Raw genomic sequence first — 56,984 nt, 5'->3', positions numbered from 1 at the left:
TCCGGTTTCGTCACCGGCCAAGAGCTGGTGATAGATGGAGGCATGACCCGCAAGATGATCTATCTCGACTGAGCAACGCGCGAGGTAGAGAGGAGGGCGGCCAGTGGCCGCCCTTTTCGTTCCGGCAGCGTCGCTCCGGGGTGGGAGGCGCTGCCAATGGTGCTGCCGGGCGCCAGCTTTTTTCCTGCGGATTGAAAAAAAATTTCAACCAGGGCATTGACTTAGGAAATGCCGCCGGTAGAATGCGCCCCACTTCGAGACGAAGGGTGATTAGCTCAGCCGGGAGAGCATCTGCCTTACAAGCAGAGGGTCGGCGGTTCGATCCCGTCATCACCCACCAATCTCGCAAGTTACGCGCAGCGGTAGTTCAGTCGGTTAGAATACCGGCCTGTCACGCCGGGGGTCGCGGGTTCGAGTCCCGTCCGCTGCGCCACTTTCCCCCTCCTTGGTTCCTACCCCGAACCGGCTTGTCGAGCGAAATGCTCCAGGCGCCAGGAGGTTGCTTTACCGGACGAAAGTCCAACCGACGCGCAGCGGTAGTTCAGTCGGTTAGAATACCGGCCTGTCACGCCGGGGGTCGCGGGTTCGAGTCCCGTCCGCTGCGCCATTATTCAAAAGCCCTCAGGTAGCGATGCCTGGGGGCTTTTTCTTTGTTCGGGAAACGCCACGCACTGCCTCCGGCAGTCGTTCTGAGAGCCTGCTGTCACAGGCTGGTCACGCCAGGTATCTAGGTTTTCTTTTTGGTCTTTGCTAAAAACCGATCGAACGGTCAGGAGAAAGCCAATGGACGACTATCAGGAAGAACTGCTCGAACTGCATGCCGCGGAACTTGACCTGCCGGAGCCGGCCGACGACGCCACGGAGATGTGATCAGGCATGCTGCCGCTGGGCGCGCCTGAACTCTCCCGGCGTTTGCCCGCTCCAGCGCTTGAAGGCGCGCTGGAAAGCCTCCGCCGAGGCGAAACCGAGCAAATAGGCTATTTCGCCGAACGCCAGGTCGGTGTCGCGGATGTAGATCATCGCCAGATCGCGGCGCGTGTCGTTGAGGATGCTGCGGAACTGCGTGCCTTCCTCGGCCAGCTTGCGGCGCAGTGTCCAGGTTGGCAGTTTCAGGCGGATGGCGACTTCTTCCAGGTCGGGCTCGCGACCGTTCAGCATCGGCCCCAGCAACTGGCTGACGCGCTCGCGCAATGTGCGGGTGCGGGTCAATTGCTCGAGCTCCTTCTCGCAGATATCCAGCAACTGCCGCCAGGTGCTTGGGCAATGGTCCGGATTGGCGCGCGCCAGGGATGTCTGGTCGAGGCGTATCTGGTTGTGTTCGGCGCCGAACTCCACCGGGCAGCCGAAGAACTCCTCGAAGCGCCCGGACCAGGCCGGCGCCGGGTATTCGATCTCGACTTTCTCCGCGCGCAACGGTTGCGCACCGATGCAGCCCAGCATGCTGACCCAGCCGGCAAGCACTGAATCCACCACGAAGCGGTTATAGGCGTTGTAGGGGCTGATCGAATAGAAGCGCAACCAGGCGCCGCTGGCATCTTCGATGAAGTTGCTCTGTCCACGGTAGTTCTGCGCGTACAGCGGTTCGAAGCGACTGAGCGCGCGGGCGGCGGCGCGCAGGTTGGGTGCCTGCGCCGCGGTGACGCCAGCCAGCCCGCTCTGGCTCGGGCGGCTCAAACGGCCCATGCGCAGCCCTAGAGCGGGGTCGCCGCTCTGCTGGATCGCCGCGTGCCCCAGGCGCATGTAGCGCGGAATTGACAGTCGCGCGCCTGGTTCGCCCAGGCGGGCGCTGTCCAGTCCGTACTGTTCCAGCAAGGGTTGCGGAGCCACGCCGGTTTCTGCCAGGGCATCCGCCAGGCTATGGACGAAGCCGACGGAAAGGTCGCCTAGGCGCATGGTCGGGCGTGTCATGGCTGCGTCCTAGAGCCAGAGGTTGATCAGCCGCGCGCCAGGGCCATCGGCCGCCAGCGTGTGCCCGTTGCCATCGACCACCAGACTGCGGCCATCGCTGCCCAGGTCCCACAGGTGGCCGCGCAGGAACACGGTGATGCCGGCACGGGCGCCGCTTTCGGTTATGCGTCCGGCCAGTGCCAGGCGTTCCCAGGCTTCGCCTTCGGTGAGTTCACCTGGCCTTGGTTGCACGTCGGTGGGCGTGGCGGCGCCGTTGTAGCCTTTCCAGGGCTTGTTCCAGTTGCCATTGCCGGTGAGGAAGGCGGGCACCGCGATGATGTCCGGCCTGCCGGTCGCCAGGGCCGCGTAGCTGGCCGGGTACCAGCTATCGGCGCAGACCAGCACCCCCAGGCGCCCGGCCGGGGTCTGCAGCACTTGCAGGTCATCGGCGTCGCCGCCCCGGGTGAAGCCCTTCTCGTCGTCGATGGGGTACAGCTTGCGTTGCGGCTTGCCCAACGGCAGGCCATCGCTGCCGAACACCTGGCTGACGTTGTAGAGGCGGCCGTTGCCGGTATGGATCTGGCCGTCGACGATCTTCGGGTTGGGTAGCACGATGGAGCCGGCCACGATGGTGACGCCGAATTCCTTGGCCAACCCGCCGAACAGGGTCTGGTAGTCGTGAGCCATGTCCACTGCCTTCATGCGGAACAGCGCATCGGCCATGCGATCCTCGCCTTTCGCGCCCAGCCAGCCCCGTGCCAGTTTCAGCGGATTGCTCGCGGCCATCCATTCCATTGCTTCCTGCAGATGCTCGGTCTGGTAGACCTCGGGCTTCTCTCCTGCGGCGACCAGCCAGGTACCGATGTGCTCGGGGAATACCACGATGGTGCGCGGGTTGATCAGCCCCTCGTCGCGGGCCTTGGCCAGGTAGGCGTGGAACTTAAGTTGCAGGCGTTCCACGCTCTGGTAGTCCTGGGTGAAGAGTTCCGGCTGGATGCCCAGAAGGTTACCGCGTTCGGACGGCTCGCCCTGGTTGAGTGCGACCTGGCTGCGCAAGTCCGAAAGGTAGTGGCCCACCGGGCGGCGTTCCGCCCAGCCGGCATAGCTGGCGAAGAGGATCACCAGAATGAGGAAGATCAGCTTGCGCATGTAGGGTGAATACTCGGGAGATGCTCCACAGGGTAGGGGCAAGGCCGGTCGTTGCCAAGTCGGGGTGTCATCTTTGATCAGTAAGTTGTTACTTTTGATCATTGAGCGGGGGGAGGACGCTCCTTAGAGTCTGCCCATACCGACCGCGCCCCGGGTCTCGTGTTCCATGACCGAGCGAGCCGAGGGGGCGGCTTCACCGTGACTGCTGGAGGATGTATGACCGCCCCTTATCCGCACCTGCTCGCGCCCCTGGACCTGGGCTTCACCACGCTGCGCAACCGCACCCTGATGGGCTCCATGCACACCGGCCTGGAAGAGAAACCGCAGGGCTTCGAACGCATGGCGGCATACTTTGCCGAGCGTGCCCGCGGCGGCGTTGGCCTGATGGTCACCGGCGGCATCGGCCCGAACGAAGAGGGTGGCGTGTATTCCGGCGCGGCCAAGCTGAGCACTCCGGAAGAAGCCGAGAAGCACAGGATCGTTACCCAGGCGGTGCATGAGGCGGGGGGCAAGATCTGCATGCAGATCCTCCATGCCGGCCGTTACGCCTACAGCCCGAAATCCGTGGCGCCCAGCGCCATCCAGGCACCGATCAACCCGTTCAAGCCGCGCGAGCTGGATGAAGAGGGCATCGAGAAGCAGATCGCCGACTTCGTCAACTGCTCCAGCCTGGCCCAGGTCGCCGGTTACGACGGCGTCGAGATCATGGGTTCGGAAGGCTACTTCATCAACCAGTTCCTGGTGGCTCACACCAACCACCGTACCGACCGCTGGGGCGGCAGCTACGAAAACCGCATGCGCCTGCCAGTGGAAATCGTCCGCCGCGTGCGCGAAGCGGTCGGCCCGAACTTCATCATCATCTATCGCCTGTCGATGCTCGACCTGGTGGAAGGCGGCAGCACCTGGGACGAGATCGTCCTGCTGGCAAAGGCCATCGAGAAGGCCGGTGCGACCATCATCAACACCGGCATCGGCTGGCATGAGGCGCGGATCCCGACGATCGCCACCAAGGTGCCGCGTGCTGCCTTCACCAAGGTCACCGCGAAGCTGCGTGGCGAGATTGGCATTCCGCTGATCACCACCAACCGCATCAATACCCCGGAAGTCGCCGAGCAGGTGCTGGCCGAAGGTGATGCCGACATGGTTTCGATGGCTCGTCCGTTCCTTGCCGACCCGGACTTCGTCAACAAGGCCGCCGAGGGCCGCAGCGATGAGATCAATACCTGCATCGGCTGCAACCAGGCCTGCCTGGACCACACCTTCGGCGGCAAGCTGACCAGTTGCCTGGTCAACCCGCGCGCCTGCCACGAGACCGAGCTGAACTACATCCCCACCACCCATGTGAAGAAAATCGCCGTGGTAGGCGCCGGTCCGGCTGGTCTGGCTGCCGCCACTGTCGCCGCCGAGCGTGGCCATGACGTGACCCTGTTCGATGCCGCTGGCGAGATCGGCGGGCAGTTCAATGTCGCCAAGCGCGTGCCGGGCAAGGAAGAGTTCTACGAGACTCTGCGCTACTTCAAGCGCAAGTTGGAGACCACCGGGGTCGAGCTGCATCTGAACACCCGGGTCAGCGTCGACGACCTGGTCAAGGGCGGCTTCGACGAAATCATCCTGGCCACCGGCATCGTGCCGCGTACCCCGGCCATTCCGGGGGTGGAAAACGCCAAGGTGATCAGCTACCTGGACGCGATTCTCGAGCGCAAGCCGGTTGGCCAGAAGGTCGCGGTCATTGGTGCCGGTGGCATTGGCTTCGATGTCTCCGAGTTCATCACCCATGCCGGCGAATCCACCAGTCTGGACCGCCACGCGTTCTGGCAGGAGTGGGGCATCGACGAGAAGCTGGAAGCCCGTGGCGGCATTGCCGGCATCCAGCCGCATCCGCATGCCGCGGCGCGCCAGGTATTCCTGTTGCAGCGCAAGAAGTCCAAGGTCGGCGACGGCTTGGGCAAGACCACCGGCTGGATCCACCGTACCGGTCTGAAGAACAAGCAGGTGCAGATGCTCAACAGCGTCGAATATCTGAAGATCGACGATGCTGGCCTGCATATCAGCATCGCCGGCGGCGAAGCCCAGGTGCTCCCGGTGGACACCGTGATCATCTGTGCTGGCCAGGAGCCGATGCGTGAGCTGCAGGACGGGCTGCTGGCCGCCGGTCAGAGTGTGCACCTGATCGGCGGCGCCGATGTCGCGGCCGAACTGGATGCCAAGCGTGCGATCAACCAGGGTTCGCGGCTCGCGGCTGAAATCTGACCCGCAAATCGCAGACTTCGGAAAGTTCCTTCCGGAGTCTGCGAAAATTACCGAATGACAAACCGCGTCACAGATTTGCCCTGCCACTCATTACATTGATCTGACCAGCAGGTCGGGTGCCAACCGAGTCACATTGCCTGCGACATTATTTCCCCTAGACTTGCCCGGATGACGGGTATTCCCGCCATTGCGGACGCCCGTTTTCACGCAGCGCGACGCTCCCGAACTTCCCCTTAGCACCGGCCAAGAGGTCAATCGATGAGCATGCAGAAGAAGCCTCAGATGGTGGAAGCCGTGGTCTTCTTCAATGATCGTGGCGTCTGCAAGGAAATGCTCTATCCCGAGTTCGAGGCGCTGCTCGACAACGTCGTGCAGATGCCTGAATACGCTGACCAGCAGATGCGGCTCGCCTATGTGCTTATCAATTCGCGTCTGATGGTCAGGGCCGTGGTGTTCTTCTATCTCGACTTCGACGAGAAGGGCGAGGCCGATCGAGGCTGGAACCTGCCCCTGCGCAACCTGGCCGACCGCGCTGGCCGTGGCCCGGACATGGGCGCTGGCCCCATCCGGCTGGCCTGCCGCAGCCAATGCCCGGTGTCCTGGCACCAGATGCACCTGTGGGATCCGAGCCTGGATAGTGGCAACAACCATCTGGTCCAACTGCGCGATGCGGTGAAGCGCAACCACCTTGGCGTGCTGGTGGAGGAGGAAACCGCCGCGGTCGAACCGCAGCGCCTGCAGATGGCCGCCGAGCACCAATGGTACGCGCCGGCCGAAGAGTCCCGCGAAGAGGCCGAGAAGCTGGCCCGCGCGATGCTCGAAGAGCACCAGCAAAAGACTGCCGCGATGCTGGGGCAGCATGAGACCCGCCTTTCGCAGATCAGCCAGCAGCATGAGCAGGAGCTGAGTCGCCTCAAGATGGGCGCTCAGGAACAGATCAAGGTATTGCAGGCCGAAGTGGCGGCGCTGCGCGATGGGCTTGCTCGCGAGGAAGAAATCAATGCCAGTCTGCGCCGCGAACTGGACGGACAGGTCAGTGGATTCCAGCGCGGTCGCGAGGAACTGACCGCGCAACTGCGCCACATCGAACAGAGCGGGCGCGACGAGCTGGAGCAACTGCGCCAGCAGATCGAGGACGAGGCCAAGGCGCGGATCGTTTCGCTCGAGGCACGTTACAAGGAACAGATTTCCATCCGCGATGTGGAGCTCAGCTACCGCAACGAACTGGACCAGCAATTGCAGCATGAGAACCAGCAGTTCAGGCAGGAAGCCGAGCGGTTGCGCGAGGAGGTTGCGCAGTTGCGCCAGCAGGCCGAGCATGCCCGCCAGGCTGCCGAGAGCCTGCGCCAGGAGCTGGCAACGGTTTCATCCAGGGCGGCCGATGGATCGATGCTGGAGCGTCTGTCTGCTCTGGGCGTGATTTTCGTGGTCTACCATCCCGGCGCCGGGCACCTGACCCTGGCCTTGCAGGATGTCGCCCGCTACCAGGAAAACCCGATGGCCTTCGCCGCGTCGAAATGTTTCGTCTCGGAAGACCAGTACCGTCAATGGCTGGCGCACTACCAGCAGCCATCGTGCGAAGGGCGGCTGTCCAACGGCGAGCGCTGCGCCATGCCCATCGACCGGGTGGAAACCCCCGGACGGTTCGTCGATGGCGACAGCAACTGCTGCGCGCGGCACAAGACCAGCGGCCGCTTGCGTAGCGTGACTTCGGGCTGAGGGGCGTTTTGCGGTATCCCGGCTGGCGCCCCGTTGCCCCCCTGCAGAAAGTTCACCTGGACTGGCTCGATCGTGCCGGCATCGAGCTGGCATTGTTGCGTCTGGATCTGGTGGACGAGCAAGTCTCAGGCAACAAGTGGTTCAAGCTGGCGCCCTATCTGCAGCGGGCCGCCGAGCAGGGGCTGGAGGGCGTAATCAGCCTCGGCGGCGCTCACTCCAATCATCTGCACGCAGTGGCTGCGGCCGGCGCGCGCTTCGGTTTTCGCACCGTTGGCCTGCTGCGCGGCGAAGAGCAGGATAATCCTACGGTCGCTGATCTGCATCGATTCGGTATGCGACTCCATTGGCTCGGCTATGCCGGATATCGTCAGCGGCACCAGGCGGATTTCTGGGATGCCTGGCTGGAGCGTTACCCCACGCTGTTCCCGATCGAAGAAGGCGGCGGCGGTGTACCCGGAGCGCAGGGCTGCGCGCCGTTGGTGGAGCAGCTTTGCGAGCAATTGCCCAGCATCGGCTGGAAGGACTACCAACAACTGTGGGTGGCTTGCGGAACCGGCACGACGCTGGCTGGCCTCGTTCTGGGCGAGCAGGGCGCGCACCCGGTCGTGGGGGCGTTGGCAGTGCCGCCCGGGCATGGGGTCGAGGCGCAGGTGCCGGCGCTGCTTAAGGCTGCAGGTGCTGTCGACGAAGGCTATCGATTGCTGGATGCCAGCCGTGGCGGATTTGCGCGCATCGACGCCGAACTGGCGCGATTCATCCTGGATACCGAGAGGCAATGCGGCGTGCCGCTTGAGCCGCTGTATACCGGCAAGCTGCTGCTGATGCTGCGCGATGAGGTCGTCGGCGGGCGGATCGCGCGCGGAAGCCGTATCGTTGCGGTGCACAGCGGTGGCTTGCAGGGGCGGCGCGCGCTACAGGAACGTCTGCAGGCACTGGCGGCTCAGCGCGTATAGCCACTGTGCACCTGCGGCCAGCGGTCGCCGACCAGGAACAGGCGTTCCTCTTCCAGCCAGCGGTCGCCCTGCCGCGCCAGGCGTACCAGCATCTGCGGAAAGCCGTCCTCCGGCAGTTGCTTCAGCCAGGTGTCGAAGTCCTGCTCGCTCCATTGCTCCTGCTCGTCGAACGCCGCGGGCGCCAGCCATTGGCTGCGTGGCAGCATCCGCCAGCCGGGCGCGGCACAGCGTCGATAGTCCGGCCAGTCGCGTCTGTGCAGCCAGCGGCCACGCAGATGGTCGCAGTTGATTCTGGCCGGGGCGGAGCAGCCTTCCGGCCAGGGGTAGAACAGGTAGCCGCCCAGCCAGAATTCCGCCGAGGGGAGTGAGTCGCTGACGGTGCGCACCACCGACAGGCCTTCGGGGGTGGTCGAGAGTGGCAACTGGTGCTGGTAGAAGTGCTCGATCTTGCGCAGCAGATGGTCTTCGGCACCGGGGCCGAGCCAGGTGTCGGGGCCTGCCGGGCTGGGGCCGAGATAGAGTTTGATTGCCAGTTCGACGTGGTGCAGCCCCTCGTCGTCCTCCAGCAGAAGGTCCAGTTCACCGAGGGTATGGCCGTTCTCGCGTACCGGGAGGTTGGCGGCGAGCAGCCGGAGATCGGGCGCCTGTGCCAGGGCATACTGCCAGAGGCGCTCGTAGTAGCGGCCCAGGCGCTGGCGTGGCGCGGCGCCCAGTTCCGTCAGCAGGCGTTCGGGCGCGCGTTCCTGTTGCCGCAGCCAGGTGGCGAGCGACGTGGGTTCGCGGTACCAGCCGGTGGCCGACAACGGATGCCGCAGCGACGGGCTGCCGGGTTGTAGCAGAGACGGCGACAGCAGCGTCCAGGCCAGGTCGCGGACCTGCGGGTGGCGCAGGTCGCGCATCAGTTCTTCGAGCAGTGGCTTGAGATCGGTCATCCCACCAGACTAGCCGGTTTGCCGCTGCTTCCGCCTTTCGCCCATAATTCCGACATTCCTGCACCGCAACGCCGTCCGGAGTCTCATGGAACCCTTTCGCAATATCGGCATCATTGGCCGCCTGGGCAGCACCCAGGTTCTGGAAACCATCCGTCGGCTGAAGCGCTTCCTCACCGAGCGTCATCTGCACGTAATCCTCGAAGACACCATTTCCGAGGTCCTGCCCGGCCACGGCCTGCAAACCTGTTCGCGCAAGATCATGGGTGAGATCTGCGACCTGGTGATCGTGGTCGGCGGCGATGGCAGCATGCTCGGCGCCGCCCGCGCCCTGGCGCGGCACAAGGTGCCGGTGCTGGGGATCAACCGTGGCAGCCTGGGCTTCCTCACCGATATCCGCCCGGACGAGCTGGAAACCAAGGTCGCCGAAGTGCTGGGCGGCCAGTACATCGTCGAGAGCCGCTTCCTGCTCGACGCCCTGGTGCGCCGCCACGGAGAGTCCATCGGCCAGGGCGACGCCCTGAACGACGTAGTGCTGCACCCCGGCAAGTCCACCCGGATGATCGAGTTCGAGTTGCACATCGACGGTCAGTTCGTCTGCAGCCAGAAGGCCGACGGCCTGATCGTCGCCACGCCGACCGGCTCCACCGCCTATGCGCTCTCCGCCGGCGGTCCGATCATGCATCCCAAGCTCGACGCCATCGTCATCGTGCCGATGTACCCGCACACTCTGTCAGGCCGGCCGATCGTGGTCGACGGCAACAGCGAGCTGAAAATCGTGGTGTCGCCGAACATGCAGATCTACCCGCAGGTTTCCTGCGATGGGCAGAACCACTTCACCTGTGCGCCGGGCGACACCATCACGGTGAGCAAGAAGCCGCAGAAGCTGCGACTGATTCACCCGATCGACCATAACTACTACGAGGTCTGCCGGACGAAGCTGGGCTGGGGCAGCCGGCTCGGGAGCACCGAGTAATGGAACTCGACCCCGCACGCGGCTACGACCTGATCGGCGACGTCCACGGCTGCGCGCATACCCTCGATCACCTGCTGGAGCGGCTCGGCTACCGCCTGCAGGGCGGCGTCTGGCGGCATGCCAGGCGGCAGGCGCTATTCCTGGGAGATATCATCGACCGCGGCCCGCGTATCCGCGAAGCACTGCATCGCGTGCACGACATGGTCGCCGCTGGCGAAGCCCTGTGCATCATGGGCAACCACGAATTCAACGCGCTTGGCTGGTCCACCCCGGCGGCGCCCGGCAGCGGTCGGCAATATGTGCGCGAGCACACGCCGCGCCACGCCCGCCTGATCAAGGAAACCCTGGAACAGTTCGAAGGCCATCCGGCCGACTGGCGTGATTTCCTTGGCTGGTTCCAGAGCCTGCCGCTGTTCCTCGATGCCGGGCGCTTCCGCATGGTGCACGCCTGCTGGGACCACGGCGTGATCGATACGCTGCGCCAGCAATTCCACGATGGCCGCATCGACGAATCCTTTCTCAAGGCCAGCGCCGAACCGGGCAGCTTCGCCCAGCAGGCATGCGACCGGCTCCTGCGCGGTACCGATATGCGCCTGCCAAACGGCATGACCCTGACCGGCAGCGATGGCTTCACGCGGTCGTTCTTCCGCACCAAGTTCTGGGAAGAGGACCGCGAGCCTGAAACTTACGGTGACATCGTATTCCAGCCTGACGGCTTGCCCGACGAAGTTGCCAGCGAGCGCCTGAGCGCCGAGCAGAAATCCAGCCTCCTGAGCTATGGCGCCGACGAGCCGCTGCTATTCGTCGGCCACTACTGGCGGCGCGGCACGCCTTCGCCGATCCGGCCGAACCTGGCCTGCCTGGACTATAGCGCGGTGATGTACGGCAAGCTGGTGGCTTATCGCCTGGACGGTGAGAGCCGGCTGGAGCGCAGCAAGTTCGCGTGGGTCGATGTGATACGGCCGGAGGAAGATGCGTGAGTGTGGTTGAGGCGATTCGACTGCCGGCTACGGTTGACATGGGGGAGTTCGTCAGCCTGCTGCGGCGCCTGAACGTACCGTTCCGGGTCAGTGAGGAATCCGGCGAACAGGTACTCTGGGTGCCCAGCGCGCAACTGGCGGAGCAGGTACGCATGCTCTATGAGCGTTATCCGCAGGGCGACCCGGAATTCACCGTGCAGGCCGAGCCGCTGCGCCGCGGGCCCGGTTTCGTGCAGCAGTTGAAGCTGAGCCGGATGACGGCAGCGGTGCTGCTGGTGACCTTCGTAGTGGCGGCCGTGACCCTGCTGGGCACCTCGGCGGACACCTTGCGCTGGTTCACCTTCCAGGACTTTCGCCTGGTCGGCGAGGATCGCGTGATGTTCCTGGCGCTGTCCGAGACGCTGGCTGCGGGCGAGTGGTGGCGGATGTTTACGCCGATGCTGATCCACTTCGGCTGGCTGCACCTGGCGATGAACGCCATGTGGTACTGGGAACTGGGGCGACGCATCGAGTATCGCCAGGGGCCGTGGATGCTGCTTGGCCTGAGCCTTGGCTTCGGTCTGATATCCAACGTCGTGCAGTATGGCGTCAGCGGCGCGAGCCTGTTCGGCGGGCTGTCCGGCGTGCTCTATGGGCTGCTTGGCCACTGCTGGATTTTCCAGCGCATGGCGCCAACTCCGGCCTACAGCCTGCCCAGGGGCGTGGTGGCGATGATGCTGATCTGGCTGCTGGTGTGTCTGTCGGGGGTGATCGACCTGCTCGGCTTCGGATCCATCGCCAATGGCGCGCATGTGGGCGGGTTGGTAGCAGGGTGCCTGAGTGGCTTCATCGGCGGGTTGCTGGCGCGGCGCTCGGCCCGAGCCGCATGACGGCGAGCCTGTGGCCGATGCCTGCCGGCCCCGGGCATCCTGCGAAAGCAGCTCCTGCGGCAGCCAGGAGCTGCGCTACCGGTTGACCGGCGTTCGTGCGCGCAAGCCTTTCGCCCGGTAGAATGCCGGTTTCGTTTTCCCCAGCAGGAGCCGGCCACATGTCGTCCTTCGCCGAAATGATCGAGAACATCACCCCCGAAATCTACGAGCGCCTCAAGCTCGCCGTGGAAATCGGCAAATGGCCCGACGGCCGCAAGCTCTCCCAGGAGCAGAAGGAGCTGTCGCTGCAGGCCATGATTGCCTGGGAAATGGAAAACCTCCCGGAGGACCAGCGCACCGGCTACATGGGTGAGCAGGCCTGCGCGTCCCACGCCGAGCCGATCCCGAACATCCTCTTCTCCTCCAATTCCCTGCACTGATGCGGGAAATCGGACGTGGCGCCCTGAGCAAGATGTCGGCGCGCCTTGAAAGCCCCGTGCAGTATGCGTTTCGCCTCGGCGAGGACGAAGTCGCAGTCAATCCGCTGATCGGCAAGAGCGTTCGCCTGGAGTACCTGGGCGAGATCTTCTGCTGCCATTGCGGCCGCAAGACCAAGAAGAGCTTCAGCCAGGGCTACTGTTATCCGTGCTTCACCAAGCTGGCGCAGTGCGACAGTTGCATCATGAGCCCGGAGAAGTGCCATTACGAAGACGGATCGTGCCGTGAGCCGGAGTGGGGCGAGCGTTTCTGCATGACTGACCACGTGGTCTACCTGGCCAACTCGTCGGGCGTGAAGGTCGGCATCACCCGCGCCACCCAGGTGCCGACTCGCTGGATCGACCAGGGTGCGCGCCAGGCCCTGCCGATCATGCGTGTGGCGACCCGGCAGCAGTCAGGCTTCGTCGAAGACCTGCTGCGTACCCAGGTCACCGACCGTACCAACTGGCGTGCGCTGCTCAAGGGCGAGGCCGAGCCGCTGGACCTGATTGCCATCCGCGAGCAGATCTTCGATGCCTGCGCCGACGGCATCGTCGGATTGCAGCAGCGCTTCGGCCTGCAGGCGATCCAACCGGTGATCGACATGCAGCCCATCGAGATCAGCTACCCGGTGGAAGCCTACCCGGCCAAGATCACCAGCTTCGACCTGGACAAGACGCCGGTGGTGGAAGGTACGCTGCAAGGCATCAAGGGCCAGTACCTGATTTTCGATACCGGCGTGATCAACGTGCGCAAGTACACCGCGTACCAGCTGGCGATCAGCGCCTGATCGACGCGGCATTGAATTTCCGGCCAGGGCTCGCATCTAGAGAAGGACGCATCCACGGATAGATGCGTCCTGCGACTCGCCCGCGCCGTTCCCAATCGCTAGAGTCAGTATTCCTCCGGCCGGCCCATCCTGCCTGCCGCCTTCCAAGGGGCCAAAAGCCATGCGTACCGAGCAACCGAAAGTCATCTACCTCAAGGATTATCAGGCGCCCGAGTACCTGATCGACGAGACCAACCTGACCTTCGAGCTGTACGAGGACCACACCCTGGTCCACGCCCAGCTGGTGATGCGCCGCAACCCCGAGCGCGGCGACGGCCTGCCGCCGCTCGTGCTCGACGGCCAGCAACTGGAGCTGCTGTCGCTGTCGCTCGATGACCAGCCCCTCGAAGCCGGCCAGTACCAGCTCGACGAGAACCATCTGACTCTGCAGCCGACCGCGAATGCCTTCACCGTCGACAGCACGGTGCGCATCCACCCGGAAAGCAACACCGCGCTGGAAGGCCTGTACAAGTCCGGCAAGATGTTCTGCACCCAGTGCGAGGCCGAGGGCTTCCGCAAGATCACCTACTACCTCGACCGTCCGGACGTGATGAGCAGCTTCACCACCACGCTGTCGGCCGAGCAGCACCAGTACCCGGTGCTCCTGTCCAACGGCAATCCGGTGGCCAGCGGCTCGGAAGAGGGCGGCCGCCACTGGGCGACCTGGCAGGACCCGTTCAAGAAGCCGGCCTACCTGTTCGCCCTGGTCGCCGGTGACCTCTGGTGCGTGGAAGACCAGTTCACCACCATGAGCGAGCGCGAAGTCACCCTGCGCATCTATGTCGAGCCGGAGAACATCGACAAGGTCCAGCACGCCATGGACAGCCTGAAGAACTCGATGCGCTGGGACGAGAAGGTCTACGGCCGCGAGTACGACCTGGACATCTTCATGATCGTCGCGGTCAACGACTTCAACATGGGCGCCATGGAGAACAAGGGCCTCAACATCTTCAACTCCAGCTGCGTACTGGCCAAGGCCGAGACCGCCACCGATGCCGCGCACCAGCGCGTCGAAGGTGTCGTCGCCCACGAGTACTTCCACAACTGGTCGGGCAACCGCGTGACCTGCCGCGACTGGTTCCAGCTGTCGCTCAAGGAAGGCTTCACCGTGTTCCGCGACAGCGAATTCTCCGCCGACATGAACTCGCGCACCGTCAAGCGCGTCGAGGACGTGGCCTTCCTGCGCACCAACCAGTTCGCCGAAGATGCCGGCCCGATGGCCCATCCGGTGCGCCCGGATTCCTTCATCGAGATTTCCAACTTCTACACCCTGACCGTCTACGAGAAGGGCGCGGAAGTCGTGCGCATGATCCACACCCTGCTGGGCGCCGATGGCTTCCGCAAGGGTACCGACCTGTACTTCGAGCGTCATGACGGCCAGGCCGTGACCTGCGACGACTTCATCAAGGCGATGGAAGATGCCAACGGGGTCGACCTCACCCAGTTCAAGCGCTGGTACAGCCAGTCCGGCACCCCGCGCCTGGCCGTGGAGGAAAGCTACGATGCCGCGGCACAGAGCTACACCCTGACCTTCCGCCAGAGCTGCCCGCCCACGCCGGGGCAGGCCGAGAAGCTGCCCTTCGTCATCCCGGTGCAGATGGGCCTGATCGATCGCCTCGGCAATGCGCTGTCGCTGCGCCTTGCCGGCGAGGAACATGCCCACGGCAGCGACCGTGTGCTGCAGGTCACCGAGACCGAGCAGTCCTTCACCTTCATCGGCTTGGCGGAAAAACCGCTGCCTTCGCTGCTGCGCGGCTTTTCCGCGCCGGTGAAGCTGAGCTTCCCCTACGACCGTGACCAACTGATGTTCCTCATGCAGCACGACGAGGATGGCTTCAACCGCTGGGAAGCCGGCCAGCAACTGTCCGTGCAGGTGCTGCAGGAGTTGATCGGCCAGCACCAGCGTGGCGAGCAACTGGTGCTCGACCAGCGCCTGATCGTGGCTTTCCGCACCCTGCTGCTGGATGCCGGGCTGGACCAGGCGATGGTCGCTGAAATGCTCTCGCTGCCCAGCGAGGCGTACCTCACCGAGATCAGCGAAGTGGCCGACGTCGAGGCGATCCACGCCGCTCGCGAATTTGCCCGCCGGCAGATCGGCGCAGCGCTGCACGAACAGCTCTGGGCGCGTTACCAGGCCAACCGCCAGCAGTCGCGCGATACCGCATATGTTGCCGAGGCCTCGCACATTGCCCGCCGCAGCCTGCAGAACATTGCGCTTTCCTATCTCATGCAGAGCGGCAAGCCCGAGGTGCTCGCGGCCTGTCAGGAGCAGTACAAGGATTGCGACAACATGACCGAGCGCCTCACCGCCCTGGCAGTGCTGGTCAACTCCTCCTTCGAGAGTGAGAAGGCCGAGGCGCTGGCGATGTTCGCCGACTACTTCAAGGACGACCCGCTGGTGATGGACCAGTGGTTCAGCGTCCAGGCCGGTTGCACCCTGCCGGGCGGGCTGGAGCGGGTGCAGGCGCTGATGAGCCACTCGGCCTTCACCCTGAAGAACCCGAACAAGATCCGCGCGCTGATCGGTGCCTTCGCCAACCAGAACGCGGTGAACTTCCATCGGGCGGACGGCGCGGGCTACCGCTTCCTGGCCGACCAGATCATCACCCTCAACGCGCTCAACCCGCAGATCGCCTCGCGTCTGCTGACGCCGCTGACCCGCTGGCGCAAGTATGCGCCCGAGCGCCAGGCGCTGATGAAGGCCGAACTGGAGCGCATCCTCGCCTCCGGCGAGCTGTCCAGCGACGTCTACGAAGTGGTCAGCAAGAGCCTCGCCTGATCCGGCGCTCCTTCCGGAGCGCCATTTCCCCTCTGGAAAGGTGTTACCAGCATTGGTTGGTAACACCTTTTTGTTACTTATCGAAATTGAACGATAGCCACCTTATCGCGCAAACGCATTGACGCGACGGTGCCGTGCTGTCTGCGTCGGGCTTTCCAGGGGCAGATTGCGCCACTTCGAGGGGCGGATGGCGCAATCGGTCACCGTATTTGATCAGTGGATGATCAGTCACAAAAAGTAGCGGGACATATCTTTAAATTTTGTAAGCAAAATCAGACATGTCTGAATTATTGGCACTGGGGTTGCACCGGCCGATGCCGCTTAGCCTTTGCCCGTCCATTGGGTCGGGGGGCGTGTCGAGCACCTTTGGGGGAGTTTCCTCAGATCGACGACAACAAGGCCGTGGAATAACGGCTGACAGGCGAACCGTCCGTACTGGCGGCGCCCCTACAGAATGATCAGTCCATGGAGTGAGTCCTAATGGAAATCCCAGTTCGCAAGCCCGTCTTGCGCTTTGCACCTGCTCGCGCGGGTTTCGCCCTGGCAGGCGTGCTGCCGCTGCTGATGTCGGTTCCGGCTGGAGCCGTCGAATTCAGCTTCCTCGATAACGAAGTCAGCGGCTCGCTGGATACCACAGTGTCCTACGGCGCCCTTTGGCGTGTGCAGGGACAGGACAAGACCAACAACGACATCAACGGTAACGACGGCAACCGCAACTTCAGCACCGGCCTGGTTTCCGAGGTGTACAAGATCACTTCCGACCTGGAAGCGACCTACAAGAACTACGGCATGTTCGTGCGTGGCTCCGCGTTCTATGACACCCAGATCATGGACAAGCGCAACGACTACTACGAGAACAACCAGCCGCCGCAGCCGAGCCAGACCTACCCCAACAGCGACCGCTTCACCAGCGAGACCCGCGATGCCGCCGGCAACCGTGCGGAAATCCTCGATGCCTACGTCTATGGCAACTGGGATGTCGCCGAGCGTCCGGTTACCGCGCGCCTGGGGCGCCAGGTGTTCAACTGGGGCGAGGGCCTCTTCTACCGTGGTGGCGTGAACACTACCAACCCGGTCGATGCCGCCAAGTTCCGCCTGCCGGGCTCGGAGCTGAAAGAAGTACTGATGCCGGTCGAGGCTCTCAGCTTCAACGTCGGCCTGACCGACAACCTGTCGATGGATACCTTCTACCAGTGGAACTGGAAGGAAACCCGCATCGACCCGGTCGGCACCTTCTTCTCCGAGACCGACCTGTTCGCCGATGGCGGCAATACCGCCTACACCACGGTGGGCGCTCTTTCCAATCCGCTGTTCCAGAGCCTCTACCCGCAGCTCTCGGCAGCCCACGTGGGCGGCCTGCAGGGCACCGAGTACCTGGACTCCAATGGCGTGTTCAAGGTCGCCCATGTCGGCAAGGACATCAACGCCAAGAACGACGGCCAGTTCGGCGTAGCTTTCCATTACATCGCCGAACAACTGAACTCCACCGAGTTCGGCTTCTACTTCGTCAACTATCACTCCAAAGAGCCGACCATCTACGCCGACCTGAACCGCGATTACGCCGGCGTGAACCTCGATCAGCTCGCCGGTGTGGGTGGCTTCTCCTCCTACAATCAACTGGTCAACGCGGCTGCTGGCGGCAACGCGATGGCCGGTCAGGTGCTGAGCCTGGTCAACGGCGCCACCTCGGTGGACGTGGCCAACCAGGTCAACGCCCGTCGCGAGTACGTCGAGAACATCCGCATGTACGGCCTGAGCTTCAACACCACCGTGGCCGACGCCTCGGTATTCGGTGAACTGGCCTACCGTCCGAACCTGCCGATCGGCATCGCTACCACCAACGACCTGCTCGGCGACCTGCTGGTCCAGGCCCCGGCGCTGGCCAGCGGCAAGACCGTGAACATCGGTGGCGGCCAGGTCGCTATGACTGACCAGATCCACAACTACGAGCGTGTCGAAGCCTTCAACACCTCGCTGGGCACCATCTACAACTTTGGCCCGTCGCTGTCCTTCGACTCCCTGATGGGTGTGGCGGAACTGGCTTCCGAGCACCTGCGCGGCAGCAGCCTGAAATACACCGCCTACGACGGTTCGACCCGCTACTACTCCGGCCGCGCGAATGGCGCCTATATCTCCGGCTACGACCGCGACGATCAGGTGAACAAGAACGCCTACGGCTACACCCTGCTGCTCTCGGGTACCTGGAACGACGTCTTCGCTGGCGTGAACATCTCGCCATACGCTGTCTACAAGGACGACTTCGAAGGCAACTCCTACCAGACCGGCAACTTCATCGAAGGCCGCAAGGCCTACACCCTGGGCGTCAAGGCTACCTACCTGAACTCCCTGGAAGCCGAGCTGCAGTACACCGAGTTCTACGGTGCAGGGCAGAACAACTCCAGCCGCGACCGCGACAACATCGGCTTCAACGTCAAGTACTCCTTCTAACGACAAGCACTCGCCGGGCGCCCGATGCGCCCGGCGCGTGAAATTCACGGAGATTCACCATGCGCAACATGCGTACCCTGGTCGGCGCGGCAGTGGCCCTGGCCCTGAGCGCCGGCAGCGCCCTGGCGGCCGTTTCCCCGCAGGACGCAGCCAAGCTGCAATCGACCCTGACCCCTCTGGGCGCCGAGAAGGCCGGCAACGCCGCCGGCACCATTCCGGCCTGGACCGGCGGCATCACCCAGGCGCCGGCTGGCTACAAGCCGGGCCAGCACCACATCGATCCGTTCGCCTCTGACAAGCCGCTGTACACCATCACCAAGGCGAATCTGGACCAGTACAAGGCCAACCTGACCCCGGGGACACTGGCGATGTTCGCCACCTACCCGGATACCTTCCAGATGCCGGTGTACCCTAGCCGCCGCAGTGGTTCGGCGCCGCAGTGGGTGTACGACAACACCTTCAAGAACGCCACCAGCGCCAAGCTGGCCGAAGGCGGCAACGGCTTCGTCGATGCGTTCGGCGGCATTCCGTTCCCGATTCCGCAGAACGGCGTCGAGGCCGTGTGGAACCACATCGCCCGCTACCGCGGCACCTACATCGTGCGTCGCGCCTCCGAAGTGGCCGTGCAGCGCAACGGCGACTACTCGCTGGTGACCTCGCAGCAGGAAGCGCTGTTCAAGTACTACATCCAGGGCGGCAGCTTCGCCAATCTGAACAACCTGCTGTTCTACTACCTGTCGTTCACCAAGAGTCCGGCCCGCCTGGCTGGCGGCGCAGCGCTGGTCCACGAGACCCTCGACCAGGTGAAGGAACCGCGTCAGGCCTGGGGCTACAACGCCGGCCAGCGCCGCGTTCGCCGTGCACCGAACCTGGCCTACGACACCCCGATCGCTGCCGCCGACGGCCTGCGTACCGCCGACGACACCGACATGTTCAACGGCTCGCCGGACCGCTACGACTGGAAGCTGGTCGGCAAGAAGGAAATGTACATCCCGTACAACAACTACAAGGTCTCCAGCCCTGACGTTAAGTACAAGGACCTGCTGACCCCCAACCACCTGAATCCGAAGTACACCCGTTACGAGCTGCATCGCGTGTGGGTGGTCGAAGGCACCCTGAAGCCGGGGTCGCGCCACATCTATTCCAAGCGCGTGCTGTTCCTCGACGAGGATAGCTGGGGCGCCGCCGAGGTCGATCAGTACGACGGTCGTGGCGAGCTGTGGCGCGTGTCGCTGGCCTACCTGAAGAACTACTACGAGTTGCCCACCACCTGGACTGCCCTGGATACCTTCCACGACCTGCAGGCCCGTCGCTACCACGTGCAGAACCTGGATAACGAAGAACCGAGCACCATCGACTTCAGCCAGGCTGTGCCGGACGACTCCTACTTCAGCCCGTCCGCGCTGCGTCGCCGCGGTACTCGCTGAGTTCGATCCGCTGTAGAGAGAGCCCGCCATCACGGCGGGCTTTTTCTTGCCCGCGAAAAACCGTCGTGCTGCGCAAGTGTTACCGCACTCCCCGCTGGAAACCCCTGGGCACGCGCTTTTCAGCGTATGTGGCGATGAGCAATCATCCTTTCGAGTGAGGTGGCCCGGCCTTAACAAAAGATAACGTGCGTTTAATTGTCAGCCCCGCAAAAGGCTGGCTATATAGCGACCACACTCCATACCGCCTGCATAAGAACAAAGAGGTAAAGGCATATGCGTGAGCCCCAGTGGCGCACTAAGAGCGAGCAGCCCGTCTCGGGGGCGACGCTCTCCGTCCCGATGTCGCGCAAGACGATTTCCCTGCTCGGCGCACTTTCCTTCCTGGTGATGTCCGTCGCCCCCCTGTCTGCCGTCGCGGCAACCGAGGCGGCCAGCGACTTCAACTCGATCCCGTCGGCCAAGGCCGCCAGCAGCCTGCTGTTGAGCGTCGCCCATGCCGGCCAGCGCCTGGTGGCGGTGGGCGATCACGGGCACATCCTCTATTCCGATGACGCCGGCAAGAGCTGGACGCAGGCCACCGTGCCGACCCGCCAACTGCTGACCTCGGTATTCTTCATCAATGACAAGAAGGGCTGGGCCGTCGGCCACGACGCGCAGATCCTCGCCACAACCGATGGCGGCACCACCTGGACCCGCCAGTTCGAAGACCTCAAGCGCGAAGCGCCTCTGCTGGACATCTGGTTCCAGGACGAGAACCACGGCATGGCCGTGGGGGCCTATGGCGCACTGCTGGAAACCACCGACGGTGGCAAGAACTGGGAAGATGTCAGCGATCGCCTGGACAACGAAGACCAATACCACCTCAACTCCATCGCGTCGGTGAAGGACACCGGCCTGCTGGTAGTGGGGGAGGCGGGCGCCATCTTCCGCTCCAGGGACTGGGGCCAGACCTGGGAGAAACTCGAAGGTCCGTACGAAGGCTCGCTGTTCGGCGTGGTCGGCACCCGCGAAGCGGGCACTGCGCTGGTCTACGGGCTGCGTGGCCACCTGTTCCGCACCACTGACTTCGGCGACACCTGGCAGCAGGTCAGCCTGCCCACCGCCAACGGTGGCGAACTGGAGTTCGGCCTTTCCGAAGGTTCGCTGCTGGCCGACGGCACCATCGTCGTCGTCGGACACGGCGGCAGCGTCCTTGAAAGCAAGGACGACGGCAAGAGCTTCAGCGTCTTCAACCGCTCCGACCGCCTGTCCCTCGCGGGTGTGAGCAGCGCCGGCAACGGCAACCTGGTGCTGGTAGGCCAGGGCGGTATCCATCTGGCTACGGCGACCGGCGCCGAGCTGACAGAACAACAATAAGCCGGGGAGTCGCAATGAACGCTCTGAGCACCCATCACCAGGACAAGGCGACCTTCCTGGAGCGCCTGATCTTCACCCACCGGCCGTTCGTGATCATCACTTGCCTGCTGGTGACCATTTTCCTCGCCTACCAGGCGACCCAGGTTCGCCCCTCCACCAGCTTCGAGAAGATGATCCCGCTGCAGCATCCGTTCATCCAGAACATGCTGGAGCACCGCAACGACCTGGCCAACCTCGGCAACACCGTGCGTATCTCGGTGGAAGCGGTGAATGGCGACATCTTCACCAAGGAGTACATGGAAACGCTGCAGAAGATCCATGACGAGGTCTTCTACATTCCCGGTGTCGACCGCTCCGGCATGAAGTCGCTGTGGAGCCCCAGCGTGCGCTGGACCGAAGTGACCGAGGAAGGCTTCGCCGGCGGCGAGGTGATTCCGCAGACCTACGACGGCTCCGCCAAGGCGCTCGATCAACTGCGCAACAACGTGTTGAAGTCGGGTCAGATCGGCCGCCTGGTTGCCAACAACTTCAAGTCGAGCATCATCGATGTGCCGCTGCTGGAGGTCTATCCGGACCCGAAGGACCAGGGCAAGCTGATGAACCTGGACTACCGCCAGTTCTCCCATGAGCTGGAAGAGAAGATCCGCGACAAGTACCAGTTGCAGAACCCGAATGTGAAGATCCACATCGTCGGCTTCGCCAAGAAGGTCGGCGACCTGATCGACGGTCTGCTGATGGTGGTCGGCTTCTTCGGTATCTGCTTCGTGATCACCCTGGTGCTGTTGCTGTGGTTTACCAAGTGCGTGCGTTCGACCATCGCCGTACTATCCACCACCCTGGTGGCGGTGATCTGGCAGTTGGGCCTGCTGCACAGCATCGGTTTCGGGCTGGACCCGTATTCGATGCTGGTACCGTTCCTGATCTTCGCCATCGGTATCTCCCACGGCGTACAGAAGATCAACGGTATCGCCCTGCAGTCCAGTGACGCGGAAACCCCGCTGCTGGCCGCCCGCCGCACCTTCCGCCAACTGTTCCTGCCGGGCATGATCGCGATCCTCGCGGACGCCGTCGGCTTCATCACTCTGCTGGTGATCGACATCGGCGTGATCCGCGAACTGGCCATCGGCGCCTCCATCGGCGTGGCGGTGATCGTGTTCACCAACCTGATCCTGTTGCCGGTAGCGATCTCCTACATCGGCATCAGCAAGAAGGCTGTGCAGCGCAGCAAGGAAGACGCGGTACGCGATCATCCCTTCTGGCGCATGCTGTCCAACTTCGCCAGCCCGACCGTGGCCCCGATCTCCGTAGTCATCGCACTGGCAATGTTCGCCGGCGGCATGTGGCAGGGCCACCACCTGAAGATCGGCGACCTCGATCAGGGTGCTCCGGAACTGCGTCCGGATTCGCGCTACAACCTGGACAACGACTTCATCATCCGCAACTACTCCACCAGCTCCGACGTTCTCGTGGTGATGGTCGAGTCGGCGTCCGAAGGCTGCTCCACCCACAGGACCATGTCCGCCATCGACGAGCTGGCCTGGCGCCTGGAAAACACCGAGGGCGTGCAGTCGGCAATTTCCCTGGTCACCGTCTCCAAGCAGATGATCAAGGGCATGAACGAAGGCAACCTGAAGTGGGAGTCGCTGTCACGCAACCAGGACGTGCTGAACAACTCCATCAGCCGTGCCGAAGGCCTGTTCAACAGCAACTGTTCGCTGGCGCCCCTGCTGGTATTCCTCAACGACCACAAGGCCGAGACTCTCGACCGTGCGGTCGCCGTGGTGCAGGAATTCGCCAAGGCCAACGACAAGGATGACCTGAAGTTCAAGCTCGCCGCCGGCAACGCCGGTATCGAGGCGGCCACCAACGAGGTGATCAAGCACTCCGAGCTGACCATCCTGATCCTGGTGTACATCTGCGTGGCGGTGATGTGTCTGATCACCTTCCGCTCCTTCGCCGCGACCCTCTGCATCGTGCTGCCGCTGATCCTCACCTCGGTGCTGGGCAACGCGCTGATGGCAACCCTTGGCATCGGCGTGAAGGTTGCGACGCTGCCGGTGATCGCGCTGGGCGTGGGTATCGGCGTGGACTACGGCATCTACATCTACACCCGCCTTGAGTCCTTCCTGCGTCAGGGCCTGTCGCTGCAGGAGGCGTACTACGAGACCCTCAAGTCCACCGGCAAGGCGGTACTGTTCACCGGTTTGTGCCTGGCCATCGGCGTCGCCACCTGGATCTTCTCGGCGATCAAGTTCCAGGCCGACATGGGCCTGATGCTGACCTTCATGCTCCTCTGGAACATGTTCGGTGCCCTGTGGCTGCTGCCGGCGCTGGCTCGCTTCCTGATCAACCCGGAAAAGGTGCGTCAGAAGAAGGCGTCGATCCTGGTTCACTGATCGATCGCTGTGCGCTGAATGAAAACCGCGGCCTTCGGGCCGCGGTTTTTTTATGGGCGCAGCGTCAGTGCGCCGATCAATGCGGCGACAAGCGCTGGATGGGCTTGACCGGGGTGCCGTCGTTCCAGCGGCCCATCGATAGCTGCGCCGGCGTTCCGCCCAGCGCGTAGTCGCGGTCCTGGCCGTAGAAGGCTGCATCGCACAGCGCATCGAACAGCTTCCAGGTACCGAACCAGTCCATCGCATCGGTGGCCAGCGCGTTATGGATGTTGGGCTGGCCCTGCTTGAGGCGCTGGCGCACACGCTCCTGCACGCGGTTGAGCAACCAACTGGATGAGTCGCTGGGTGGGTAGCGCGGGTCGAAGCGCGGAGCGGTGGGTGCGGCGTGGTTGGCCAGTAGCGGCGGGCTGCCGTGGCGGTCGCTGCGCAGCAGCAGAAGGTCCTTGTCGCGGGCGGCCACCTGGGTGCTTTCGTTGTAGATGCGCCGTGCATCGTCGCAGGCGACGCGCTCGTCCTCGTCGCCGCAGACGGCCAGCAGCAGGGTGCCGACGGGGATTCCCGACAACGGCTCAAGCGGCACCTCACGCCAGCGCGGGCCACTGCTGCGGCCCGGTTCCACGGCCATCAGCGCGGCGGGCCGGGGAATCTCCAGGCGTTGCCAGGATGCTGCCAGGCCGCTGGCGATCAGGCCGCCGGCGGAGTGGCCGAGGTAGGCTGCGTGCTGTAGCTCGGGGCGAACCCCGAGCTTGCCCGCGCGCAGGTCTGTGACGGCGCTGCGTACGGCATTGGCGGCGTTGGGCAGGAAGTCCGCCGCGGGCGTCTTCAGGGTTGCCTGGTAGCGCGGATAGACCAGGATCGCGCCGCGCCGGACGATGTGCTCGATCCAGGCGCGGTACAGGTCAGGCTGCATGACACTCCAGCCGTGGGTGAACACCACCAGCGGCGCGCTTTCCGGTTGTGGGCGGTCCGGGGTGAAGACCCAGTACTCGTTGCCGCCGACGTTGAAATGCCACTGGCGCACGTCGGCGTGGCTATAGCTGGAGCCGCCGGGGCCTTGCAGCGGCTGGGGTGGCGGCAGGGCCAGCTCGGCGCGGGAGAGAGGGCTCAGCAGCAGGCCGATGAATAGTGTGAGGAAGCCGGAGCGGGGCATCTGGGTGCCTCTTGGCGGAGCTTGCCAGCAAGCATAGCCCGCCCGTTGGCTCAGCGCGGATAGAGCGGCGGCAGGCTGCTCGGTTCCGCCGCGGGCGCGGCTTCCGGATCGGCGCCGGGCAGGGTGCGGATGGCGCGCCAGAGGTCTTCGCCCTGCCAGTTCCGTCCGCCTTCGCTGTCGCTGTAGAGCGCGCCATTGAGGCTGTCCATCGCGTCGGACAGCGGCACGAAGCGCGCCGCCATGTCAGCCAGGGTTTCCGGCTGTTGACGTGCCCAGGCGTCCAGAGCCTGGCGGGTGGCGTGCGGGTCGTTGGCCTGGCAGGCGCGGCGCAACTCGTCGAGCAGCGTGCGCGCGCTGGGGCCGGCGACCGCGGCACGGATCACCGCCGGCAGCCGGCGGGCTCGCCACCACAGGCCGAAGCCCAGCAGAGTGGTGAAGGCGAGGATGGCGCAAGCCAGTTGCCAGGCCCAGAGACGCGCCGGCTCCTGCGTCTGGGAGTGACCGGACGGCGTACCGGGCGTTTCGCCGGAGGCTTCCAGTTGCGGATTGGCCGCTACCTCCAGGGTGCGCGCCGGCAGGCTGGTGCGCTCCACGCGATTCTCCCGGGTGTTCCACCAGACCACTTCTATCGCCGGCAACTGCACCTGGCCGGCATGGTCGGCGATCAGCGCCTCGCGCTCCTCGCGGCTGCCGATGACGCCTTGCTCGGTACTCTGGTTGGCCAGTTGCGGCTGGTCGGGGTAGTGGCGCAGCTCGCCGGGGAGCGTCTGTGGCAGGGGCGGCAGTTGTGCGCTGGAGAGACCCTCCACCCGCAGCATGATGTTGCGCGTCAGCGCCTCGCCTTCGCGGGCCTGTTCCGGCTGCGGGCTCCAGGTCTCACTGAGGCTGAGCGCGCGCGCCGGCAGCCACGGCGCATTCGCGGGATAGTCGGCGGGCTTGGGTTTGATCTCCAGCGGGATACTCGGCGAGATCACGCGGATCTGCTTGCCAGGCTGCGGCCCGAAGGGGTTGTAGGTCTGGTTGCGCTGCTGGGCGACCTGGGTGGCATTGAAGGTCTGCCCGGGAATCTCCAGGGTGCCGCTCTTCTGCGGGAAGATCGCGTAGCGCATCTCGATGACACCGTGGCGCACGCCGTTGATTTCCTTCTCGTAGGTGCGCGGCTCGCCCAGCGGCTCGACGCGGGCGTCGGCCATCTGCAGCGGGGTAAGGCTGCTGTCGTCGTACAACGAAACCGAGTGGTAGATGCGCAAGGTCAGGATCACCTGCGCCTGCACGTAGCCCTCTTCATGGTCGACACTGGCGTCGATGAAAACCGGCGCCAGCTTCTGCTCGCCAGTGCTTTCCTCGGCCTTCAGCACGTGGAGGCTGATCGGTTCGGAGGCGCTGCCGCCCAGGTGAATCGGCGGAATCTCCACAATGCCTTCGCTGCGCGGTTGCAGCGTGACGATCCAGCGGGTGGTGGCCTGGGTCTTGCCGTTGAGGGTGGTGAGCCGGTTGACCTGACGCGTGCCGAGCACCATGAACTGGGCATCGAGTGGTGTCAGGTCCGGCTTGCCGAATAGCGTGGGATCGTCGGATTCCAGCGTCAGGTCGATGCTCTCGCCTTCGTTCAGGCGCGTGCGGTCGACACTGGCCGTGAAGCTGGCCTCGGCCTGGACGGCGGCGAGGCAGAGCAGGGTCAGACAGATCAGCCGTTTCATTGCTTGGGTTCCTGGCGCTGCTGCTGCTGTTGGTACCAGAACTTGCGGCGCAGCAGTTCGGATGGGTCGTCGGGAATCTGGCGCAACCATTGTTCCAGAGCCTGGCGGCGCTCGTCACCCAGTGGACCGGCATCCTGCGGGTCGGTTTCTTCCCGGGCGGCGCTGGCCTTGTCGTCGCTCTGGCTGGCACCGGGCTTGCCACTGATATCCTGCTCCGGCGTCTGGGCGGACGGGGTGGGCTGCGAGTCGTGCTCGGCGGACTGCTCCTCGTCGTGCGGTGCGTCCGTGGCCTGTGCCTGCGCCTCGCTGGTTTCGCCGGGCGCAGCGTTCTGCTGCTGCGATGATTCGTTAGCGCTGCTTTGCGGGGACTTCTGCCGCTGGCGCAGCAACTCCTCCAGCAGGTCCTTGTTGCGCTGGGCGTCGAGCAGCTCGGGGTCGCGCTCCAGCGCCTGCTCGTAAGCGTCGATTGCCGCTTCCAGCTCGTTCTGGCGGGCCAGGGCGTTGCCACGATTGTAGTGGTCGGCGGCGCCGTCGCCCTGGGCGAAAGCCTGCGCGGCATCGGCATAGTCGCCGGCTTCGTAAAGGGCCAGGCCACGCCAGCGGAAGTCCTCGAAATGCTCGGCGGCCTGCGCCGGATGCTGGGCGTCGAGCAGACGCTGGCCTTGCTGGTCGGGCCTCAGCCAGAGGTCGGTGAACTCGAATGCGTTGGCGGTCTGCGGCGGCGACCACAGCAGCGGCAGCAGCACTGGCAGGCTGAACAGCCAGCCGCGACGGCCGGCGCAGGCGGCGAGCAGCAGCAACGGCAGCAGCAGCCAGTAACCCTGGTCGGCCCAGCGTTGCAGGCGCAGCAGCGTGTCCTCTTCACTGACCTGCAAGCCCTGGGTGCTGTTCAGCAGGCCGAGGTTGCGCAGGTCGCTGCTGTTCTGGCGCAGGCGCTGGAACTGTCCGTCGAGGTCACTGGCGAACTCGCGCAGGATGGTCTCGTCGAGGCGTGGCACCAGGATGTTGCCCTGCTCGTCCTTGAGGAAGGTACCGTCTTCCTGGGCGATGGGGGCGCCGCCCGGGGTTCCGCTGGCGAGCAGCAGCAGGTCCTTGCCCTTGCTCCTGAGCGCCTTGCGGATGCCCTGGCGTTCCTGTGCATCGAGGTTGCTGGTGATCAGCAAGATACGGCCATTGCCTTCGGCGCCCTGGTTGAGCAACTGCAGCGCCTGCTCGATGGCGAGGTCGGCGCGGCGGCCCTGCTCGGGCATGATCGATGGTTTGAGCGCGTCCAGCAGGTTGCGCGCGGTGCCCAGGTCATTGGACAGCGGCACCAGCGTATGAGCGCTGCCTGCGTAGACGACGATGGCGGTCTGTGCGTCGCTGCGGGCCTGCAGCAGGTCGAGAATCTTCCGCCGCGCCTGCTCCAGCCGGCTGGGCGGCAGGTCGGTGGCGAGCATTTCCGGGGTCAGTTCGAGGACCACCACCAGCGGATCGCTGCGCTCCATCGCCGGCTGTTCCAGTTGCTGCCAGCTCGGGCCGAGCAGGGCGAGTACCGCCAGCAGCCAGGCCAGGCCGAGGAAAATCCAGGGATGCCGCTCATGACGTCCACCGCCACCGGACAGCAGCCACGGATGGAAGGCCGGCGGCAGTAGCAGTTGCCAGCGGCCCGCACGGCGCTGGCGATGCCAGAGCTTCCACAGCAGCCAGCCGAGCAGCGGCAGCAGGAGCAGCCACCAGGGGCGCAGCAGGTGGGGCCACAGTGCGCTCATGGCTGGCGCTCCCGGCGCAGACGCGCCAGCCATGCTGGCCAGCGCCAGTCTTCCGGCGGCCAGAGCTCACGGACCACCAGGGCCACGCTGATCAGCAGTGCCGCCAGCAGCGGCCAGCCGTAGAGCGCCAGGGCGGGGCGCGCCTGGGTCGGTTTCTGCTCCACTGGCTCCAACTGGTCGAGGCTATCGGAAATCCGCTGCAACTCCTCACCGTTACGGGCGCGGAAATACTGGCCACCCGTGGTTTCGGCGATTGCCTTGAGGGTCGGTTCGTCGAGGTCGAGCCCCGGGTTCAGGCCGAACAGCCCGGCGACGCCGCCTTGTTGCGGGTCGGCGCCGATGCCGATGGTATAGACCTTCACTTGTTCTTCAGCGGCCAGGCGGGCAGCGGTGCGCGGGTCGATCTCGCCGGCGGTGTTGGCGCCATCGGTGATCAGCACCAGCACGCGGCTCTGCGCAGGACGCTGGCGCAGGCGTTTCACCGCCAGGCCGATGGCGTCGCCCAGGGCGGTGTCCTTGCCGGCGATGCCGATCATTGCCTCGTCCAGCCAAACGCCCACGGTATGGCGGTCGAAGGTCAGCGGTGCCTGCAGATAGGCGCGGGTGCCGAACAGGATCAGCCCGACGCGGTCGCCTCGACGCGCCTCGATGAAGCCGCCGAAGAGTTTCTTCACCAGGTCCAGGCGGCTGATCTCGTCGTCTTCCCAGCGCATGTCGGCGTAGTCCATCGAGCCGGAAACATCCACGGCGAGCAGCAGGTCGCGCCCGCTGGCAGGGATCGGCAGGGGGGCGCCGACCCATTGCGGGCGGGCTGCCGCCAGTAGCAGGCAGAGCCATAGCAGGATGAACGGCGCCTGCTGGCGCCAGGCGGGCAGGCGTGCACGTGCGCGGCGGCCGGCGAGACCTTCGAGTTCGTGGAGGAAGCTGACCTTGAGTGCCGCTTCGCCGCTATCCGCCGGAGGCAGGATGTAGCGCATCACCCAGGGCAGCGGGGCGAGCAGGAGTATCCACGGCCAGGCTAGCTCAAACATGCTTGCGCACCCAGGTTTCCACCGACGCGGCGAGCCCGTCGATGGCCTTGTCGTCCAGCTTGCATTCGGAGCGGTAGCCGCCTTCCACCAGGATCATCCAGCGCGTCAGGCCAGCGGCGGGACAGCGGTTGTCGAGGAAAGCCAGCCAGGCGCGGCCGCTTAGTGTGTGGCTGTGGCTGTCGGGCCAGCGTGCGCGCGACAGGCGCTTGAGCAGGCCGTTGATCGCCTGCAGCCAGGGCCCGGCGGGAGCGCCATCGTAAGGGCGTGGCAGGCGCTTGAGTTCTTCCAGAGCGGCCTGGCGCAATGGGTCGAGCGGCGCTTCTTCGGTCTGTTTCGATACGCGCCGTGGCTGCCAGCGCTGGCGGGTGAGCCAGAGCACCCACAGCAGGATCGGAATCAGCGCGGCGACCAGCCACCAGCCCGGCGCGGGAGGCCACCAGGCCACGGGGGCGGGGCGGATCAGCGGTTGCAGTTGGTCGAGCGGGTTCATCGGGCGTATCCCGGCTGGTGCTGTTCCAGCAGGCTGCGCAGTTGCTCGACCAGTTCTTCCTGAGTCGACAGTGGCAGCAGGGGAACGCCCAGGCGTTGCGCCAGGCGGGTCCAGCGTTCGCGGCGGGCTTCGCCGAGGGCGCGGTACGCCAGGCGCTGTTCGTCGATGTGGGTGTCCAGTTCCAGTTGCGCCGGTCCTTGCGCAAAGCGCAGGAGGCCCGCTGCGGGCAGCGCGTGGTCGAGCGGGTCGGAGACCGGCAGCAGCACCAGGTCGGTATGTCGCGCCAGCAGGGCCAGTTGCTGTTCGGCGAGGTCGCCCAGGGCGCGCTCATCGCATACCACGAGGATCAGGCTGCCGGGGCGCAGGACTTCGCGCGCGCGGCGCAAAGCCATGCTGAAGCCGTCGCCGCTGTGGCTCAGGCTGGAGCCGGCGAGCAGGCCGTGGTTGGCGCGCACGATCAGGTTGAGCAGTTGCAGCAGGCTCTGCTTGCTGCGTCGTGGGCGGATTTCGTGGCATTCGCTGTCGGTGAATACCAAACCGCCGATGCGGTCGTTGTGCGCCAGCGCGGACCAGCCGATGAAGGCGGCGGCGCGAGCGGCGAGAACGGATTTGAAGGACAGCCCGGAACCGAAGAACAGACGGGTGCTCTGCTCGACGAGGACGAACACCGGGCGCTCGCGCTCCTCGTGGAACAGCTTGGTGTGCGGCTCCTGGGTGCGCGCGGTGACGCGCCAGTCGATGGTCCGCACGTCATCGCCGGCCTGATACACGCGTACCTGGTCGAAGTCCACGCCGCGCCCGCGCAGCCGTGAGTGGTGCAGGCCGATCAGCGGGCTGCGCCGCGACGGCGTGGAGAACAACTGGACTTCGCGCAGGCGGTGGCGAATCTCGATCAGTTCGCCGAGAGTCACCGTTACGCCTGGCTGGTCGCCGCTGTGCATCAGGCCACGGCGACCACGTCGAGGATGCGCTGGACCACGCGGTCCTGGTCGATCCCCGCGGCTTCGGCCTCGAACGACAGGATCAGGCGGTGGCGCAGCACGTCGAACAGCATCGCCTGGATGTCTTCGGGGCTGACGAAATCGCGGCCAGCCAGCCAGGCATGGGCGCGCGCGCAACGGTCGAGGGCAATGGAGCCGCGCGGGCTGGCCCCGTAGGACAGCCACTCACCCAGCTCGGCATCGAACTTCGCCGGGTTGCGGGTGGCCATGATCAGTTGCACCAGGTATTCCTCCACCGCGTCGGCCATGTACAGGCCGAGGATTTCCTGGCGTGCGGCGAAGATCGATTCCTGGGTGACCTGGCGCTCCGGCCGGGTTTCGCCGTGCAGCGCCTCGCCGCGTGCCTGCTGGAGGATGCGGCGTTCCACGGAGGCTTCGGGATAGCCGATCTTGACGTGCATGAGAAAGCGGTCGAGCTGCGCCTCGGGCAGTGGATAGGTGCCTTCCTGCTCGATGGGGTTCTGGGTCGCCATCACCAGGAACAGCGGCGGCAGGTCGTAGGTGCTGCGGCCCACGCTGACCTGGCGCTCGGCCATCGCTTCGAGCAGTGCCGATTGCACCTTGGCCGGTGCGCGGTTGATTTCGTCTGCCAGCACCAGGTGGTGGAAGATCGGCCCCTGCTGGAAGACGAAGGTGCCGTTTTCCGGGCGATAGATCTCGGTGCCGGTGATGTCCGCCGGGAGCAGGTCGGGGGTGAACTGGATGCGGTGGAACTCCGCCTCCAGGCCTTCGGCAAGGTCCTTGATCGCCTTGGTCTTGGCCAGGCCGGGAGCGCCCTCCACCAGCAGGTGGCCATCGGCGATCAGGGCGATGAGCAGGCGCTCGATGAGCTTTTCCTGGCCGAGGATCTGGCTGGAGAGGTATTGGCGCAGCGCAAGCAGCGACTCACGATGTTCCATCGCGTGGGGTTCCTGGACGAGGGTGGGGCTGTCGGGGCCAATACTTTACTGCATCGGCAGTTCCTCGGGGAGCGCCGGGATTCTCATCGGCGGATCGCCGGCCTCGGCGTCGCCCGCTTCGCCGTCGTCCAGCGGTGTGAGGCAGCGCAGCGTGCTGTTGGGGTTGCGCACGTGGCGCATGTCCGGCGCACCGCCCAGCACGACCGCGAGGTAGTACACGAAGGCGACCGGGCGCGGCATGCCGGCCTCGAGCAGCATGCGGTGGAACAGGCGGTCGGCCTCGGACTTGGTGACCGGCGCGACGTTGAGGAACTGGTACAGCGCGTCATGCACCAGGCTGGCGTGGTGGGCTACCGGCCAGAACATCAGGCGCTGTTTCTGCTGACCATTGCACAAGCTTTGCACCGGCTCCAGGTGGTCCCACCAGTCCGGCGTGCCGAAGGTGGCGATCCAGTAGAACGGCACCTTGGGCGAGCAGCCGTCCCAGGCGTAGGTTCGCTGGCAGCCGAAGTCGTAGCTCACGGTGCCGGCGGCCAGGTCCACACTGGCCGGGCCGGGGTTGATGATGATCCGGCCATCGTGCACCACCAGCCACTCGCTATAGAAATAGCGGCCCTTGAAGACCGGCTCTTGGCGGACCAGCGGGAAGTCGATGTAGTTGATCCACGGCCCGTTGCGGTCGCGGCTGCAGAAGCCCCAGCGTTCGATCGAGCGCTGGCGTGCTTCGGCAACCCGGCGCAGACGCTCGCGCCGGCCGATGCAGCGTGGCAGCAGCACGCCGAGGTAGACCGGCAGCGCGCCGGCCAGCAGCGGGCGGATCGCCAGGGGCAGGAACAGCCAGGCCAGGGCCATCAGCACACAGCCCAGCAGAGTGACCAGCAGGTTGTCCAGGTGGCGCAGCAGCGGGCGGCGCAGGGGCGGGCGAGGTTGCATGGCGTCCGTTCCGTAAGATCGGTGGGGCAACATAGCAGTTGGCTATTACGCCCGCACCTGGAATGGCCGAAAGGGAAGTAAAAAGGCCGCCCGGGAGCGGCCGAGGACAGCCGGGGCCGGATGACCCCGTACTGTGGAGAAGCAAGTGGCGAGCTGGCCTATTTCGCCGCCCAGGCGTTGAAACGTTGTTCCAGTTGCTCGCCGTGGTCGGCCCAGAAGCTGGCGTTCATGGCTACCTGGTGTTCCAGGTTGGCGGCATCGGTGGGCATGTTCTTGCGCCGTTGCGGATCGACCAGGTCCACCGCCTGGGTGTTCACCGGGCCGTAGGCGATCTGCTCGGCGTAGGCCTTCTGCTGCGCGGTCTGGAGGACGAAGGAGATGAACTTCAGGCCTTCGTCGCGATTCTTCGCGCCCTTGGGAATGGCGAAGGCATCCATGTCGTAGATGCCGCCGTTCCAGACGATGCGCAGGTTGCTCTCGTTCTGCACGGCGGCGATCCGGCCGTTGTACACCGAGCTCATCACCACGTCGCCGGAGGCCAGGTACTGCGGCGGCTGGGCGCCGGCTTCCCACCACTGGATGTTCGGCTTGATTTCGTCCAGCTTGCGGAAGGCACGGTCCTGGCCCTCCTGGGTGGCCAGAACCTTGTAGACGTCCCTGGGTGCCACGCCGTCGGCCATCAGGGCGAACTCCAGGGTGTACATCGCGCCCTTGCGCAGGCCACGTTTGCCGGGGAATTTCTTCACGTCCCAGAAGTCGGCCCAGCCGCTGGGGGCGGTCTGCAGCTTGTCGGCGTTATAGGCGAGCACCGTGGACCAGACGAAGAAGCCGACACCGCAGGGTTGCACTGCGCCATCGAGCAGGCTGCCGCCGGCCTGGGCGATGGCCGGAAGCTCGCCGATCTCCTCCAGCAGGCCTTCGTCGCAGGCGCGGGCGAGTTCGGGCATTTCCATCTCGACGACGTCCCAGGACACGCTGCCGGTGTCGACCATCACCTTGACCTTGGCCATTTCGCCGTTGAACTCGCCGGCGACGATCTTCGTGCCGTGCTGCTGCGTATAGGGTTCGTAGAAGGCCTTGACCTGGGCCGCCTTGTTGGCGCCGCCGTGGGAAACCACGGTGAGGTCGGCGAAGGCCGGGCCGGCAGCGGCGCAACCCAGGGCGAGGAGGAGGGAAAGACTCAGCGACTTGTTCATTGTTGTATTTCTCCGTCGAGCGGTATGGCAGAGGCTGGAGGACTCGGCGCCGGTGGCCAGGCAGAAGATGGCGTGGCGATCCGCGAGCAGTCTCGATGGCGCGGCGAGCGGCGGGCAATCAGACGGAACCAAGAATTGCCAGCACCGGCTCGTACCTCCGTACTAAGGCATCGGGCGCCGCGACAGGTCATGCTGGGCAATGCCATGCTTGGCACCTTCACCGAATCTCTGGGGTCACCCGCATGCCGCTCTGCATCCAGGACATCATCGATAGCGAACCCCTGCGCACTCGCCTGCTTTGCGGCGCCGAGGGCACGCGACGGCGGTTGCGCTGGGCGCATGTCTGCGAGTTGTCCGACCCGACCGAATGGCTCGGCGAGGGGGACCTGCTGATGACCACCGGCATCGGCATTCCCGCCGATCCGCAGGCGCAGCGCAGCTATCTGGAGCGCCTGGCCCGGGCCAAGGTCGCCGGGCTGATGATCGGCGAGAACATGCAGGCGCCGGCCGACCTGGAGGCGCTGCGCGATACCGCCGAGCAGCTCGGTTTCGCGGTGCTGATGACCCACTATTCGGTGCCGTTCTCCGCGGTGACCCGCAGCATTCTCGATGCCGGGCGCCAGGAGGAATTCGAGCGGCGTACCGCCATCAGCCGCATCTATGAAAGTGCGCGCATGGGGTTGCGCGGCCTGGGGCTGGCCGACCTGGTCGAACGCCTCGGTCGCGATGTCCAGGCCCGGTTGTTCCTGTTCGATCCGCTCAGCCTGGAGCCCTGGCAAGCGGAATTGCAGGCGCTGCCGGAGACCTGGCGCGAGGTGCTGCTGGCTCGCCGGCAGGAGCTCAAGGGTGGCTCGCCGGCGGTTCTGCGCTGTGCCGGTGCCCAAGGGGAGGCGCTGGTGATGGCGCTGCCGTCGCAGGTGGACTGCGCGATCCTGGCCTGTGGCGGCGAATTGCTCGACTACGGCCTGCTGCATCATCTGGTGGCGGTGCTCGGGATCGAGCTGGAGCGTCTGCAGGTAGAGCGCGAGCGCTGCTTGCGTCTGGGTTCGGAGTTGCTCGACGATCTGCTCCAGCAGCGCTTGTCCGAGCGCGCGGCGGCGGAACGCCTGGCTCAGTTGCTGGGGCCGGCTGAGTGTGCGGTGCTGGCCGTTGCGCGTGCAGACGCGGCTGTGCCCGCCGAGTGGCAGCGGCGCCTGCGTCGGCAGAACGTGCAGTTCCTGGTGCGCAACCAGGGAGAGGAACTGGTGATGCTGCTGGCCGAGCGTAGCTCGGCGCCCGAGGTGCAGGCCGGGCTGGAGGGCATGCTGGGGGTAAGCGCGCCATTGGGGCATGCCGGGCGGATGGTGGAAGCGCTGCGCGAAGCGCGCCTCGCCCTGGCGCACGCCTGCGCGGCGCGGCCGCTGATGGACTATGCCGAGGCGCGGACCGAGCAACCCTGGCTGCCCGGCAGTCTGGACGAGGCAGTGCGCGTGCATCGCAACGTGCTCGGCCTGCTGGCCGACTACGACCAGCAGCAGGGCGCTCAGTTGCAACGCACCCTGCGGGTTTTCCTGGTGCACAACCGCTCCTGGCAGAAAGCAGCGCAGGAGCTCAACGTGCACAAGCAGACGCTGGTCTACCGGATTCGCCGCATCGAGGAAATCTGCGGCCGTTCGCTGGACTCCACCGAGGATGTCGCGGTCCTCTGGATCGCCCTGCGGGCGGCCGAGATCGCCGGTCTCAGGGAATGATCACGAAGCTCTTGCGCAGCGTCTGGCGAATATCCCAGGTCCCGGCGCAGTTCGCCGGGAACAGCACGGCATCGCCCGCGCGCAGTTCGATCGGCTCGCCATCGTCGGGAACGAAGAAGCCGTGTCCGGCGACGATATGGCTGAACTCTCTGGCCAGCACCTGACGGCGCCAGCGTCCCGGCGTGCACTCCCAGACGCCGGTGAGCAGGCCGTCGGCGCTCTGCTGGGAATGGGTCGCGGCGTCGGCGACCGGTTCTCCGATCGGTTCCTTGACCGGCGTGGAGCAGGGCAGGGCGAGGCTGGCGGTCGACGCCAGCAGGATGGGCTGTGGCATGGTTGTCTCCTGGGTCACAGATTCTTGTCTTCGAGGCCGGACGGGGCGAACGAGGCGAGCGTCTTGTCCAGCCAGGCCGGCTGGCGTCCGTCGGCTTCCGCGAGCTCCTTGCGCTGCACCGCACTGCGTACCGCCAGTCCGCCGACATAGCGCAACGGTTCGGGAGGGAAGCGCTTGGGCTGGCGGCCGACCAGGCCACAGCGGCTCCATTCGTCGTTGAGGCCCAGCGCCAGGCTGGCGAGGATGCGCCCGCCGATGCGGCTGGGGCCTACTCCATTGCCGCTCCAGCCGACGCCATAGACGATGTGCGGCGCGTCATCCAGATGGCCGAATACCGGCAGGCTGTCATAGGTACGGTCGATCGGGCCACTCCAGGCGTGGGTGATGGGGACGTCCGCCAGTTGCGGATAGCTGCGGCGGAAGTCCCGCTCGGTATCTTCGTTCAGCAGCGGGTTGTCGTCGTAACGGCCGTCGACCCGGCTGGCGTAGCTGATCATGCCGGTTCCCTTGCCGAAGGCGATGCGGCCGTCATGGGTGGTCCGGTAGTAGTCGACCATCAGTTGCGAGTCGGTGATCGCTTCGCCGCCGGTCCAGCCGATCTGCTCCAGGCGCTGCGGGATCGGCGCCGTGGCGACGATGGTACTGGTCACCGGCAGGATGATCCGGCGCAGTTCGGGGATCGCCGCCGCCCAGGCGTTGTGGGCGAGCACCACGCGCCGGGCCCTGACGCTGCCGTCGGGCGTGCGCAGTTGCGCGGGCTGGCCGCGCTGGAAATCCAGCACCGGGGTGTTCTCGTAGATCCTTACGCCCTTCTCCAGCGCCACGCGGCGCAAGCCCCTGGCCAGGCGTGCCGGTTGTACCGTGGCGTTGCTGGCTTCGATCACCCCTTCGAGATGGCGCGCAGAGCCGCTGCGGCGTGCGACTTCATTGTCGGGCAGCGGCTGGAAGACTGGTTCGCCCAGGCGTTCGCAGGTGCGCTGCACATCTTTCCAGGCACCGCGTTGGGCATCGCTGGTGGCTGTCCATAGCCAGCCGTTGCGGCGGAAGTGCGCGTCGATCCTGTGCGCTGTGCAGAACTCGCCGATCTCGCCGATCGCCGCCGCCGAGGCCCGCGCCAGGCGCAAGGCTTCTTCCTTGCCGCACTGCGCTGCCAGCGAGCTGATCTTCGGCCACCAGGACATCACGAAGCCGCCGTTGCGTCCCGAGGCGCCGCCGCCGCAGATGTCGCGCTCGAGGATCGCCACCTGGCAGCCAGGTTGCAGCTCCAGCAGGCGCAGCGCGGTCCACAGCCCGACGAAGCCGCCGCCGACGATTGCCACATCCACTTCCAGCTCGCCCTTGAGAGCGGGCGTCGGGTCCAGTTCGGCGGCAATTTCCTGCAGCCACAGAGAGCGTTTCATCAGTCTGATCCCATGCGTTTCTCGATGTCGCACTCTGGTCCGTGCTCCGCCCGGCGGACAATCGTGCATTGCATGGAATTCTTCGCCGTAGCTCATACAAACGTACGAGGCCGACGCGTCGGGAGGTTGCCGCAGGCTGAACGAATATGTCGCAGCCCCGTAAGCGGGCGGTAGCCAGTCCCGATAAGCTCGGTGGATCGGTGACCGCCCGGTCGGGATGGTCAATCTGGGGTCACACTGGCCGTTGATACCTGTGATCCGCCCCGAGACGCGCAAGCGAACTACGCTCAATCCCAATAATTCGAGCCAAGCGGAGTAACACCATGGCGTTCTTCACCGCAGCCAGCAAAGCCGACTTCCAGCAACAACTGCAGGCGGCCCTGGCGCAGCACGTCGGCGACAAGGTGCTGCCACAAGTAGCCCTGTTCGCCGAGCAGTTCTTCGGCCTCATCTCCCTCGACGAATTGACCCAGCGCAGGCTGTCCGACCTGGTCGGTTGCACCCTGTCTTCCTGGCGCCTGCTGGAGCGCTTCGACCCCGCCCAGCCCGAAGTCCAGGTCTACAACCCCGACTACGAAAAGCACGGCTGGCAGTCCACCCATACTGCCGTACAGGTGCTGCACCCGGACCAGCCGTTCCTGGTCGATTCGGTGCGCATGGAGCTCAAGCGCCGTGGCTACAGCATCCACACCCTGCAGACGGTGGTGGTCAGCGTACGTCGCAACGCCAAGGGCGAACTGCTGGAGCTGCTGCCCAAGGGGTCCCACGGCGACGATGTGCGCCATGAGTCGCTGATGTACCTGGAGATCGACCGTGCCTCCCACGTCGGCGAGCTGCGTACGCTGGAGAAGAGCCTGCTCGACGTGCTGGGCGAGGTTCGCCTGGCGGTGGCTGACTTCCCGGCCATGCGCGCCAAGGCTGAGGAACTGCTGGCCTGGCTCGGCAAGTCGAAGTCCAAGGCCCGTGCCGAGGAAACCAGTGAGGTTCGCGCGTTCCTCGAATGGCTGCTGGACAATCACTTCACGTTCCTCGGTTATGAGGAATTCACCGTCGTCGATGAAACCGACGGCGGCCGCATGATCTACGACGAGAATTCATTCCTCGGCGTGACCAAGCTGCTGCGCACCGGCCTCAGCCAGCAGGAGCTGCATATCGAGGATTACGCGGTGGCCTATCTGCGCGAGCCGCTGCTGCTGTCCTTCGCCAAGGCCTCGCATCCCAGCCGCGTACACCGTCCGGCCTATCCGGACTACGTGTCGATCCGCGAAATCGACGCCAAGGGCAAGGTGCTCCGTGAGTTCCGTTTCATGGGATTGTTCACTTCCTCGGTTTACAACGACAGCGTCAGCGAGATCCCGTCGATCCGCGGCAAGGTGCTGGAAGTAGAGCGCCGCTCCGGCTTCGATGCCAATGCCCACCTGGGCAAGGAACTGGCCCAGGTGCTGGAGGTTCTGCCGCGCGACGACCTGTTCCAGACGCCGGTGGACGAGCTGTTCAGCACTGCGTTGGCCATCGTGCAGATTCAGGAGCGCAACAAGATCCGCCTGTTCCTGCGCAAGGACCCCTATGGTCGCTTCGCCTACTGCCTGGCCTACGTGCCGCGCGATATCTATTCCACCGAGACGCGGCTGAAGATCGAGCAGGTGCTGCGCGATCGGCTGAAGGCCAGCGATTGCGAGTTCTGGACTTTCTTCTCCGAGTCGACCTTGGCGCGCGTGCAGTTCATCCTGCGTGTCGACCCGAAGAACCGCATCGAAGTGGATGCCGCGCAACTTGAACAGGAGGCGATCCAGGCCTGCCGTTCCTGGCAGGACGACTATGCCGCGCTGGTGCTGGAAAACTTCGGCGAAGGGCAGGGCAACAATCTGCTGGAAGACTTTCCCAAAGGCTTCCCGGCCGGTTACCGCGAGCGTTTCGCCGCGCACTTCGCGGTGGTCGACCTGCAGCACCTGTCCAGCCTGTCGGAGAAGCGTCCGCTGGTGATGAGCTTCTACCAGCCGCTGGCTCAGGGCGAGCAGCAACTGCACTGCAAGCTGTATCACGCCGACTCTCCGCTGGCCCTGTCGGATGTGTTGCCGATCCTGGAGAATCTCGGTCTGCGCGTTCTCGGTGAGTTCCCCTATCGCCTGCACCACGCCAATGGCCGCGAATACTGGATCCACGACTTCGCCTTCACCTACGCCGAGGGCCTGGACGTCAATATCCAGGAACTGAACGAGACACTGCAGGATGCCTTCGTCCACATCGTCAGCGGCGATGCGGAGAACGATGCCTTCAACCGCCTGGTGCTGACCGCCGGCCTGCCGTGGCGCGACGTGGCGCTGCTGCGTGCCTACGCGCGCTATCTCAAGCAGATCCGCCTGGGCTTCGACCTGGGTTACATCGCCAGCGCGCTGAACGCTCATGTCGACATCGCGCGTGAATTGGTGCGGCTGTTCAAGACGCGCTTCTACCTGGCACGCAAGCTCACCGCCGAGGACCTGGACGACAAGCAGCAGAAGCTGGAACAGGCCATTCTGGCGGCGCTGGACGATGTCCAGGTACTCAACGAAGACCGCATCCTGCGGCGCTACCTCGACCTGATCAAGGCGACCCTGCGCACCAACTTCTACCAGCCGGACGCAACCGGACAGAACAAGAGCTACTTCAGCTTCAAGTTCAATCCCAAGGCGATCCCGGAAATCCCGCGTCCTGTGCCCAAGTACGAAATCTTCGTCTACTGCCCGCGCGTGGAAGGCGTGCACCTGCGCTTCGGCGACGTGGCTCGTGGTGGCCTGCGCTGGTCCGACCGCGAGGAAGACTTCCGTACCGAAGTGCTGGGTCTGGTGAAGGCGCAGCAGGTCAAGAACGCGGTGATCGTGCCCACGGGCGCCAAGGGCGGCTTCATCCCGCGTCGCCTGCCGCTGGGCGGCAGCCGCGATGAGATTCAGGCCGAGGCCATCGCCTGCTACCGCATCTTCATTTCCGGTCTGCTGGACATCACCGACAACCTCAAGGAAGGCAAGGTCGTACCGCCGGCCAACGTGGTGCGCCATGACCCGGACGACCCCTACCTGGTGGTGGCGGCCGACAAGGGCACCGCGACCTTCTCCGACATCGCCAATGGCATCTCCGCCGAGTACAACTTCTGGCTGGGCGACGCCTTCGCCTCCGGCGGCTCTGCAGGCTATGACCACAAGGGCATGGGCATCACCGCCCGCGGCGGCTGGGTCTCTGTGCAGCGGCACTTCCGCGAGCGCGGCATCGATGTGCAGAAGGACAGCATCACCGTCATCGGCATCGGCGACATGGCTGGCGACGTGTTCGGCAACGGCCTGCTGATGTCGGACAAGCTGCAGATGGTCGCAGCCTTCAACCACATGCACATTTTCCTCGACCCCAATCCGGACCCGGCGTCGAGCTTCGCCGAGCGCCAGCGGCTGTTCAACCTGCCGCGTTCCAGCTGGGCCGACTACGATGCTTCGCTGATCTCCGCCGGCGGTGGCATCTTCCTGCGCAGCGCCAAGAGCATCACCCTGACGCCGGAAGTGCGTGCGCGCTTCGACATCGACGCCGAGCGTCTGACGCCCACCGAGTTGATCAACGCTCTGCTCAAGGCTCCGGTCGACCTGCTGTGGAATGGCGGCATCGGTACCTACGTGAAGTCCAGCAAGGAAACCCACGCCGATGTCGGCGACAAGGCTAACGACGGCCTGCGGGTGGACGGTCGCGATCTGCGCGTGAAGGTGGTGGGCGAGGGCGGCAACCTCGGCATGACGCAATTGGCACGGGTCGAGTACGGCCTGAACGGCGGCGCCTGCAACACCGACTTCATCGATAACGCCGGTGGTGTGGACTGCTCCGACCACGAGGTGAACATCAAGATCCTGCTCAACGAGGTAGTGGCCGCCGGCGACATGACCAGCAAGCAGCGCAACAAGCTGCTGGCGGAAATGACCGACCAGGTGTCCGACCTGGTGCTGGGCAACAACTACAAGCAGACCCAGGCGCTATCGCTGGCCGAGCGCCGTGCCCGCGAACGCATTGCCGAGTACCGTCGCCTAATGGGAGACCTGGAAGGTCGTGGCAAGCTCGACCGGGCCCTGGAGTTCCTGCCTGGCGACGAGGCGCTGGCCGAACGCGTGGCCGCTGGCCAGGGGCTGACCCGTGCGGAACTCTCGGTGTTGATCTCCTACAGCAAGATCGACCTCAAGGAGCAACTGTTGGGCTCGCTGGTGCCGGATGACGACTACCTCACCCGCGACATGGAGACGGCTTTCCCGCAGACACTGGTGGATACCTTCGGCACGGCCATGCGCAAGCACCGGCTGAAGCGCGAGATTGTCAGCACGCAGATCGCCAACGACCTGATCAACCACATGGGCATCACCTTCGTGCAGCGGCTGAAGGAGTCCACTGGCATGACGCCGGCCAATGTGGCGGGCGCCTATGTGATCGTGCGGGACATCTTCCACCTGCCACACTGGTTCCGTCAGATCGAGGCACTGGACTACCAGGTACCGGCGGACGTGCAGTTGACCCTGATGGACGAACTGATGCGCCTGGGCCGCCGGGCTACCCGCTGGTTCCTGCGCAGCCGCCGCAACGAGCAGGACGCCGCCCGTGACGTGGCGCACTTCGGTCCGCGCATCGCTGCTTTGGGGTTGAAGCTCAACGAGCTGCTCGAAGGGCCGACCCGCGAACTGTGGCAGGCACGCTATCAGGCCTATGTGGATGCAGGCGTGCCGGAGCTGCTGGCGCGCATGGTCGCCGGCACCAGCCATCTCTACACCTTGCTGCCCATCGTCGAAGCGGCGGATGTCACTGGCCGCGACCCGGCCGATGTGGCGCGCGCCTACTTCGCGCTGGGCAGCGAGCTGGAGCTGACCTGGTACCTGCAGCAGATCAGCTCCCTGCCGGTGGAAACCAACTGGCAGGCGCTGGCCCGCGAAGCCTTCCGCGACGACCTGGACTGGCAGCAGCGGGCAATCACCGTCTCCGTGCTGCAGATGCAGGACGGTCCCGCGGAGATCGACGCGCGTGTGGCGCTCTGGTTGGAGCAACATGCCCCGATGGTTGCCCGCTGGCGCGCCATGCTCACCGAACTGCGGGCTTCCAGCAGCACCGACTACGCGATGTACGCGGTCGCCAACCGGGAATTGCTCGACCTGGCGCAAAGCAACCAGCATGGCGTGTGCATTCCCTGACACCTGACTGGTTCGCTGGATGAAACAAAAGCCCCGCCTTGTGCGGGGCTTTTCCATTGCTAGCTTCGCAACGGAAGCGTCGCGTGCCTGAGCCGATGTCAGCCGCTGGATGAGAGGAGCGAAGCGATACCCAACGGGTATCACTCAAGCCTGTAGATCACTGTCGCAATGGGCTGCCAAGGACAGTTGTTCGTGCGCAGGCGCGGAGGTAACGAGCATGCCGCACTGCGATGGCATCGCAGGGGCGGGGATATCAGCGGCGGGAGTGACTACCGGGCAGGGCGGGCCTTCACCCGCTCAACTGCCACTGCGCCCATCCGCGTGCGGTTCGGTCAGCGCGCGGCGGTACTTGGCGTAGTAGTCGTCGGACAGGCTGCTGGCGCCGAGAATCTTCAGCGCGAAGGACTTCACCTGTTCGTCGCTGTAGGGCTGTTGTTGCGTTGCAGGCTGGGTACTGCAACCCGCAAGCCAGAGCGGTGTAATCAGGGTCAGCAAGGCAAGGGGGCGGTTCATCGGGTTTACCCGTAGAGTGGAGCAGGAATGGATGTCAGCCTATCAATCGCGCGGATCGGGCAAAAATCATCCCGTTCGATAGTGAGTATCGTTGTGGCGATTTCCGACTCGCCGACGCTGCGGAAGGTTCCCCGGCTGCGGTGTTTTCCTGCATTTGCGGATATCCTTCGCGGTCGTTCATCTCTACTCAGGATTTCCCCATGAAAGCGCAACTCGTCGAACTCCTCACGCTGATCAGCTCCGGCTGTCTGGGCGAGGCGGAGATCGAACAGATCGCCGACGAGGCCGCCCAGGCCTATGCCGATCCGGCGGCCTTCCTGCAGGCCAACCCGGACATCAACTACGACGACAGTTTCCCGATCCCGCTGGGTGAGTGGGTCGTGGTCGGCAGCCTGCCGGAAATCGTGCTGTTCCAGGGCGACAGCTACGAAGAGCTGTTCGGCGAGATTCGGGCGTCCTTCGATCCCAGCGTCAATTTCGTCCTGCAGGCCAAGCAGTTGCGCAAGATCGATGCCCTGACCGCTCTGAACCGCATCCAGACGCAACTCGGCGCGCTGTATCCGGAAAAGGGCGGCTACGTGCTGGTGGACTTCAGTGAGCCACTGGACGACGAACTGCAGTGCGTGCTGGTGTACCGCAACGATCTGGAACGCGTCATGGCGCTGTGCGTGGAGATCGGCATTCCGGCCGTGCCGGCGTACGACGCGGCACGCGAGGCCAGTCAGGAGTGATACGTGCGCACCGGCTTGAAGCGTGCGAGGTTGGCCGGTAGCCAGCGGTAGTAGAAGTGGAACCTGAACAGGCGCGGATGCCGGCAGACACAGAGTGTGCGGTCGCCTGACAGATCCGGCGGGTGCATCTCCAGCAATCCCATGTACTGGAACTCCCGCAATGCGGCGCATTCTTCGTCGTCGAGCAGGACCTGGCGGCCTCGTGCCAGGTCCGTCACGTGCTCGCAGAGGGCGTCCAGTGCCGCGTTGCTCATTTGCTCCGCTCGGTCTTCTGCACCAGTTCGCTGAGGTCGATCATCAGCTTCCCGCCGATCAATCGGGCGGGCAGCGCGCCGGAGTCGATCCAGCCCTCGATCACCGATATCCGGTGAGCCATGCCGATCAATTGGGCGAAACGCTCCAGCGTCAGGTAGTACTTCCCATTGGAAATATCCGGGGAGAACGGTTCTTCCACTTTCATGCTGCATCCTGCACCATCAGAAATACCTCGAATTCAGGCGTTCAAGCCCGGTTTCGACGGCTAATTTATCCTAATAGTTAGGTGTTTATGATGGGTTTTTCAATTTTCAGACAGGGATGACAAGTGATGAGGAAACGTTTCCTGTTCACTGCAGGAGAAAGACTACGGGCGCTTCGTGAGATCACTGGCCTGTCACGGCGCGAATTTGCTGATTCGGTCGGTATGAAAGAGAAGGACGTCGAAAATATCGAGTACAACTACCAGCGCATGCGTGACGAAGACTTCCAGAAAGTCTGCAGCGTCTACGAGGACTTCAGTCGCTGGATCACTTACGAAGGGCCGATCGACTCGACCTCGGTAACCTGGACCGTGGCGGATTCCGCCCAACGCGCGGCTATCTATCTGGTGGAGCGCAATCCCGCTCTGCTGGCGAACAGCGATATCTCCCTGGAGGAGTGGCAGGAGCGGCATAGCGAAGTGCTCGAAAGCCTTCGTGAGGAAGAGCAGCGGGTCGATGACGAGAACGAAACGCCGCAATGAGGGCGTTCGTTGTTCAGCCGGCGTGGCCGAAGCGCCGCAGGTAGCCTACCACGTCGGCGGCGCCCACCGAGCGCAGCCCCTCGCCGAAGGCGTTGGCCTCGGCGTGATCGCGCGGCAGCAACAGGCTCTCAGGGGTTTCGGTGTTGAACAGGCCGAAGCGCGCGTAGGGCATTCCGGTATCCAGCAGCAGCCCCATGAAGGCCGGGTCGCTCCAGGCGCGAGCGGGAATCGCGAGCATGTGGAAGTCGCGATCCAGCTCATCCAGAGCCGTCGAGTGCAGTTGGTAGCACTGCACCACCGCCGGAAGAGTGATCTCAAGGCCACGCCGCCGCGCATAGACCACGGCGTTGGCCATTTCGCAGGCATGGTTGTCGTCATCCCAGAACAGCCTCCCGCCATGCCAACTGGCGCGCCGCAATTGTAGCGGTGCCTTGCGCTCGAAGCCGGGCAGGGCGAGGCCGAGCACTTTGGTGAAGTCGTTGTAGCTGATGATCCGCACCTTGCGGCAACTGTCGCTCTGCGTCAGTTCTTCCAGCGTTGCCAGGGTGCTGTCCTGGTGTGTGCGGCTGCACAGGCCGTCCAGGCTGCGCAGGTCGAGGGCGGAATGCTCGTCGCGGTGACCGCTGACCAGGCGTTTGAGCAGTGCGTGGATGCGTGCCTTGTCTTCCTGTACCGGGCCGGACAGAGCGCCGCGGGGCAGGTCGATCAGGCGATACAGCGGAGCGCCGGACTGCCAGCCGATGCCGCCGGTGGGCGTATCGAGCGGTTCGAAGGGCAGAGCCAGGGTACGGCTGCGCCGCGCGACGTTATGAGTATCGGCGCCGCCAAGCCCCAAGCGCTGCGCAAGGGCGGCCAGGCGGCTGGTCAGGCTGCGGTGGCGAGTGGGGTGGCTCATGTTCGACGCAAGACTCCCGATGGCCGGATGGTCAGTGCAGGAAGCGCCGGAGCGGATGCGCGGCGAATTGCCTTAAGCATAGAAAACCCTGGCGCCGTTTGGCGCATGCGTTGTGGCAAAATTCTTCCCTTCACTCGGGGGAGGCCTCCATGACCTGCGTGCTACTGGACATCAGCCTGCCTGCGGACAGGCTGCAGGCCGTCTACCGCGGGCAGGCCAACCGCGTACTGGTGACCAGCCGCGATGGGCGGCGAATCAACCTGCCTGCCCATCATCTGCGTCGTTTCATGACGCATTCCGGGGTGCACGGCACCTTCGAACTGGAGTTCGACGACACGGGCCGCCTGCTGGCGTTGCGTCGCCTCGCCTGAGCGCCGGCCTGCCGGCTATAATAGCGCCCCATTTTGCCGACCGATGCCCGACCATGTACAGCCTGGCCCGTGAGCTCCTTTTCAAGCTTTCCCCGGAAACGTCCCACGAACTGTCCATCGACCTGATCGGTGCCGGTGGCCGTCTTGGCCTCAACGGCCTGTTCGCCAAGGCGCCGGCGAGCTTGCCGGTCAAGGTGATGGGGCTGGAGTTCGCCAACCCTGTCGGCCTGGCGGCGGGCCTGGACAAGAACGGCGATGCGATCGATGGTTTCGCACAATTGGGTTTCGGCTTCGTCGAGATCGGCACCGTCACGCCGCGGCCACAGCCGGGCAATCCCAAACCGCGCCTGTTCCGCCTGCCACAGGCCACCGCGATCATCAACCGCATGGGCTTCAACAACCACGGCGTCGATCACTTGGTTGAGCGGGTGAAGGCCGCCAAATATCGCGGCGTGCTGGGCATCAACATCGGCAAGAACTTCGATACGCCGGTCGAGCGCGCGGTGGACGACTACCTGATCTGCCTGGACAAGGTGTACGCCCACGCCAGCTACGTAACGGTCAACGTCAGTTCGCCCAATACCCCCGGCCTGCGCAGCCTGCAGTTCGGCGATTCGCTCAAGCAACTGCTCGAAGCTCTGCGTCAGCGCCAGGAAGACCTGGCCGTGCAGCACGGTCGTCGCGTACCGCTGGCGATCAAGATCGCCCCCGACATGAGCGACGAAGAGACCGCTATGGTAGCCGCAGCGCTGGTGGAGGCGGGCATGGATGCGGTGATCGCCACCAACACCACACTTGGCCGCGAGGGGGTGGAGGGGTTGCCGTTCGGTGAAGAGGCCGGCGGCCTGTCCGGTGCACCGGTGCGCGAGAAGAGCACTCACATCGTCAAAGTGCTGGCCGGCGAACTGGGTGGGCGCCTGCCGATCATCGCCGCGGGCGGTATCACGGAAGGTATTCACGCGGCGGAGAAAATCGCCGCCGGTGCGAGCCTGGTACAGATTTACTCCGGCTTCATCTACAAGGGCCCCTCGCTGATTCGCGAGGCGGTGGATGCCATCGCCGCGGCCAGGCGGGGCTGATGCCAGGCAAATGAAAAGGGCTCCTTTCGGAGCCCTTGGGCTTACGCCCTTTTCCGCCCGGATGGGGCGGCTTGGGGAAGTCGGTGTGATCCGTGGATTCAGCCTGTTGCGTGCTGCATCTGGTTCAGACGTTGAATACCGGCGGCGCCGGTCAAACCATCCCAGTTGTCGCCACGGCCCTCACGCCAGCCGTTGAGCCAGGATTGCCGAGTGGTCGGATGGGTAAACGGACAGAGGTCGCGAGATTTTCCAGTAATGCCGTGCTGATAACCGCGCAAAAAGGCTCTTTCCAACGGATCACGCTTAAGTCTTCTCATAGGGTGTAGCCCTCACTTGTTGACTGTTATGTCCCGTTGGCCCCCCAGGGAGGCCCGGCGGATCTTCCGCCAATGGGGCTCATTGCCGGCGTGACAAGCCCCGACCGCCACCATTGCGATGACGGGTTAAGCTGAGTTCTAACCAAAGCGTCAGGGGCTGTGAACAACCAATTTGTCATAAAGACTTAACTCTTATGGGTTCAAGCCATAAGTTTTTGCCTGTCGGGAAAGTGCCATCACGACGTAACCCGCAGGGTATGTGGAGTTGTGGCGGGTCAAGTTGAAAGTGTGTCTATTTGCGACTTTCTCTCATTCCGACGAGCGGGCCGGCAATGTGTGACCCGAGGTCGCAGACAGGTTGAACTATCTCCCCGGAAAATGAACATCCACGCTGTTCGCGGAAAGTCGACCGTGCGAATGGCCGAACGAGGCTCCCTGGCGGAGTCTCATTGAAAAAGACAGGGCTGCGGCCCGGGAATATGCATATGGCGGAACACTACGAACTTTTCCTGACCTGCCCCAAGGGGCTCGATGGCCTGCTGCTGGACGAGGCCCAGGCGCTCGGCCTGACCGAGGCTCGCGCGCAGGTGTCGGCGATACGCGGACAGGGCGACCTGGAGACGGCCTATCGCCTTTGCCTGTGGTCACGTCTGGCGAATCGGGTGCTGCTGGTGCTTTCGCGATTCCCGGTGAGCAATGCCGAAGATCTGTACATGGGTGTGAACGCCGTGCAGTGGAGCGACCACCTGGATGCCGGCGGTAGTCTGGCGGTGGAGTTCAGCGGCAAGGGCTCGGGCATCGACAACACGCACTTCGGTGCGCTGAAGGTCAAGGACGCCATCGTCGACAACCTGCGCGCCGAGTTTGGCCGGCGCCCGACAGTGGACAAGGTCAACCCGGACATCCGGGTGCACCTGCACCTGGACCGTGGGCAGGCAGTGCTGTCGCTCGACCTCTCCGGGCACAGCTTGCACCAGCGCGGCTACCGCCTGCAGCAGGGCGCCGCGCCGTTGAAGGAAAACCTTGCCGCCGCCGTGCTGATCCGCGCCGGTTGGCCGAAGATCGCCGCCGAGGGTGGTGCACTCTCCGACCCGATGTGCGGCGTGGGTACGTTCCTCATCGAGGCGGGCCTGATGGCTGCCGACGTCGCGCCCAACCTCAAGCGCGAGCGCTGGGGTTTCAGCAAGTGGCTCGGCCATGTGCCAGCGATCTGGAAGAAACTGGTGGAAGAGGCGCAACACCGCGCCGAAACCGGGTTGGCGAAGACGCCACTGTGGATTCGTGGTTATGAAGCCGATCCGCGCCTGATCCAGCCTGCGCGTAACAATATAGAGCGCGCCGGCCTCGCTGAGTGGGTGAAGATCTACCAGGGTGAACTGGCGACCTTCGAGCCTCGCCCGGACAAGGGCCAGAAGGGCCTGATCATCTGCAACCCGCCCTATGGCGAGCGCCTGGGTGACGAAGCCAGCCTGCTGTACCTCTACCAGCACCTGGGCGAGCGCCTGCGCCAGAGCTGCCTGGGTTGGAGCGCCGGCGTGTTCACCGGCGCGCCGGAACTGGGCAAACGCATGGGTATTCGTAGCCACAAGCAGTATGCATTCTGGAACGGCGCGCTGCCTTGCAAGCTGATCATGCTGGATGTGGAGCCCCGCCAGTTCGTGACCGGCGAGCGGGGTGAGCGCAGCGAAGCGACTGCCGCGCAGGGCCCGGCAGTGATCGAGCAGGCGCGCCTGAGCGAAGGCGGGCAGATGTTCGCCAACCGCCTGCAGAAGAACGTCAAGGCGCTGGGCAAGTGGGCGCGCAAGGAAAAGATCGAGTGCTATCGCGTGTATGACGCCGACATGCCCGAGTACGCCCTGGCCGTGGACCTTTACCGCGACTGGGCGCATGTGCAGGAATACGCGGCGCCCAAGTCCATCGATCCGGAGAAGGCGCAGACCCGTTTGCTCGACGCGCTCGCCGCGCTGCCGCAGGCGCTGGGCATTCCCACCGAGCGCATCGTGATCAAGCGCCGTGAACGCCAGACCGGCAAGAAGCAGTACGAGCGGCAGAACGCCGAGGGACGTTTCATGGAGGTCGGGGAAGGCGGCGTGAAGCTCCTCGTCAACCTCACTGATTACCTGGACACCGGACTGTTCCTCGACCACCGCCCGATGCGCCTGCGCATCCAGCGCGAGTCCCAGGGCAAGCGCTTCCTCAACCTGTTCTGCTACACCGCGACGGCGACCGTGCATGCGGCGAAGGGCGGTGCACGCAGCACAACCAGCGTCGACCTGTCGAAGACCTATCTGGACTGGGCGCGGCGCAATCTGTCGCTGAATGGTTTCTCCGACAAGCAGCGCCTGGTGCAGAGCGATGTGATGGAGTGGCTGCGGGAGGATCGCGGCGAATATGAGCTGATCTTCATCGATCCGCCGACCTTCTCCAACTCCAAGCGCATGGACGGCGTGTTCGATGTGCAGCGCGACCATGTCGAACTGGTCGATCTGGCAATGGCGCGCCTGGCCAAGGGCGGGGTGCTGTACTTCTCCAACAACTTCCGCAAGTTCGAGCTGGATGCAGGGCTGGCGGAGCGCTACCAGGTCGAGGAAATCAGTGCGCAGACGCTGGACCAGGACTTCGCGCGCAACAGCAAGATCCACCGGGCCTGGCGCATCAGCGTGCGCTGATTCGACCGATGCGCGGCCGGTAATGGCCGCGCATCGGTTCCTGTCTGGGCATTCTGCCATCAACTGCTATAAGGACTGGGTACTCCTCCCTCTGCCCTGAAAGCGGAAATCCCCCATGACCCAGTTGCCGGCCTTCGAGCAGTTGCCCGCCGCTCAGGGAGTCGTCAGCCAAAAGAAGGCTTTGCGCGCCGCCGGTCTCGTACTGGTCGCGGGGCTATTGCTGACGGGATTGCTGGGCTGGAATGTGTGGCGCAACGCGCGCATGGCGCTGGAACAGCAGTTCGCCCTGGCCGCCAACGAACGGATCGACCGGGTGCGCGAGCGGCTGACGTTGCAGCAGAGCGAGCTGGAGTCCGTCCGGCGGTTCTTCGAGAACTCCGACGATGTATCGCGTGAGGAGTTCGAGCACTTCGTCAGTCCTTTGCTCGGTGACACCCTGGGGTATGCCTGGCTGCCCAGGGTGGAGCAGCATGCGCGCGAAGCTTTCGAGGAGCGCGCCCATGTCGATGGGATGCTCGATTACCTGATCCATGAGCTGGATTCCCAGGGGCGGCCGGTCCCCGCGCAGGTGCGCGAGCGTTACTTTCCCGTTCTGTACGGTGCTTCCGAGTACTTGCAGGAGCTGCCACTGGGACTGGACCTGAACTCTACCGAGTCGGGCCGCGAGCTGACGCAGCAAGTGCTCACCGAGCGGCAACTGGTGGCCTCGATACCGGTGATTCTCCCGGGCGCGCCGCCTGCGGATGCCGCTGGCGTACTGCTGGCCGCGCCCTTCTACCCACGGCCCGCCTTGCTCGGGCCAACGGCGGAAACCCGCGCCGGCTTGCAGGGCATTCTGCTGGCGGCGATCAGCTATCGCCTGCTGATCGAGCAGGGCATGGATGCGGACAGCCTGGCGCAACTGGCGCTGACGCTCAGAGACAGTGCGGATCAGCGTGCGGATGTTCCCTTGTATCGCAGCGCAGTGTTGCCTGTTCAGGCGGCGGAACTGGTGGCGGAGCGGCACCTGGATTTTGCCGGGAGGGATTACCTGATCCGTATCGAGCCTTCCGCCGACTTCCTCAAGCGCAATCAGGGGGATCCACAGTTCTGGGTAGTATTGGGTGGCACGTTGACTTCGTTGCTGCTGGCCGGCTACGTGCTGACGCTGTTGAGCCAGCGACAGCGCGCGCTGCAGCTGGTAGCCGAGCGTACCGCCGAGCTGCGCGCCAATCAGCTGGAGCTGCAGGAGAACCAGGCGCGCCTGCATTTTGCCATGGATAGTGCCGGACATGGCGTATGGGACTGGAATGTGGACCTGGGCAAGGTGTTCTACTCCCACGCCTGGAAGGCGATGCTGGGCTTCCGCGATGGCGAGATCGGCACGACTACCGATGAGTGCCTGCGCCGGATCCACCCGGATGACCAGACGGCGCGTTGCGAAGCGCTGCAGCGGCATCTGCGCGGCGAGGCACCGTTGTATCAGAGCGAGCACCGGCTGCGTTGCAAGAATGGCCGCTGGCTATGGGTGCTGGATCGCGGGCAGGTAATGGAGCGGGCCGCGGATGGCGCGCCACGGCGCATGATCGGCACCCAGACCGATATCAGTTCGCGCAAGGCGGCGGAGCTGGAGCTGGGCGAGGTCAACAATCGCCTGCATGGCCTGCTGGACGCGGCGACCCAGGTGGCCATCGTTTCTACCGATCTGCGCGGTTTCGTGCGCAGTTTCAATGTTGGCGCCGAGCGCATGTTTGGTTACAGCGCGCGGGAGGTGCTTGGCCGGCCGGTACCGGAGAATGTGTTCGTAAAGGATGAGATTCGCCGCCGGGCCCATGATCTGTCGCAGGCGCTGGGGCGGGAGATCCGGGGGTTCGAAGTGGTGGGCGCGCTGGTCGGCGAGGGGCACGAGGAGCACGAGTGGACTTGTTTGCGGCGCGATGGCCGACAGCTCAAGGTCAACCTGATCATTACCGGCGTGCGGGATTCATCCGGTGGGTTGATCGGGTACCTGGGCATCGCCACCGACGTGACCCTGCGCAAGGAAGCGGAGCTGGAATTGCGCAGGCTCTCGGTGACCGACGCGCTGACCGGGGTACACAACCGCCGGTATTTCCGCGAGCAACTGGAGCTCGGCATGGCCCGCTGCTCACGCAGTGGCGAGCCGCTTTCGCTGGTGATGTTCGATATCGACCACTTCAAGGACATCAACGACCGCTTTGGCCACGAGGCGGGCGACACCGTTCTGGTCACGCTCTGCCAGCGTGTCGCGCAGCGCTTGCGCAAGGTGGACGTATTCTGCAGGTTGGGCGGCGAGGAACTGGTGGTGCTCTGCCCCGGCAGTTCGCTGGAGCAGGCCGCTCGCCTGGCCGAGGCGCTGTGCGAAGCGTTGCGTAGTCACTCGATTGAGGGGATTGGAGTGGTGACGGCCAGCTTCGGCATCGCCGGCTGGGTCGCTGGCGAAAGCGCCGATGACCTGATGCGCAAGGTGGACCGGGCGGTGTATCGCGCCAAGCGGCTGGGCAGGGATCGCGTTGAGCGGGACGAGGGGTAGCGGGCCCCGACTTGCGCCGGGGCCGCTGGCGCCGGTCAGCCGCCGCTGCGCTTGGTACTGCTGTAGAGGTCCAGCAGCACCTGGTCGAGGATGGACGAGGCCCCCCAGGGGCGGTTGCTGTTGAGAATCGCCACGACCACCCAGTTGCGACCGTTCGCATCCCGGCTGAAGCCGGCCAGCGCGCGCACGGTATTCAGGGTTCCGGTCTTGACGTGTGCTTCCCCGGCCATCGGCGTTCCGCGCAGGCGTTTGCGCATGGTGCCGTCCTTCGCCACGATCGGCAGCGACGAGATGTACTCGGCGGCATAGGGACTGTGCCAGGCCGCTTGCAGCATCGCGGCCATTTCCCGGGCGCTGACGCGCTCATCGCGGGACAGCCCGGAGCCGTTCTCCATCACCAGGTGGGTCGCGGTGATGCCTTTGCGGGCCAGCCACTGGCGGACCACGCGCTGGGCTGCCTGGGCGTCATCGGCGTCCGCGCCGTTGCGGAAGTGCTCGCCCAGCGACAGGAACAACTGGCGGGCCATCGTGTTGTTGCTGAACTTGTTGATGTCGCGGATGACTTCAACCACATCCGGCGAGTTGGCGCGGGCGATCAGGGTGGCACCTTTCGGGACGCTGCCTTCGCGGTCCTTGCCCATGATGGAACCGCCAAGCTCCTGCCAGATGCCACGCACCGCACCGGCGGTATAGCCCGGATGATCGAGCAGCGACATGTAGGTCTGGGCGCTGCATCCTTGCGGGATCTGGCCTGTCGCAACCAGTGAGGTTCCGTCGAACTGGGTGACCGGGCTGAAACGCAGCTTCGGCCAGGCGGGGCAGGGCGCGGCTTTGCTGACCTGGACCTGGTTGTCGATGCGCACGTTGGCCAGGGGAGGATCCATCAGTACGGTGGCCTTGCCGCCTTCGGTGCGGATAACCAGGCGTACGCTCTTGAGGTTGACCAGCAGGGAGTCCGGGCCGACAAGGAAGGGCTTGTTATCGTCGCCTCCATCGTCGTTGAACACCGGAAGCTGCGGAATGTTGAAGTAGCTGCGGTCAAGCACGAGGTCGCCATTGACCTTGCGGACACCATTGGCGCGCAGGTCGCGCATGAGCAGCCAGAGCTTCTCCATGTTCAGCTTGGGATCGCCGCCGCCCTTGAGGTAGAGGTTGCCATTGAGCACGCCGTCCTTGAGCTGGCCGTCGGTGTAGAACTCGGTTTGCCACTGGTAGGTCGGGCCGAGCATTTCCAGCGCGGCGTAGGTGGTGAACAGCTTCATGGTCGACGCAGGGTTCACCGAGACGTCGGCATTGAAGTAGGTCGGGTTGCCGGGGCCATCCAGCGGAATCATGACCAGCGAGAGAGCGTCATTGGTCAGCTTGCTGGCTTTGAGCGCCTTTTCGACGCGCTCGGGAAGGGTGGTGTTGATCTGGGCCAGTGCCGGCAGGGTGAAGGGCAGCAACGTGGCGAGGGCGAGAACACGCAGTGATTTGAACATAGGAAAAGTGACATCCCAGTGGTCGGGCATTGACTTGAAAGAATGAAAAGATGACGCGCAACAATAAGAATGAAGGCTCCTTTCCTACAGAGCCTCGGACATTATGCCGCAAGCTGTCCCGCGTTGCGCTGGGCATTGCGAGCCAGTTGTCATGAGATGGCGTGGGTGGAACTGATAAAGTTGCAGATGGCCTGTCCGGACCGCTTCGGACAGATGATTTAACCGAGACGGGGCCGTCCTTTGCCCCGCTCGCAGGAGGTTTTTCGAATGGTCACCAATCGTTCCCGTCGTTTGCGCAAGAAGCTGTGTGTCGATGAGTTCCAGGAATTGGGGTTCGAATTGAGCTTCCAGTACAAGGACGGGCAGCCGCCCGAGGCGATCGACGCATTCATGCAGCGCTTCGCGGCCGATGCCGTGGAGCCCAACGACATGGTCTACGGCGGTTGCGACGAATACGGCTTCATCTGCCTGGCGCACCGCGGGTCGGTCAGCGAGGAGCAACGCGCCATCGTCGAGGCATGGCTCCGACAGCAGCCGGAACTGGCCAGTTTTACAGTGGGGCAACTGATGGATGCCTGGTATCCGGATCAGCCCGTCAATGCACCGGCGGGCTGATGCGCAGACTGTTTCGTCAGGCTGATTCTCTGTCGAGCGCTCGCAGGAGCATTGCCTGATCCAGCGGCTTGCTCAGGCATGCGAGGACCGGCAGGCCGATATCCTGCAGGTGCTTTTCCAGCGTCTGCAATTCGTCTTCCCCCTGGTAACTGAGCAGCACCGCATGCTGTATGCGGCCGGATTTCGCGAGCTCTTCGAGCAGGGCAACCCCGTTGGTGCCGGGGAGGTTGATATCACACAGGAACAGGTCGAACGGCCCCGTGCGTCGCTGGCAAGCCTGCCTGGCTTCGTCGGCATCCAGTGCCGGGGTCAGATGGTAGAAGCCCATTCGGTTGAGGTGCATCTGTATCGCAATCAACTGAAATGGATGGTCCTCGACGACCAGAATGGCGAGCTTGCGGTCCTGCATGACGCGTTCTCCCTGGAGCTAACGGATATCCCGGCTGGCGGCCGTCGTCGTTGAGCCAAGACGGATGCTTCGCCACTGGAGGTAGTTTTCGGATGGCATTGGTGGCGCGAACAGATAGCCTTGCCCGGCATCGCAGCCCAGAGCCTGGAGCATCCGTAGCTGCCCTTGCGTTTCTATTCCTTCCGCGACGACGAGCAATCCGAGGTGCCGGGCAAGGCTGACTGTGCTGGCGATGGCTTCGCGTGCGCGAAGGTTGCTCTTCATTCGTCGCACGAACGATGCGTCAAGCTTGAGTTCGCTGCAGGGCGTATCGCATAGGCGCTGGAGGGAGGAGTAGCCAGCACCGAAGTCGTCGATGGACACTCCGCAGCCCATCAGGCGCAGACGGATCAGGGGTTCCAGGCTGATGGCGGGGGAGCGGTCCTGTTCTCCCTCGGTCACCTCGAAGGTCAAGGCGCTTGCAGGAACCCGGTAATGGCGGATCCTGCGGTCGATATGGCTGATCAGATCGGGATTCTGCAGGTCGGCTATTTCCAGGTTTATGGACATGGCAATGGCTCGCCTGGCCAGATGCTCCGACTCGATTATCTGCAGCGACTTCTCCAGTACGGTCCGAGTAATTTCGTGCTGAAGTTTCTGGTTTCTTATCTGGTCGATGAATTGCGCGGGAGAAAGAGTTCCATATTCAATATGGTGCAAGCGAGTCAAGACTTCGGCGCTATGTTCGGTTTGGGTTTTCAGTTCTATCTTTGGCTGTATGTATATATTGAATTCGTCGTTTCTGAAGCCTCGCATGATTTCAGCATCGGGCAGGTTCAATGCAGGCGCGGGAATTTCGATTCTGTCAATTTGCCGGAAGGCGTTGATCTGCTCCGCAAGAGTTGGGATGCACACCGGTTTTCCCAGTTCGCGCAGTACTTGAAGGCCATGCATGTCCGCCAGGCATGGCATGGCTTGACGCAGTTCCTCGGAAACCTCGCTGACCAGTATCACCGCTCGTATCAGACGCTCTTGGGCGGCGATGCGCAGAAAGGTCATGCCGTCCATTCCCGGCATGCGGATATCGCAGATGGCGATGTCGATCCCGCCGCTGCGACGCAACTGCTGCAAGGCATCCAGCCCGTCGAACGCCATCAGGATGTGTTCGTGACTGAGCGTTTGCAGGGCTATGGCGGTGGACTGCCTGAGGATCGGGTGATCCTCCAGGACCATTATCAGGGGCGCGGGCATCGTATGTGTCCATGTGTCGCTGGAATAGGTCCGATGTTGCTGTTTGATTGCAGGAACCGATGTCAGCATGTCGCTTATTTTTTGTCGGAAAATTCCGTCGAAAGATTGATTTGCAGGGTTGGTTCGTGTCGCTCCATATCCGAGATCTTCAATTTTTTATTTGGCTTGTAGGAAATATATATTTGTTGTGTAGGAATATCCTTTATCGCTGAATATGGTGTGGTACTACCTCGACAGAATAGCTTTGGCAGGTATCTTTCCGGCAGGTAATTAAACTGAAGGCCGCCGGAGGGACTGCGTGAGCGACATACTAATTATTGATGACCATCCAGTTATTCGCATGGCGTTGCGGGTACTGCTCGAAGCAGAGGGACATGTCATCGTGGGCGAGGCGGACAATGGAGCGGATGCCATCGTCCTGGCCAAGGATCTGAACCCGGAGCTGGTGATCCTCGACATCGGCATTCCGAAGGTCGATGGCCTGGAAGTGATCAGCCGCATCGTGTCCTTCGACATGCCGTTGAAGATCCTGATCCTGACCGGACAGAGCGCTGCCCTGTTTGCCATGCGCTGCATGCAGGCTGGCGCATCCGGCTTTGTCTGCAAGCAGGGCGGGCTTGCCGAACTGGTCAGCGCGGTGAGCGCCGTGGTGGCGGGGTACAACTACTTCCCGAGCACCGCTATCCGGCAGAACCGCCGGGTAGGCGGGCAACTGGATGATCAGGAACTCATACAGCGGCTCTCCGACCGGGAGATGGCCGTTCTTCAATATCTGGCCAATGGTTATTCCAACAAAGAGATATCCGACCAGATGCGTATCAGCAACAAGACCGTCAGCACCTACAAGACGCGATTGCTGCTGAAGTTGAACGCTCGATCGCTGGTCGATCTGATCGAGTTCGCCAAGCGCAATGCCTTGGTGTGAGGTTAGAGATGTTTG

At 64.3% G+C, this 56,984-nt stretch carries 46 protein-coding genes and 3 tRNA genes (1 of these 49 only partly in view); 27 read left to right on the top strand and 22 right to left on the bottom strand.

Annotation, left to right across the window (positions count from 1 at the left end; translation table 11 throughout):
* From OU419_RS20025 to OU419_RS20010, 4 genes are all read left to right on the top strand, one after another.
* On the top strand, nucleotides 1–72 hold the 3' portion of the coding sequence (locus OU419_RS20025) for an SDR family oxidoreductase (RefSeq protein ID WP_254474827.1). Its footprint begins 696 nt before the window's first position; only the last 72 of its 768 coding nucleotides appear in the window; its start codon lies beyond the left edge, outside the window; its stop codon occupies nucleotides 70–72.
* Nucleotides 73–264: 192 nt separating this feature from the next.
* Nucleotides 265–340 (top strand) — tRNA-Val (locus OU419_RS20020).
* Nucleotides 341–356: 16 nt separating this feature from the next.
* A tRNA-Asp gene (locus OU419_RS20015) sits at nucleotides 357–433 on the top strand.
* A gap of 97 nt (nucleotides 434–530) precedes the next feature.
* Nucleotides 531–607 (top strand) — tRNA-Asp (locus OU419_RS20010).
* Between the two features lie 263 nt (nucleotides 608–870).
* Here OU419_RS20010 and OU419_RS20005 read toward each other — a convergent pair.
* Entirely contained in the window at nucleotides 871–1,908 is a 1,038-nt protein-coding gene (locus OU419_RS20005; protein ID WP_254474829.1) for an AraC family transcriptional regulator, read from the bottom strand.
* A gap of 9 nt (nucleotides 1,909–1,917) precedes the next feature.
* A complete protein-coding gene (locus OU419_RS20000) occupies nucleotides 1,918–3,036 on the bottom strand; it encodes a carbon-nitrogen hydrolase family protein (protein WP_254474831.1) in 1,119 nt (372 codons plus the stop codon).
* Nucleotides 3,037–3,252: 216 nt separating this feature from the next.
* Here OU419_RS20000 and OU419_RS19995 point away from each other — a divergent pair, with 216 nt between their 5' ends.
* From OU419_RS19995 to OU419_RS19985, 3 genes are all read left to right on the top strand, one after another.
* Nucleotides 3,253–5,286 carry an NADPH-dependent 2,4-dienoyl-CoA reductase gene (locus OU419_RS19995; protein ID WP_254474833.1) on the top strand — a complete coding sequence of 678 codons (2,034 nt, stop codon included), beginning with the start codon at nucleotides 3,253–3,255 and terminating at the stop codon, nucleotides 5,284–5,286.
* Between the two features lie 258 nt (nucleotides 5,287–5,544).
* A complete protein-coding gene (locus tag OU419_RS19990) occupies nucleotides 5,545–7,005 on the top strand; it encodes a coiled-coil domain-containing protein (RefSeq protein WP_254474835.1) in 1,461 nt (486 codons plus the stop codon).
* 41 nt (nucleotides 7,006–7,046) lie between these two features.
* Nucleotides 7,047–7,958, top strand: a complete 912-nt coding sequence (locus OU419_RS19985) for a 1-aminocyclopropane-1-carboxylate deaminase/D-cysteine desulfhydrase (RefSeq protein ID WP_254475128.1) — start codon at nucleotides 7,047–7,049, stop codon at nucleotides 7,956–7,958.
* Here the strand turns inward: OU419_RS19985 and OU419_RS19980 are convergent.
* On the bottom strand, nucleotides 7,946–8,890 hold the full coding sequence (locus OU419_RS19980; protein WP_254474837.1) for a DUF1853 family protein: 945 nt from the start codon (nucleotides 8,888–8,890) through the stop codon (nucleotides 7,946–7,948). The genes OU419_RS19985 and OU419_RS19980 overlap by 13 nt on opposite strands.
* A gap of 85 nt (nucleotides 8,891–8,975) precedes the next feature.
* Between OU419_RS19980 and OU419_RS19975 the strand changes: the two genes are divergently transcribed.
* From OU419_RS19975 to OU419_RS19930, 10 genes are all read left to right on the top strand, one after another.
* The gene (locus OU419_RS19975) at nucleotides 8,976–9,863 is read left to right on the top strand and encodes an NAD(+) kinase (protein ID WP_254474839.1); all 888 of its coding nucleotides are present in this window, start codon (nucleotides 8,976–8,978) and stop codon (nucleotides 9,861–9,863) included.
* A complete protein-coding gene (locus OU419_RS19970) occupies nucleotides 9,863–10,843 on the top strand; it encodes a metallophosphoesterase (RefSeq protein ID WP_254474840.1) in 981 nt (326 codons plus the stop codon). Before OU419_RS19975 ends, OU419_RS19970 begins: the two co-directional genes overlap by 1 nt.
* A gap of 38 nt (nucleotides 10,844–10,881) precedes the next feature.
* On the top strand, nucleotides 10,882–11,712 hold the full coding sequence (locus OU419_RS19965) for a rhomboid family intramembrane serine protease (protein WP_408004960.1): 831 nt from the start codon (nucleotides 10,882–10,884) through the stop codon (nucleotides 11,710–11,712).
* 158 nt (nucleotides 11,713–11,870) lie between these two features.
* Nucleotides 11,871–12,131 (top strand): YeaC family protein, encoded by a 261-nt coding sequence (locus tag OU419_RS19960; protein ID WP_254474844.1) that lies wholly within the window; start codon nucleotides 11,871–11,873, stop codon nucleotides 12,129–12,131.
* Nucleotides 12,131–12,958 carry a DUF2797 domain-containing protein gene (locus OU419_RS19955; RefSeq protein ID WP_254474846.1) on the top strand — a complete coding sequence of 276 codons (828 nt, stop codon included), beginning with the start codon at nucleotides 12,131–12,133 and terminating at the stop codon, nucleotides 12,956–12,958. The genes OU419_RS19960 and OU419_RS19955 overlap by 1 nt, the downstream gene beginning before the upstream one ends.
* A 160-nt stretch (nucleotides 12,959–13,118) precedes the next feature.
* Complete coding sequence (gene pepN / locus OU419_RS19950; RefSeq protein WP_254474857.1) at nucleotides 13,119–15,776, top strand: aminopeptidase N; 2,658 nt, start codon at nucleotides 13,119–13,121, stop codon at nucleotides 15,774–15,776.
* 480 nt (nucleotides 15,777–16,256) lie between these two features.
* Nucleotides 16,257–18,224, top strand: a complete 1,968-nt coding sequence (locus tag OU419_RS19945; protein ID WP_254474860.1) for a DUF1302 domain-containing protein — start codon at nucleotides 16,257–16,259, stop codon at nucleotides 18,222–18,224.
* 59 nt (nucleotides 18,225–18,283) lie between these two features.
* Nucleotides 18,284–19,651 (top strand): DUF1329 domain-containing protein, encoded by a 1,368-nt coding sequence (locus tag OU419_RS19940; protein ID WP_254474861.1) that lies wholly within the window; start codon nucleotides 18,284–18,286, stop codon nucleotides 19,649–19,651.
* Nucleotides 19,652–19,924: 273 nt separating this feature from the next.
* The gene (locus tag OU419_RS19935) at nucleotides 19,925–21,007 is read left to right on the top strand and encodes a WD40/YVTN/BNR-like repeat-containing protein (RefSeq protein ID WP_408004903.1); all 1,083 of its coding nucleotides are present in this window, start codon (nucleotides 19,925–19,927) and stop codon (nucleotides 21,005–21,007) included.
* A 14-nt stretch (nucleotides 21,008–21,021) separates the two neighbouring features.
* A complete protein-coding gene (locus tag OU419_RS19930) occupies nucleotides 21,022–23,403 on the top strand; it encodes an efflux RND transporter permease subunit (protein ID WP_254474863.1) in 2,382 nt (793 codons plus the stop codon).
* A gap of 76 nt (nucleotides 23,404–23,479) precedes the next feature.
* Here OU419_RS19930 and OU419_RS19925 read toward each other — a convergent pair whose 3' ends face one another.
* The 9 genes from OU419_RS19925 to OU419_RS19885 all read right to left on the bottom strand — a co-directional run bounded on the left by OU419_RS19925 (nucleotide 23,480) and on the right by OU419_RS19885 (nucleotide 33,554).
* A complete protein-coding gene (locus OU419_RS19925; protein ID WP_254474872.1) occupies nucleotides 23,480–24,553 on the bottom strand; it encodes an alpha/beta hydrolase family protein in 1,074 nt (357 codons plus the stop codon).
* Nucleotides 24,554–24,603: 50 nt separating this feature from the next.
* Nucleotides 24,604–26,253: a BatD family protein gene (locus tag OU419_RS19920; RefSeq protein WP_254474874.1), complete on the bottom strand. Its 1,650-nt coding sequence runs from the start codon at nucleotides 26,251–26,253 to the stop codon at nucleotides 24,604–24,606.
* Nucleotides 26,250–28,004, bottom strand: a complete 1,755-nt coding sequence (locus tag OU419_RS19915) for a VWA domain-containing protein (protein ID WP_254474876.1) — start codon at nucleotides 28,002–28,004, stop codon at nucleotides 26,250–26,252. Before OU419_RS19915 ends, OU419_RS19920 begins: the two co-directional genes overlap by 4 nt.
* Entirely contained in the window at nucleotides 28,001–29,035 is a 1,035-nt protein-coding gene (locus OU419_RS19910; protein ID WP_254474878.1) for a vWA domain-containing protein, read from the bottom strand. The genes OU419_RS19915 and OU419_RS19910 overlap by 4 nt, the downstream gene beginning before the upstream one ends.
* Nucleotides 29,028–29,525 (bottom strand): DUF4381 domain-containing protein, encoded by a 498-nt coding sequence (locus OU419_RS19905; RefSeq protein WP_254474884.1) that lies wholly within the window; start codon nucleotides 29,523–29,525, stop codon nucleotides 29,028–29,030. The genes OU419_RS19910 and OU419_RS19905 overlap by 8 nt, the downstream gene beginning before the upstream one ends.
* Nucleotides 29,522–30,466, bottom strand: coding sequence for a DUF58 domain-containing protein (locus OU419_RS19900; RefSeq protein ID WP_254474886.1), 945 nt, complete (start codon nucleotides 30,464–30,466; stop codon nucleotides 29,522–29,524). The genes OU419_RS19905 and OU419_RS19900 overlap by 4 nt, the downstream gene beginning before the upstream one ends.
* A complete protein-coding gene (locus OU419_RS19895; RefSeq protein ID WP_254474888.1) occupies nucleotides 30,466–31,425 on the bottom strand; it encodes an AAA family ATPase in 960 nt (319 codons plus the stop codon). The genes OU419_RS19900 and OU419_RS19895 overlap by 1 nt, the downstream gene beginning before the upstream one ends.
* A gap of 45 nt (nucleotides 31,426–31,470) precedes the next feature.
* A complete protein-coding gene (locus OU419_RS19890) occupies nucleotides 31,471–32,358 on the bottom strand; it encodes a DUF1353 domain-containing protein (protein WP_254474890.1) in 888 nt (295 codons plus the stop codon).
* 158 nt (nucleotides 32,359–32,516) lie between these two features.
* Nucleotides 32,517–33,554, bottom strand: a complete 1,038-nt coding sequence (locus OU419_RS19885) for an ABC transporter substrate-binding protein (RefSeq protein WP_254474892.1) — start codon at nucleotides 33,552–33,554, stop codon at nucleotides 32,517–32,519.
* Between the two features lie 242 nt (nucleotides 33,555–33,796).
* Between OU419_RS19885 and OU419_RS19880 the strand changes: the two genes are divergently transcribed.
* Nucleotides 33,797–35,284 (top strand): PucR family transcriptional regulator, encoded by a 1,488-nt coding sequence (locus OU419_RS19880; RefSeq protein ID WP_254474893.1) that lies wholly within the window; start codon nucleotides 33,797–33,799, stop codon nucleotides 35,282–35,284.
* Here the strand turns inward: OU419_RS19880 and OU419_RS19875 are convergent.
* Nucleotides 35,274–35,618, bottom strand: coding sequence for a cupin domain-containing protein (locus OU419_RS19875; RefSeq protein ID WP_254474895.1), 345 nt, complete (start codon nucleotides 35,616–35,618; stop codon nucleotides 35,274–35,276). The two genes, OU419_RS19880 and OU419_RS19875, sit on opposite strands and share 11 nt — an antisense overlap.
* A 14-nt stretch (nucleotides 35,619–35,632) precedes the next feature.
* Nucleotides 35,633–37,018 carry an NAD(P)/FAD-dependent oxidoreductase gene (locus OU419_RS19870; protein WP_254474897.1) on the bottom strand — a complete coding sequence of 462 codons (1,386 nt, stop codon included), beginning with the start codon at nucleotides 37,016–37,018 and terminating at the stop codon, nucleotides 35,633–35,635.
* A 323-nt stretch (nucleotides 37,019–37,341) separates the two neighbouring features.
* Here OU419_RS19870 and OU419_RS19865 point away from each other — a divergent pair, with 323 nt between their 5' ends.
* The gene (locus OU419_RS19865; protein ID WP_254474899.1) at nucleotides 37,342–42,204 is read left to right on the top strand and encodes an NAD-glutamate dehydrogenase; all 4,863 of its coding nucleotides are present in this window, start codon (nucleotides 37,342–37,344) and stop codon (nucleotides 42,202–42,204) included.
* Between the two features lie 297 nt (nucleotides 42,205–42,501).
* On the opposite strand, the gene OU419_RS19860 is transcribed toward OU419_RS19865, so the two are convergent.
* Complete coding sequence (locus tag OU419_RS19860) at nucleotides 42,502–42,717, bottom strand: hypothetical protein (protein WP_254474901.1); 216 nt, start codon at nucleotides 42,715–42,717, stop codon at nucleotides 42,502–42,504.
* A gap of 200 nt (nucleotides 42,718–42,917) precedes the next feature.
* Between OU419_RS19860 and OU419_RS19855 the strand changes: the two genes are divergently transcribed.
* Nucleotides 42,918–43,448, top strand: a complete 531-nt coding sequence (locus tag OU419_RS19855; protein WP_254474902.1) for a hypothetical protein — start codon at nucleotides 42,918–42,920, stop codon at nucleotides 43,446–43,448.
* On the opposite strand, the gene OU419_RS19850 is transcribed toward OU419_RS19855, so the two are convergent.
* Complete coding sequence (locus OU419_RS19850) at nucleotides 43,439–43,702, bottom strand: hypothetical protein (RefSeq protein WP_254474905.1); 264 nt, start codon at nucleotides 43,700–43,702, stop codon at nucleotides 43,439–43,441. The two genes, OU419_RS19855 and OU419_RS19850, sit on opposite strands and share 10 nt — an antisense overlap.
* Nucleotides 43,699–43,908, bottom strand: coding sequence for a helix-turn-helix domain-containing protein (locus OU419_RS19845; protein WP_254474907.1), 210 nt, complete (start codon nucleotides 43,906–43,908; stop codon nucleotides 43,699–43,701). The genes OU419_RS19850 and OU419_RS19845 overlap by 4 nt, the downstream gene beginning before the upstream one ends.
* A gap of 222 nt (nucleotides 43,909–44,130) precedes the next feature.
* Here OU419_RS19845 and OU419_RS19840 point away from each other — a divergent pair, with 222 nt between their 5' ends.
* Nucleotides 44,131–44,448, top strand: coding sequence for a hypothetical protein (locus OU419_RS19840; protein WP_254474909.1), 318 nt, complete (start codon nucleotides 44,131–44,133; stop codon nucleotides 44,446–44,448).
* A 13-nt stretch (nucleotides 44,449–44,461) separates the two neighbouring features.
* Here the strand turns inward: OU419_RS19840 and OU419_RS19835 are convergent, their stop codons facing one another.
* Entirely contained in the window at nucleotides 44,462–45,343 is an 882-nt protein-coding gene (locus OU419_RS19835; RefSeq protein WP_254474910.1) for a DUF6685 family protein, read from the bottom strand.
* 149 nt (nucleotides 45,344–45,492) lie between these two features.
* Here OU419_RS19835 and OU419_RS19830 point away from each other — a divergent pair, with 149 nt between their 5' ends.
* The gene (locus tag OU419_RS19830; protein ID WP_254474911.1) at nucleotides 45,493–45,714 is read left to right on the top strand and encodes a DUF2835 domain-containing protein; all 222 of its coding nucleotides are present in this window, start codon (nucleotides 45,493–45,495) and stop codon (nucleotides 45,712–45,714) included.
* A gap of 53 nt (nucleotides 45,715–45,767) precedes the next feature.
* The gene (locus OU419_RS19825; RefSeq protein ID WP_254474912.1) at nucleotides 45,768–46,793 is read left to right on the top strand and encodes a quinone-dependent dihydroorotate dehydrogenase; all 1,026 of its coding nucleotides are present in this window, start codon (nucleotides 45,768–45,770) and stop codon (nucleotides 46,791–46,793) included.
* A gap of 98 nt (nucleotides 46,794–46,891) precedes the next feature.
* Here the strand turns inward: OU419_RS19825 and rmf are convergent, their stop codons facing one another.
* Nucleotides 46,892–47,110 (bottom strand): ribosome modulation factor, encoded by a 219-nt coding sequence (gene rmf, locus OU419_RS19820; RefSeq protein WP_254474913.1) that lies wholly within the window; start codon nucleotides 47,108–47,110, stop codon nucleotides 46,892–46,894.
* 485 nt (nucleotides 47,111–47,595) lie between these two features.
* Here rmf and rlmKL point away from each other — a divergent pair, with 485 nt between their 5' ends.
* On the top strand, nucleotides 47,596–49,779 hold the full coding sequence (rlmKL, locus tag OU419_RS19815) for a bifunctional 23S rRNA (guanine(2069)-N(7))-methyltransferase RlmK/23S rRNA (guanine(2445)-N(2))-methyltransferase RlmL (protein WP_254474914.1): 2,184 nt from the start codon (nucleotides 47,596–47,598) through the stop codon (nucleotides 49,777–49,779).
* A 115-nt stretch (nucleotides 49,780–49,894) separates the two neighbouring features.
* Nucleotides 49,895–52,309 (top strand): sensor domain-containing diguanylate cyclase, encoded by a 2,415-nt coding sequence (locus OU419_RS19810; RefSeq protein ID WP_254474915.1) that lies wholly within the window; start codon nucleotides 49,895–49,897, stop codon nucleotides 52,307–52,309.
* A 35-nt stretch (nucleotides 52,310–52,344) separates the two neighbouring features.
* Here the strand turns inward: OU419_RS19810 and dacB are convergent, their stop codons facing one another.
* Nucleotides 52,345–53,790: a D-alanyl-D-alanine carboxypeptidase/D-alanyl-D-alanine endopeptidase gene (gene dacB / locus OU419_RS19805; protein WP_254474916.1), complete on the bottom strand. Its 1,446-nt coding sequence runs from the start codon at nucleotides 53,788–53,790 to the stop codon at nucleotides 52,345–52,347.
* A 267-nt stretch (nucleotides 53,791–54,057) separates the two neighbouring features.
* On the opposite strand from dacB, the gene OU419_RS19800 reads away from it, so the two are divergent.
* The gene (locus tag OU419_RS19800; protein WP_254474917.1) at nucleotides 54,058–54,405 is read left to right on the top strand and encodes a YggL 50S ribosome-binding family protein; all 348 of its coding nucleotides are present in this window, start codon (nucleotides 54,058–54,060) and stop codon (nucleotides 54,403–54,405) included.
* Between the two features lie 16 nt (nucleotides 54,406–54,421).
* On the opposite strand, the gene OU419_RS19795 is transcribed toward OU419_RS19800, so the two are convergent.
* Both OU419_RS19795 and OU419_RS19790 read right to left on the bottom strand, forming a co-directional pair.
* Nucleotides 54,422–54,814, bottom strand: a complete 393-nt coding sequence (locus OU419_RS19795) for a response regulator (RefSeq protein ID WP_254474919.1) — start codon at nucleotides 54,812–54,814, stop codon at nucleotides 54,422–54,424.
* Nucleotides 54,815–54,832: 18 nt separating this feature from the next.
* Nucleotides 54,833–56,044, bottom strand: coding sequence for an EAL domain-containing response regulator (locus OU419_RS19790; RefSeq protein ID WP_254474921.1), 1,212 nt, complete (start codon nucleotides 56,042–56,044; stop codon nucleotides 54,833–54,835).
* 298 nt (nucleotides 56,045–56,342) lie between these two features.
* Here OU419_RS19790 and OU419_RS19785 point away from each other — a divergent pair, with 298 nt between their 5' ends.
* Nucleotides 56,343–56,969, top strand: coding sequence for a response regulator transcription factor (locus OU419_RS19785; RefSeq protein WP_254474922.1), 627 nt, complete (start codon nucleotides 56,343–56,345; stop codon nucleotides 56,967–56,969).
* Nucleotides 56,970–56,984 lie beyond the last annotated feature (15 nt).

It is taken from the genome of Pseudomonas triclosanedens (assembly GCF_026686735.1).
Lineage (GTDB): Bacteria > Pseudomonadota > Gammaproteobacteria > Pseudomonadales > Pseudomonadaceae > Pseudomonas > Pseudomonas triclosanedens.
The sequence above is the reverse complement of the archived record's forward strand: the minus strand, read 5'-3'. Positions and strand labels throughout refer to the sequence as shown.

Coding starts and splice junctions, on each gene's coding strand:
- OU419_RS20005 (WP_254474829.1), bottom strand. CDS start 1,908: ATGACACGCCCGACCATGCGCCTAGGCGACCTTTCCGTCGGCTTCGTC.
- OU419_RS20000 (WP_254474831.1), bottom strand. CDS start 3,036: ATGCGCAAGCTGATCTTCCTCATTCTGGTGATCCTCTTCGCCAGCTAT.
- OU419_RS19995 (WP_254474833.1), top strand. CDS start 3,253: ATGACCGCCCCTTATCCGCACCTGCTCGCGCCCCTGGACCTGGGCTTC.
- OU419_RS19990 (WP_254474835.1), top strand. CDS start 5,545: ATGAGCATGCAGAAGAAGCCTCAGATGGTGGAAGCCGTGGTCTTCTTC.
- OU419_RS19980 (WP_254474837.1), bottom strand. CDS start 8,890: ATGACCGATCTCAAGCCACTGCTCGAAGAACTGATGCGCGACCTGCGC.
- OU419_RS19975 (WP_254474839.1), top strand. CDS start 8,976: ATGGAACCCTTTCGCAATATCGGCATCATTGGCCGCCTGGGCAGCACC.
- OU419_RS19970 (WP_254474840.1), top strand. CDS start 9,863: ATGGAACTCGACCCCGCACGCGGCTACGACCTGATCGGCGACGTCCAC.
- OU419_RS19965 (WP_408004960.1), top strand. CDS start 10,882: ATGGGGGAGTTCGTCAGCCTGCTGCGGCGCCTGAACGTACCGTTCCGG.
- OU419_RS19960 (WP_254474844.1), top strand. CDS start 11,871: ATGTCGTCCTTCGCCGAAATGATCGAGAACATCACCCCCGAAATCTAC.
- OU419_RS19955 (WP_254474846.1), top strand. CDS start 12,131: ATGCGGGAAATCGGACGTGGCGCCCTGAGCAAGATGTCGGCGCGCCTT.
- pepN (WP_254474857.1), top strand. CDS start 13,119: ATGCGTACCGAGCAACCGAAAGTCATCTACCTCAAGGATTATCAGGCG.
- OU419_RS19945 (WP_254474860.1), top strand. CDS start 16,257: ATGGAAATCCCAGTTCGCAAGCCCGTCTTGCGCTTTGCACCTGCTCGC.
- OU419_RS19940 (WP_254474861.1), top strand. CDS start 18,284: ATGCGCAACATGCGTACCCTGGTCGGCGCGGCAGTGGCCCTGGCCCTG.
- OU419_RS19935 (WP_408004903.1), top strand. CDS start 19,925: ATGCGTGAGCCCCAGTGGCGCACTAAGAGCGAGCAGCCCGTCTCGGGG.
- OU419_RS19930 (WP_254474863.1), top strand. CDS start 21,022: ATGAACGCTCTGAGCACCCATCACCAGGACAAGGCGACCTTCCTGGAG.
- OU419_RS19925 (WP_254474872.1), bottom strand. CDS start 24,553: ATGCCCCGCTCCGGCTTCCTCACACTATTCATCGGCCTGCTGCTGAGC.
- OU419_RS19920 (WP_254474874.1), bottom strand. CDS start 26,253: ATGAAACGGCTGATCTGTCTGACCCTGCTCTGCCTCGCCGCCGTCCAG.
- OU419_RS19915 (WP_254474876.1), bottom strand. CDS start 28,004: ATGAGCGCACTGTGGCCCCACCTGCTGCGCCCCTGGTGGCTGCTCCTG.
- OU419_RS19910 (WP_254474878.1), bottom strand. CDS start 29,035: ATGTTTGAGCTAGCCTGGCCGTGGATACTCCTGCTCGCCCCGCTGCCC.
- OU419_RS19905 (WP_254474884.1), bottom strand. CDS start 29,525: ATGAACCCGCTCGACCAACTGCAACCGCTGATCCGCCCCGCCCCCGTG.
- OU419_RS19900 (WP_254474886.1), bottom strand. CDS start 30,466: ATGCACAGCGGCGACCAGCCAGGCGTAACGGTGACTCTCGGCGAACTG.
- OU419_RS19895 (WP_254474888.1), bottom strand. CDS start 31,425: ATGGAACATCGTGAGTCGCTGCTTGCGCTGCGCCAATACCTCTCCAGC.
- OU419_RS19890 (WP_254474890.1), bottom strand. CDS start 32,358: ATGCAACCTCGCCCGCCCCTGCGCCGCCCGCTGCTGCGCCACCTGGAC.
- OU419_RS19885 (WP_254474892.1), bottom strand. CDS start 33,554: ATGAACAAGTCGCTGAGTCTTTCCCTCCTCCTCGCCCTGGGTTGCGCC.
- OU419_RS19880 (WP_254474893.1), top strand. CDS start 33,797: ATGCCGCTCTGCATCCAGGACATCATCGATAGCGAACCCCTGCGCACT.
- OU419_RS19875 (WP_254474895.1), bottom strand. CDS start 35,618: ATGCCACAGCCCATCCTGCTGGCGTCGACCGCCAGCCTCGCCCTGCCC.
- OU419_RS19870 (WP_254474897.1), bottom strand. CDS start 37,018: ATGAAACGCTCTCTGTGGCTGCAGGAAATTGCCGCCGAACTGGACCCG.
- OU419_RS19865 (WP_254474899.1), top strand. CDS start 37,342: ATGGCGTTCTTCACCGCAGCCAGCAAAGCCGACTTCCAGCAACAACTG.
- OU419_RS19860 (WP_254474901.1), bottom strand. CDS start 42,717: ATGAACCGCCCCCTTGCCTTGCTGACCCTGATTACACCGCTCTGGCTT.
- OU419_RS19855 (WP_254474902.1), top strand. CDS start 42,918: ATGAAAGCGCAACTCGTCGAACTCCTCACGCTGATCAGCTCCGGCTGT.
- OU419_RS19850 (WP_254474905.1), bottom strand. CDS start 43,702: ATGAGCAACGCGGCACTGGACGCCCTCTGCGAGCACGTGACGGACCTG.
- OU419_RS19845 (WP_254474907.1), bottom strand. CDS start 43,908: ATGAAAGTGGAAGAACCGTTCTCCCCGGATATTTCCAATGGGAAGTAC.
- OU419_RS19840 (WP_254474909.1), top strand. CDS start 44,131: ATGAAAGAGAAGGACGTCGAAAATATCGAGTACAACTACCAGCGCATG.
- OU419_RS19835 (WP_254474910.1), bottom strand. CDS start 45,343: ATGAGCCACCCCACTCGCCACCGCAGCCTGACCAGCCGCCTGGCCGCC.
- OU419_RS19830 (WP_254474911.1), top strand. CDS start 45,493: ATGACCTGCGTGCTACTGGACATCAGCCTGCCTGCGGACAGGCTGCAG.
- OU419_RS19825 (WP_254474912.1), top strand. CDS start 45,768: ATGTACAGCCTGGCCCGTGAGCTCCTTTTCAAGCTTTCCCCGGAAACG.
- rmf (WP_254474913.1), bottom strand. CDS start 47,110: ATGAGAAGACTTAAGCGTGATCCGTTGGAAAGAGCCTTTTTGCGCGGT.
- rlmKL (WP_254474914.1), top strand. CDS start 47,596: ATGGCGGAACACTACGAACTTTTCCTGACCTGCCCCAAGGGGCTCGAT.
- OU419_RS19810 (WP_254474915.1), top strand. CDS start 49,895: ATGACCCAGTTGCCGGCCTTCGAGCAGTTGCCCGCCGCTCAGGGAGTC.
- dacB (WP_254474916.1), bottom strand. CDS start 53,790: ATGTTCAAATCACTGCGTGTTCTCGCCCTCGCCACGTTGCTGCCCTTC.
- OU419_RS19800 (WP_254474917.1), top strand. CDS start 54,058: ATGGTCACCAATCGTTCCCGTCGTTTGCGCAAGAAGCTGTGTGTCGAT.
- OU419_RS19795 (WP_254474919.1), bottom strand. CDS start 54,814: ATGCAGGACCGCAAGCTCGCCATTCTGGTCGTCGAGGACCATCCATTT.
- OU419_RS19790 (WP_254474921.1), bottom strand. CDS start 56,044: ATGCCCGCGCCCCTGATAATGGTCCTGGAGGATCACCCGATCCTCAGG.